The sequence below is a fragment of the Hyphomonas sp. genome, assembly GCF_016125515.1.
Classification (GTDB): Bacteria; Pseudomonadota; Alphaproteobacteria; order Caulobacterales; family Hyphomonadaceae; genus Hyphomonas.
The window spans coordinates 110309-165530 of sequence record NZ_WGLO01000002.1 but is presented as its reverse complement, the minus strand read 5'-3'; the positions used below and the strand labels follow the sequence as shown (position 1 = coordinate 165530).

The following is a 55222-nucleotide window of genomic DNA, read 5'->3' as shown; positions in this document are numbered from 1 at the left end:
TCTTCGGGCAACAGCAACGGCTCGACCCCGAATGAATTTCGCGTTGTCACCAAGGCGCCGCTCAGCGTGCCGCCGGAATACAGCCTGCGTCCGCCGGGTGCGGGCTCGACCACGCCGGCCGAAGTGGCCGCCGCTGAAACCACCGTGACGACCGCGTTCGGCGCCGAGTTCGGCAAGAATGCCAGTGCCTCGGAGAAGGCCCTCGTGGCCGCCGCCGGCGCCAATGCGGCCAACCCGGCTGTGCGCGCGCAGGTCGATTACGAGGAATCCAAAACGATCCGCAAATCGGCCAGCATCGGCGACCGCATCCTCTTCTGGCGCAAGGACAAGCCGGAAGATGCAACTTCGGCCGCGACCGACAATGCAACAGGTGACCAACCGGTGACCATCGAGCGCACCAATGGTGGCCCGCGTATCCGCCTGCCGGGCACCTGAGCCCCGCAAGCCCAGCAAGACAAACCCAGGAGGACGCCCATGAAACGGACCCTCGCCGCAGGGCTGTTTGCCCTGTTTGCTTCCAATGCCATGGCGGAGGAAGCCGCTTGGGCACCCTCCACCTTCACGCTGAGCAATGGCATGGAGGTCGTGGTGATCCCCGATCACCGCGCGCCGGTCGTCACCCACATGGTCTGGTACAAGGTCGGCGCGGTCGATGAGGCGCCGGGCAAGTCCGGCATCGCTCACCTGTTCGAACACGTGATGTTCAAGCAGACCAAAAATATCGGCCCTGAAGAGTTCACGTCGATCGTCCAGCGTTCAGGCGGCCAGCTCAATGCCTTCACCAGCTGGGACTACACGGCCTATTACGAGCGCGTGGCGAAGCCACAGCTTGGCAAGATGATGGAGCTCGAAGCCGAGCGGATGGTGAACCTGCTGATCGACGACGATCCGAAGGGCCCTTTCATTTCCGAGCGCGACGTCGTGAAGGAAGAACGCCGCCAGCGCATCGACAACAATCCGAACGTGATCCTGCAGGAGAAGGTGCTCGGCGCATTCTGGAAGGGGCATCCCTACGAGATCACCGTGATTGGCAAGATGGACGAAGTCGCCGCGCTCACCCCGCAGGACGGCCTCGAATTCTACCATCAGTATTACAGCCCTGAGAACGCGATCCTCGTGGTTGCAGGCGACGTGACGCCGGACGAGGTGCGCACCCTGGCCGAGGCGAATTACGGCGCTATCCAGCCGACCGGCACCGCGAAGTCGGAACGCAAATGGCAGCTGGTTGCCCCGCTCACCGAGACGCAGCTGATCGTGCATTCCGATCCCAAAGTGCGCCAGCCCGTCTGGAGCCGCTACTATCTCGGCTACTCGCAGCGCCGCCAGCCGGAAAACGCGCTCGCACTGGATGTGGGGCTCGAAATCCTTGGCGGCGGCATGACCAGCCGGCTCTACCAATCGCTGGTCGAGCAGCAGCAGGTCGCCATTTCGGCCAACACCTATGCCTGGACGACATTGCACGATGAAGGCCCCGCCGTGATCAGCGCCAGCCCGGCGCCTGGCATAGATCTCGACACGCTCGAGACCGCCGTGATGACGGAAGTCGAGAAGGTCCTCGCCGAAGGCTTCACCGAAGAAGAAGTCGTGCGGGCCCGCAACAAGCTGGCCGCAGATGCCATCTACGGCCGCGACAGCCAGTCCGGCATGGCCAACACGTTCGGCAGCTGGCTGGCCATCGGCGGCTCGGTCGACGACATCCTGACCTATCCAGACCAGGTGCGCGCCGTGACGCCTGAGGCCGCTTTGGCGGCGGTGCGGTCGGTGTTCGCGCCCGAAAAACACTATATCGAAGCCCAGCTGCTGCCCGGCGAAGGAGACCTCTGATGCGCAAGTCCAGATTTCTTGTCGGGGCCGTTGCTCTTTCGGCACTGGCCGGCTGTTCAACCGTACACGGATGGGTGCACGAAAATTTCCACAAGACCGAAGCGGCTGCACCAGAAACGGTGGCGCCGGCCGAGCCGGAAATGGTCGTGGCCGTCCACACGGGCGAATTCGCCACGGTCCAGCAATTCGTCACGCCGGGCGGCGTGTCGGTCTGGCTTGTCTCGGAGCCGTCGATCCCGATCCTCGCTGTGCAGATGGCCTGGAAGGGTGGCACCGCGTCCGATCCGGACGGCCTTGAAGGCCTCAGCGAGTCGGTCACCTACAGCATGAACGAAGGCGCCGGCGATCTCGACTCGCTCGCGTTCCAGACGGCGATGGAAGACCTCAATATGAGCTTCGGCTGTTCGGTCGAATCGGAGTGGACCAGCTGTTCGGTGTCCTCGCTCACCGCCAATGCCGGTGACGCCATGGCGCTCGTTGCGGCCGCGTTTGCAGCGCCGCGGTTCGATGAAGGCCCGTATGAGCGCTTCATCCGGGAGGAGGAAGTCGGCCTTCAGACGCGTGAGACGAATGCCGGTTACCTTGCCTGGCGCGCCGCCTCGCAAGCTCTGTATCCGGATCATCCGTTTGCGCGCGAAATCTCGGCCGAAAGCCTTGAGGCCCTCACACCCGAACTCGCCCGTCAGCAGATGCGCGCGCTGATGACGAAAGATCGCCTCATCGTCACCGCTGTCGGCGCCATCACGCCGGAAGAACTGGCACCGCTGATCGATGAGGTTGCCGCCGGCCTTCCCGAGACGAGCACCTTGCCGGATGTTGCGCCGGTCGATCTTGCAGCCGCGCCGGTGGTCGAGGTCGTCGTCGACCTGCCGCAGCCGCAAAGCCTCGTGCGTTTCATGGGGCCGGGCATCGACCGCAACAATCCGGATTTCTTCCCCGCCTATGTGCTGAACTACACGTTCGGCGGTGGCGGCTTCGAAAGCCGCCTGATGAAGACGCTCCGTGTCGAGAAGGGTCTCACCTATGGTGTGTCGACCAGCCTTGATCCGAACCCGTCCTTCCTCACCTGGTCAGGCGGCGGCCAGACCAAGAACGAAAGCGCCGGCGAATTCATCGCAGGCGTCAAGGATGAGATGAACCTCCTGATCGAGGCCGGTGTCACCGCGCAGGAATTGTCGGACGCGAAAGCCTATCTCACCGGCTCCTATCCGCTCGGTTTCGATTCGAACGCCAAGATCGCCGGCCAGATGATGAACGTGCGCCAGGAAAATCTCGGCGTCGACTACTTCGACCGCCGCAACCTGCTGGTGGACGCTGTCACGCTTGAAGACGTGAACCGCGTGGCGAAGGCTTATCTCGACCCGTCGCGCTATTCCTTCATCATTGTGGGCGCGCCGCAGGGATTGGAAACGGCCGCATCGGCTAAATGAACCCGGCGCCGCACGGCGCCGTCAAACCAACAGTACCGCGCTGACCTGACCGGTCAGCGCGGTGTTTCAGTCTGGTGACCGGCGCGGCGTTGTCAGGCCGGGCGCCGAGATGCTGCTGGCGTGATCGCGCCGGAAGGTAAACAGCTCGGCTGGCCGGCCGCCCGTGCCGGTTTCCATCTGTCCGGTGCCCGCCACCAGCTGCGCCTTGTCCAGCGCGCGGCGGAAGTTCTGCGTGTGCAACTGCAGCCCGAGAATGCCTTCGACCGAGCGCTGCAAGGCGGACAGCGTGAACCGGTCCGGCATCAGTTCGAACACGACCGGGCGGTATTTGATCTTGCCGCGCAGGCGCGTCAGGCCGGTTGCCAGGATCCGCCGGTGGTCAGATGCCATGCTTGCGCCGAGGCGGACGCCCGTATCAGGAAGGCCGGCATCGCGCGTGCACTCGGCCACCAGGCCGGCCTCGTAGAGCAGCTCGTAGCGCTCCAGGACACGTTCTTCGATCCAGCGCGCGCCATTCAGGCCGAAGGCGAGGCGGGCGCGCTCCAGGCGTCCCGGATTCCCGGCGGCCCAGGTCTTCAGGCGCGGCGCGATCTCGGCATCGAGAATGGGTGGGCGCCGGGTACGATGATCTTCCCACGGAAAATAATGGTACCAGTCCTGCCACCGCGCATCGAACGAGGCGCCGGCGGGGCGCGCTTCGGGTGTCAGGGCGAGATAGCCGACCGAAATCACGCGCGAATCGGTCGGTGTGTCGGTCAGCGTGGCTTCCGGCGTATCGCGGTCCTTGTCGCCGAATGTGTAAAGCTGCTCGACATAGCCGATCTCGAAACCGGTCTGTTCACGCACCCAGCCGCGCAGCGACAGGTCGAAGGTCCGGTGGTTGACGGGGTCGAACGGACCGAATGGCAGGGAATCCTCGCCGCTCGGCCGGCGGCTGACCAGCACGTGCGGCTCGCCGTCCTTGAGCGCGACCATCACGGCCGAAAGACCGATCAGCAAGCGGGGCGAATTCATCGGGCAGACTCCTGCGCGGCCATCACGGCCTGGATTTCAGTGAACCGCTTTAGGAACAGCGCCTGCGCTTCGGTCGGCGGCAGGGGGGTGAGTTTCACGCGCCAGCCCTCGGGCGGTTCGCCGAAGAAGCCGGTCGCCTCGGCCTGAGTGAACCCGGCGAGTTGCACGGCCTCATACCAGGCACAGATATTGTCCGCGCGCTTGATGATCTTCTTCAGCGCCGCCGGCGTGGTGGCCCGGATGCCGAACCGGATGTGCACCGCCTCCTGCAGCCGCGCCTCAACACCCTTGTAGCTCTCGCCCAGCAGCGCCTTGAAGGGCGAGATCATGTCGCCGATCACATATTCCGGGCTGTCGTGCAGCAGGGCCGTCATCCATTCGGCCGCGCCGAGGCTGGGTTCCAGCTTGCGAACGAACCGTTCCACCACCACCGAATGCTCGGCGACCGAAAAGGCGTGTTCGCCGCGCGTCTGCCCATTCCAGCGCGCCACCCGGGCCAGGCCGTGCGCGATGTCCTCGATCTCGATATCCATCGGCGACGGGTGTGCCAGGTCCAGCCGGCGGCCGGACAACATCCGCTGCCAGACGCGGGGCGGCTTAACAGATCGCTTCACGTAGGTCCTCCATCCGCACATCCTTAAGTGATTGGTAGCACGGGTAAACAAATGACGGCGATCCGCTTACACTCTCGCCCCATTGCGGACACCGTTTCCAAATGCGCCATTAAGGCGTTTCGCGCATACAGAGCCCGAGAAAACAAAAAAGAGCCCCGAAGCCCATGCTAGATGCCCTCATCCACTTCTTCTCCGGTCAGTCCTTCGCCATGCTGATGTTGGGGTGCGGTACGTTGGTCGTGGTTGTGGAAGCCGTCCGGGCCAGCCGCCGGGCGCTCTGGGGCGACCTCTTTACGGAAGACTTCGAAGAGTAGGGCGTCAGTCCACGAAATTGGCCAGCAGCCGCAGATAAGCGGCCTGATAGGCGTTTGAATTCTCGGTGATCTGCCAGGAATTCAGCGGCCAGCCATCATCGAAATCGAGATAGGATTTCAGCGGCGGCTGCCGGTAGGGCGGCGACGGCGGAGCTTTTCCACAGGCCGCATTCGACGCCGCATTGCCGCATTTGTCGGGGCAGCAGGCGTCCCACTCATAGGACGGGTTCGGCCCGCCAACGAGGAAGCCCGGGATCGGCGTTTCCGTGTGCCAGCTGCGGTAATATTCACCCACCGACGATTCGGCGCCAAACGCGCCCATATTGGTGAGATAGACTTTCCCCATCGGATTGGCGCCGTGCAGGTAGTGCAGGTAGTCCAGCGCGCGGGCCGTATAGGCGGCGGCGTCGCCCGGGCTGGCGGACAGGCGCGCCGCATCGAGGTATAGCGCGCCGGTGCGGGCCATCACATGGTTGCTGCCCCAATGCAACGCATCGACCGGCACGCCGTAGCCTTCGCCGCCGTCCAGCGTCAGGCGGTCCTGGAAGACCAATGTCAGATAGGTGAGCATTTCAGGCGGGGTCTCGGGCCGGCGCGCGAGCAGCAGCGCCGCATCCTGCGCCTCGTACCGGTAGGCATCGACCTGGCCGGACTGCATCAGCGACGTCTTCGCGAGGGCTGCGTCCATCGCGGGCACGATCGCGGTGTCGCCGGTCAGGGCGTAGACATAGGCGGCGGCAGCAAAGCGTTTGATGTTCAGGTATTCCTTGTCGGCCTCTTGCTGACCCGCGCCCAGCCCTTCAGAACCGGTCGACCGGTCATTGTTCAGGAATGTGACCGACGGATGGCCCTCCGCCCAGGTCCAGGCTGAAACAGCGGCCTCCCGAAGGCGCGCGGCATAGTCCGCATGACCCGGTGCAGGACTGTCGCCGAACACAAGGGCGGCAAAGGCGAACGTGGCAGCTGCCGACAGCGTGGCTGAGGTGCTCGCCGGTCCATAGCGGCTTGGGCCGGTGGCCGCCGAGGGTGGGTTCGCAGTGTCGCGGCCCAGGATGGACAGTACCGATCCATCGGCGTTCTGCATCCGCAGCAGCCAGTCGAGCCCCCACCTGGCCTCGTCCAGGATGTCCGGCACCGCATTGCCGCTTTCGGGAATACCGAAATCATCGCCCCACACGTCCGGGTTTTCCAGATAGGACATCAACAAGGTGCGGCACTGGTCTGCGGTCCAGTTCGTGTACTGATTGTAGTCGCCGGCGTCATACCAGCCGCCATGCAGGTCGCGCGCGGTTCTTGCATCATCCGGGGCTGAGTAGAGCCGGGCCTCGGTATCCTGGCCCGGGCCAATATGGCTGGCCGCATCGGTCCAACCGGCGCCCGCCAGCGGTTCGGTCTTCGCAAATCCGGCACGCTGGTAATAGAACGTGCGAAAGGCTTCGCGAAGAACCGGCCTGTAGACATCGTCCGACACCTTGAAGGCGCCGGAGGCTTCAGAACCGTCGCCGGAGGTCACGAAATAGTCGCCCGGCTCGGAGATGCGCGAGATGTCGAGCTGCCAGACCTGATCACCCGACATCGCATCCACCGGCTTGTTCTCGCTCGCATCAAGAGCAAAGGACCGAACGGCTTCGTCCGTATCGGCGCGGCGCACATAGTAGGTCAGGCGGGGCAGCCGCGACCAGGCTGTGTCATAACCCTCGCGCGGTTGACGTATACGGACAATCTTGGGATCATCGGGGCGATAGCCGAACTGGTCAAGCACGATTGGGAGGGCAGGCACCGCATCGGCAGGGCCGGCACGTGCCTCAGCCGGGTCTGACTTCGGGCTGCTACAGGCGGCAAGGCCGGTCAGGCAGAAGGCTGCCAACCATGCCGCCCGGCGGATCATTCCGACCGCTCGACGAATACTGTTCCGGCCGAATAGCCCGCGCCAAACGAACAGATCAGGCCGCGCTCTCCGGGTTTGAAATCTGCCGAGTGCTTGTGGAATGCGATGATCGATCCAGCAGAGGACGTATTCGCATAAGTGTCCAGCACGGTCGGGCTTTCGTCATCGCTGGCCTCGCGGCCGAGCACCTTTGTGGCGATCATCCGGTTCATGTTCGCATTGGCCTGGTGCAGCCACATGCGGCGCAGGTCCGGCGCGGCCATGCCGAGCTCACCCATGTGCGCATTGATCATCTCGGCCACCATCGGCACGACTTCCTTGAACACCTTGCGGCCTTCCTGGAGGAACAGCTTGTCCGGCGCGCCAATGCCTTCCGGCGCGGCGCGGTTCAGAAAGCCGAAATTGTTCCGGATATTGTTCGAGAACTGGGTTTTCAGTTTCGTGCCGAGGATTTTCCAGTGCCTGGCGGGCGCAACGTCTTCCGCTTCGATCAGCACGGCCGTGGCAACGTCACCAAAAATGAAATGGCTGTCGCGGTCCGTGAAGTTGAGGTGCCCGGAGCAGATCTCGGGGTTCACCATGAGCACGGATTTCGCATGGCCGGCGCGGATGAAATCGGCGGCTGTCTGGATGCCGAACGTGGCCGACGAGCAGGCGACATTCATATCGAAGGCAAAACCCTCGATGCCGAGCGCCTGTTGCACCTCGATGGCCATTGCGGGGTAGGCGCGCTGCATGTTGGAGGCCGCGCAGATCACCGCATCGACATCCTCAGGCGCGCGGCCGGCCGCTTTCAGCGCATCACGCGCCGCAAACACGGCCATCTCGGCCAAGATCGAAATCTGGTCGTTCGGCCGCTCCGGAATGCGCGGAGCCATTACGTAGGGGTCGATCACGCCTTCCTTGTCGACGACGAAGCGCGACTTGATGCCCGAGGCTTTCTCGATGAATTCGACCGAGGAATGGGTCTTTGGTTCCATCAGGCCGGATTTGATCTCGGCCTCGTTTTCGCGGTTCCAGGTGTCGGCCCAGGCATTGTAGCTTGCCACGAGTTCGGCATTCGAAATCGAATGCGGCGGGGTCCAGAGGCCGGTGGCCGAAATGACGGGGTGGGTCAAAGGGGGATCTCCGTTTGCGCAGCGTCAAAGCGGCCAGCGCAGTCTTGGGTGTCTTGTCTGTACGTATGCTCTAACCTGCGTTCCCCGCGCCGCCAAGCATCTACGGACGCAGGCTCAATGCCGGTTCTTGGGATCGCCATACACCTCACGGGCAAGTTCGCGCTCATCGGCGGCCTTTGCAGCCTCCTCCAGACGCGCGTTTTCCTTCGCTCTGGCTTCGGCATACCCCGCCATCACATCGGCCCGGCAGGCCTTGCGGCTGGCTTCGTCGCCGATCCGGTCGCACTCGGCCAGCGCCGCGGCGTCGGCCCGGTCCTGCCAGGTCTGGCACCCGGTCAGCGCGGCGGACGCCAGCACGCCGCCGGCCGCCAGCAAGGCTCTGATCATCTCGGCGGCTTCCGGCTGGCTTCGCGTTTCACCGACAAGCTGACATCTGCGACGACGTTCTTCATGCAGGCGTCGCGTTCGGCCTCGGTCGGCTTTTGTGCGCAGGCTTCAACCGGATTTGCGTAGGCCGCCGATGGCTCACTCGTCTGGCAGCCACCAACGGTTGTCATCAGAGCCACGCCTGCCAGAAACAGTATCTGCTTCATTTGATCTTCCTCACCTCCCTGTGCCGTGGGCAGCTTACCTCATGGTCATTGACCATGCCAACTGCCTGCGCCCATGCATAGACAATTGTCGGGCCCACGAACTTGAATCCGCGCTTCTTCAGGTCCTTCGACATGGCCACCGACCAGTCCGTGAAAGTCGGCGCCTGGCGGAAATCCGTCCATGCCCCGACGATCGGCTTTCCGCCGACCCATTCCCAGCAATAGTCCGCGAAGTCTTCGCCCCGGTCCATCATGTCGAGATAGACCCGCGCATTGCCGATCACCGCTTCGATCTTCTTGGCGCTGCGGATGATTCCGGGATTTTCCATCGCCTTCGCGATGCGTTTGCCGGTCCAGCGCGACAGCCGCTGCGGATCCAAATTGTCGAATTCCTCGCGGATGGACTCGCGCTTGCGCAGGATCGTGATCCAGCTCAGCCCGGCCTGCATGCCGTCCAGCTGAAGCTTTTCCCAAAGCGCGCGCGGGTCGCGTTCAGGCACGCCCCATTCGGTGTCATGATAGTCGCGGTAGAGCGTGTCGCTCACCGGGGCCCAGCCGCAATAGGGCGTCTCACTCATTGGCCCCGGCCTCCATCAGGCTCGCCAGTTCCGCGATCAGCCAGGGCGCGCCCTCGATCTCGGCCGGTGCGCCGCCGGCTGTGACGGCCTGCTTTGCCTTGACCGACTGGGCAAACCGGTCGGTCCGGATCAGCGCTAAGCCTTCATCGCCGGCCACACTGGTCACAGTGCCCAGAAGGCTCTCGCCCGCGCGCACTTCCGCGCCCGGCGCCAGCGCGCTGCCGCGCAGCTGTACCGTCCGTTTGCGGATCAAGGCCTTGCGTTTCATCCGGCTCGCCACTTCCTGGCCGACAAAGCAGCCTTTCTTGTAGTCGATGCCGTGCATCAGATCCATGTTCACGTCGGTCGGGAACACTTCTGCGGCGCGGTAGTCGCGGCCCCATTCGGGCACGCCCGCCGCGATGCGCTTTTTCTCGTAGAGCGCCGGATCAGTTTCTCCGGTGACGTCAGACACGGGCGCGACGCTGCGCCAGAACAGGAGCGCGCTGCGGGGATCGTCATCGCCCGACTCGCCGGACACGGCCGCCAGTGTCTCGTCACGCGAAATCTCCACCGCCGAGCGCAGCCGGAACATCTTCAGCCGTTTCAGCAAGTCGTCGGCCGCATCCTCGTGCACATCGATCTGCACGCCGTCAGCTGTGCGGTGGGCGATATAGTCCGCGATGATCTTGCCCTGCGGCGTCAGCAGCGCGCCATAGCGCGCCTCGCCTTCGGTCCAGTCGGCCACCGTATGCGTCACCGTCCGCTCGAGCAGGGCGAGCGTGTCGGGCCCGGTCAGGGTGAGAATGGCGCGGTTTGGCAGGCGGTGCATGGGGGCGTTCTAGGCCTTCCGCGCGCCGCCGTCATCAGGCCTTTCCGCCCGGCAGGGCCGCGATCACGGCCGCCGCCAGCGCGCTCTTCAGCAGCGATCCGGCGAGGAAGGGCACAACGCCCGACCCCAGCGCCACTTCCGGCGAGGTCAACATTGCCAGCCAGCCACCGCCGATCACAAGGATCAGGGCGTGAAGGCCGAGGAAGCCTGCGAAACGGATCCCGTGCCCTTCCAGCGACTGGGCCTTGGGCAGGAAGCCGGCCAGGAACGCGGCCACCGGGAAGGCGAACAGATAGCCCGCCGTCGGTCCCGCAAAGGCTGCCAGGCCCGTCTTGCCGCCCGCCAGAACCGGCGCGCCGCCCATCGCGAGCCCCAGCCAGGCGAGCACGATCGCCGCGCCCGCGCGCGGCCCGGCCACGGCGCCGAGTAACACCACAACCAGCGTCTGCAGCGTCACCGGCACCGGATACATCGGCAGCGACACATAGGAAGACACGGTCAGCGCCGCGATGCCCGCCAACCCGATCAGGACCGGGCGCAGCAGCGGATGGGCAGGCGAGCGGGCGGGGGCCTTGGGCATGGGAGGTGCCTTGCGGGTCTGGTTCGGCGCCACTTTTGTGCGGTGCACACCGAGGGGGCAAGCCGAAACCCGGCCCTGTGCCGCTCCGCCCCGATGACAGGGGCCCGCGTCGGGGGCATAAGGGCGTCATGACCCAAGTCTTTGACCTCATCCTTCGCGGCGGCACGGTCGTCACACCCGGCGGCCAGATCCAGACCGACATCGGCATCATCAACGAACGCATCGCCCGCATCGGCGATCTCTCGCAGGCTGCAGCCGGCGAAATCTACGGCGCGGCCGGCCTGCACATCCTGCCGGGCGTTATCGACAGCCAGGTCCACTTCCGCGAGCCGGGCCTGGAACACAAGGCTGACCTCGAAACCGAGGCCCGCTCCGCCGCGCTGGGCGGGGTCACCGCCGTGTTCGAGATGCCCAACACCAATCCCTCGACCATCACGCCGGACCTGCTGCAGGACAAGCTGAACCGCGCGAAGGGCCGCATGGATGTCGACCACGCCTTCTATGCGGGCGCGACCCATACCAATACCGACCTGCTGCCCGAGATGGAGCGCATGGTGGGCTGCTGCGGCGTGAAGGTGTTCATGGGCGCCTCCACCGGCGATCTGCTTGTGCAGGATGACGAGGGCGTTGCCGCCGTCATCAAGGCCATCAAGCGCCGCGCCGCTTTCCATTCCGAAGACGAATACCGCCTCGCCGAGCGCCGCCCGCTGGCCCGCACCGGCGACTGGACCAGCCATCCCGAAGTGCGCGACGTCGAAAGCGCCGTGATGTCCACCAAACGCCTCCTGCGCATCGCCCGCGCCGCCGGCAAGCGCATCCACGTGCTGCACATTTCAACCGCCGAGGAGCTGGAAATCCTGCGCGACGCCAAGGATGTCGCCTCGGTCGAATGCCTGCCGCAACACCTCACGCTGGCCGCACCGGAATGCTACGAGCGCCTGAAGGGCTATGCCCAGATGAACCCGCCGATCCGAGAGGCCCGCCACCGCGAAGCGCTCTGGCGTGCGGTCAATGCCGGCATCGTCGACGTCATGGGTTCCGACCACGCGCCCCACACGAAGGAAGAGAAAGCCCGGCCATATCCCGCGTCGCCCTCGGGCATGCCCGGCGTTCAGACCCTGGTGCCGATCATGCTGACCCATGTGAACGAGGGAAAGCTCAGCCTGCAGAGATTTGTCGAGCTGACCTCTGCCGGCCCGCAGCGCGTCTTCGGCCTCGCCGACAAGGGCCGCATTGCCGAGGGCTATCATGCCGACTTCACCATCGTGGACCTGAAGCACAAGGAGACCATCACCGCCGACTGGTCGAAGTCCAAGTGCGGCTGGACTCCGTTTGACGGTTTCGAAGCCACCGGCTGGCCGGTTGCCACCGTTATCCGCGGCGGCTTCGTCATGCGCGACGGCGAGATCACCCGCAAGGGCGGCGGCAAACCTGTCCGCTTCAACGAAACACTGGAGCCTCAGGGTTGATCCCGCCGCCGCTGATCGACGCGCTGCGCACCCGCTACTCGGAGCCGCAGCGCCACTATCACAGCTGGGACCATATCGAAGCATTGTTGCGCCACTATCGCCGTTGGGAGGCGCACTTCCATCGCCCGGTCCCGGTGCTCTGGGCGCTCTACTGGCATGATGCGATCTATGATCCGCAGGCGAAAGACAATGAGGAGCAGAGCGCGATCCTGCTGGAACATGATGCGCAAGGCCATCTGCCTGCAGACGATATCGCCTTCGCCGCGGCCATCGTCTGCGCCACCACGGCCCACAAGGTGCCGGACGGGTTGAGTGCGGAAGACGCCGCCGATGCGGCGCTGTTTCTCGACCTCGATCTTTCAATCCTCGGTACGCCGGTCCAAGTCTATGATCGCTACGAGACGGATATCCGCAAGGAGTACGCCTTCGTGCCAGAGGTCGCCTTCTGCGCCGGGCGCGGGGCTATCCTCAAGGGTTTCCTTGCCCGCGAGCGACTCTATCTGACGGACCTCGCCCATGCCGAATGGGACGCGCCCGCCCGGGCAAACCTGAAACGGGCGATTGCCGCGCTTCAGCCATCGCAATAAGTAGTCGCCCCCGTGACACCGCACGCCTGAACGGCAATAAATACACTGGGGAGGCGACCTGATGAACGATACGGTACCGGCGCGCAAGAGTATCGGCCTGCGGCGCACGCTGATCTGGCTCTACGAAGGTGTCGGCGCGTGGCCGGTCGCGTTTCGCTGGGCCGTGTTCATCTTCGACATCCTGACGATCAGCTATTTCCTGGCCTCGCCCTTCCTGCCGCATTCCGGTGTGCACCACTGGCTGGACTATACGATCGGCTCGGTCATCGCGCTCGATCTTGTCGCGCGCTTCTATATCGCCCCGACCAAGCGCCGCTTCTTCATGCGCTTCATGAATATTGCAGACCTGATCGTGGTCTTCTCCATGCTCGCGCCGCTGATCTCGCAGAACTATGCCTTCCTGCGGGTCATCCGCGCGCTGCGGGTCGCGCGCGCCTTCAGCATCCTCAATGAGCGCAGCCCGCTCGCCAAATACCTGCGGCTGCACCGCGCCGTGATTGAGCGGGCAGTTAACCTCGTCGTCTTTCTCTTCATCATGTCGGCGCTGGTCTATGCCAATCAGGTCCGCAAGCCGGGCTCGGATATCCACAACTATCTCGACGCCTTCTACTTCACCGTTACCAGCCTGACGACGACCGGCTATGGCGATGTCGTGCTCGTCGGCTGGAGTGGCCGTGTCCTGCCCATCGTTATCATGCTGCTCGGCGTCACCCTCTTTCTCCGCCTGCTCAAGGAGCTGGTCACGCCGTCGGAGAAAGTCGATGTCGAGTGCACAAAATGCGGCCTCCATCGTCATGACAGAGATTCGGTGCATTGCCGCCACTGCGGAAACGTCATCTATATCGAGAATGAAGGGTTCGAACCCTGAGCCTTGGGGCTTGCCCTGCCGCGCGGACCCGTCAAAGTTTCCGCCTGTCCTGATGTCCACGAAATCCGGAGTTTTCTATGTCCTTCAAGCCGGCTGCCCTGTTTGCGTCTGCCCTGCTTCTTGTCGCCCCGGTAGCTATCGCTGAGGAGCGTACCGAGTTCGAACAGGCGGCGCGCGAGCTCTACCAGACGGCCGTTGAGATCCGCACGGCGCGCGGGCAGGGCAAGACGCATGAGCTGGTAGACTACCTCGCCAGCGAGCTGAAAGCCGCCGGCTTTGCAGAATCCGACATCCGGATCACCGACCACGACAATGATGGCGAGCAGGTCCAGGGCCTTATGGTGTGGTATCGCGCGGATGGCACGCCGAAGCAAAAACCGATCGTCTTCCTCGCCCACATGGATGTGGTAGATGCGCTCCCGGAAAGCTGGGTGCGCTATCCGTTCGAATTGATCGAGGAGGACGGCTACTTCTTCGGCCGTGGTACATCCGACAACAAGTACGGTGTCGTCAGTCTTGTCTCGAATTTCATCCGGCTGAGGCAGGAAGGGTTCAAGCCGGACCGCGATCTCGTTATCGCCCTGTCCGGTGACGAGGAAACCGGAATGGTGTCCACGCGTGCGCAGGCCGAGTACATCGCCGGCCATGTCGATCCGGCCTATGTCCTGAACGCCGACGCCGGCGGGCTGACCCTCGGCATGGATGGCCAGGCCTTGTTCTACAGCATACAGGGCGCGGAGAAGACCTATGCCAGCTTCGAGCTGACAGTCACCAATCCCGGCGGCCACTCGTCCGCCCCGCGCGCCGACAACGCGATCTATGAACTCGCCGATGCGCTCAAGAAGATCGAGGCCTACAAGTTCCCGGTCATGCACAGCCCGTTGACGCTCGCATCCTTCCGCGCCGCCGGTGGACAGACGCCGGGCCCGCTCGGCGAGGCGATGCTGGCCTTCGCCGAAAATCCTGCCGACGCGTCCGCCATCGCAGTGTTGCGCGCCGACCCCTCCACTGTTGGCACGACCGGCACCACCTGCATCGCCACCATGCTGCGCGCCGGCCATGCCGACAACGCGCTTCCTCAATGGGCGACCGCCACCATCAACTGCCGCATCTTCCCGGGCGTGGGTATCGACGCCACCGAGCAGACCTTGAAGGACGTCGTCGGAAATGACGCCGTCAAGTTCAAGCGGATTTCCAATCTCGTCGAGAGCCCGGAATCCAGAATTCCCGATGAGGTCCTTGCGGCGGTGAAGGCCGCGCTCGCGGAACGCGGTCTCGACGGGCTGGCGATTCTTCCGCACATGTCGTCGGGTGGCACCGACGGCATGCATTACCGCAACCTCGGCTATGACACGGTCGGTATTGGCGGCGGTGCGTCCAAACCGAACGATACCTTCGCACACGGTCTCAATGAGCGTCTTTTGGTCAGTGCCTTCTATGACGGGCTCGACCATTGGTATGTCATCATGAAGGAGCTCGCCGGCGGCGCGAACTGACATCCTCCGGCTGCACCCCGGCCGGGGATGGGGCTTGCCCTTTCCGGCGCACTGCGCGAGCTAGCACAACAGAAAACACGAGGCATGGCCGCCGCCCGGCGCCCTGCGGGGAGATTGAAGACCGCCATGAGCAAGACCGCCCATATCCCGTTCCGAGAGGTTCCGTACCTGCCGCTCAAGGTCAATATCGACCGGCGCCCGGACGGTACGATCTATCTCTCCAACGGCCAGCCGCTGAAGCCGCATCCGCCGCACATGCTGGCGCCGCTGGTGAAGTGGGCCGCCGAGCGCCCGGACCAGGTCTGGCTCGCCGAGCGCTGGCCCACCGATCCCGCCCGGCCCGGCTGGCGCGAGGTGACGTATGCGGAGGGTCTTGCCGAGGTCAAGCGCCTTGCTGCCGCCTTCCTCAGCGAAGGGGCAGGGCAGGGCGCGCCGTTGATGATCCTGTCCAAGAACTCGATAGACCATGCGCTCCTGATGTATGCTGCCATGTGGTCCGGCAGCCCGGTCGTCCCGGTCACGCCCGCCTATGCGCTCCTCAGCCAGGACCTGGTGCGCCTCAACTATATCGACCGGCTGACCCAGCCGACATTCATCTATGTGGAAGACGGCGCCGAATACCAGCGCGCCCTGAACGGCATGGATCTCGGCGACCGGCTCGTCATCTATTCCCGCAACGCGCCCGACGTGCCCCGCGCCGTCAGCTTCGAGGATTTCGCCGGGCTGGCGGGCGACGCGGTCGATGCCGCCTATGCCGCGCTGACGCCGTCGACTGTCGCCAAGTACATGCTCACCTCCGGCTCCACCGGCGAGCCCAAGGCCGTCATCAACACGCATGGCATGGTCGCCGCGAACGCGAAGATGATCCGCTCGGTCTGGAACGAGGAACGCCTTGATGAGCTTACCAGCGGTCCGCAGGTCATGGTGAACTTCCTGCCCTGGAGCCACACCTACGGCACCCATTCCATCCTGCACAACATGCTGGACTGGGGCGGCACGCTGTATATCTGCCAGGGCGCGCCGACGCCCCAGCGTCTGCCGGAGATGCTCCGTAACCTGAAGGAAATCCCCACCACCCAGCACACGACCGTGCCGCAGGCCTGGGCCGCGCTCGCCACCGCGCTGGAGCAGGATGACGCGCTGGCCGAAGTCTTCTTCTCGCGCCTCATCTCCATGGCCTATGGCGGCGCCGCAATGGGCCAGGACATCTACGAACGCATCCAGGATGTCGCCGTCCGCATCACGGGTGAGCGCATCTCGCTGTCGGCCGGCTATGGCGCCACCGAGACGTCGCCCACCGCGTCCAACGTCCACTGGCCGAATGGCACGATGGGCCTGATCGGCCTGCCGCTGCCCGGCAACACGTTCAAGCTCGTGCCCACCGGCACCAAGCTCGAACTGCGCGTCAAGGGCGTCAACGTCACGCCCGGCTACTTCCGGAATCCGGAAAAGACCGCAGAAGCGTTCGACGAGGAAGGTTATTACCGCCTCGGCGACGCCGTCCGCTTCGTCGATCCCGCCGTGCCCGAGAAGGGCCTCGCTTTCGATGGTCGCACGGTGGAGGAGTTCAAGCTCGCCAGCGGCACCTGGGTCTCCACCGGCTCGGTCCGTGTCGCCGCGGTTGCAGCCACCGGCGGCATCTTGTCGGACGCCATCGTCTGCGGCCTGAACCACGACGAGATCGGCCTGCTCGGCTTCCTCAACGAGACCTATTGCCACCGGCTCACCGGCGGTCCGCTGCCACTCGACGCCCTCGTCAAGCACCCCGCCATCGAGACCGCGCTGCGCCGCGCGCTGGAAGACTACAACCGCAAGAATCCGAACGCCGCCTCGCGGATCGCGCGGATCCTGTTGCAGACCACACAGCCCCAATCCGACCTCGGCGAGATCACCGAGAAGGGCTACATCAACCAGTCGCGCACCCAGGAAATCCGAGCGGACCAGATTTCGCTACTTTATGCTGCAGAGCCTTCGCCGGGTAAGCTCCTGATTTGAATTGACCCGCGCGTCTTGTCGCGGCTGAAAGCAAACATGAGCATTGTGCAGGGCTCGATTTCTCTATTCTGAACGGTATAGTCTGGCTCAGGCTGTAGTGTATGCTGCAGCTCAGCCATTCCCCTTTGGCTTAGGGCGGGCCGCACAGCGATCACGGAAGACCCCTTGCTTCCAGTTCGCCGTGCGGCCCGTTTCGCTTTTGCACCCAGCTCGGTTTTCGCCTAAGCACCGGACGCAAGACAAAAATCGGGAGGCAGGAATGGCTGCGGCAGACACCGGCATGACGGGCGCACAAGCGCTGGTTTCAACCCTGGCAGACCATGGCGTCACCGCCTGCTTCGCCAACCCCGGCACCTCGGAAATGCACCTCGTCACCGCGCTCGACCACGAGCCGCGCATCCGCTCGGTGCTCTGCCTCTTCGAAGGCGTCGCCACCGGCGCCGCCGATGGCCATGCCCGCGTCACCGGCGGGCCTGCGATGACGCTGCTGCACCTCGGCGCCGGCTTCCTGAATGGCGGCGCCAACATCCACAACGCCAAGCGTGCCTGGACGCCGATGGTCAACGTGATCGGCGATCATGCCGTGCCCCACCTGCGCTATGATGCGCCGCTCACCTCCAACATCCTCGGCCTCGCAGGCCCGAACTCGATCTGGATCAAGTCTGCCAATTCTGTTGCCGACGCCGGCAATCTCGCCGCCGAGGCCTGGGAGGCAAGCTTCGGCCCGGTCTCCGGCCCGGTCTCGCTGCTGCTGCCGGCCGACACCGCTTGGAACGAAGGCGGCGTCCCCGGCAAGGCCCGCAAGCGTCCATCGCGGCGCGCGCCCGATGCTGGCCGTATCGACGCGGCCGCCAAGGCGGTGCGCGCGGCGAAGAAGCCGGTCATCCTGATCAACGGCACCGCGCTGGCGCCCGCTGGTCTCGCCCATGCCGCGCGTCTCAAGGCCGCCGGCTTGCGCGTGATCACCGACACGTTCTTCCCGCGCCAGGCGCGCGGCGCCGGCCTCTTTGCGCCGGACCGGATGCAGTATTTCGCCGAAGGCGCGATGGCTGATCTTGAAGGCTCGGACCTAATGCTGGTCGCGGGCACGCAGGTGCCGGTCGCCTTTTTCTCCTATCCGGGCAAGCCGAGCGTGCTGGTGCCGGACGGCTGCACCCCGATGGTCCTCGGCGGCCCCGAATCCGACAGCGCGGCGATCCTCGGCGCGCTCGCTGATGCCCTCGGCGCCAAGGCCTCTGCCGACGCCGCACCGCTCGACCTGCCGGGCCAGCCCACCGGCGCGCTGAACGCGGCAACGGTTGGCGCCTCCATCGCCCGCCACATGCCGGAAGGCACCTTCGTTTCCGATGATGGCGTCTCCAACGGTCTGCCCTGCTTCATGATGACCGGCCGCGCCCGTCCGCACGAATGGATGATGCTCACGGGCGGCGCCATCGGGCAGGGCCTGCCGCTCGCGCTCGGCGCCGCCGTGGCCGCGAAAGGCCGTGCCAAGGTGCTTTGCCTCTCCGGCGACGGCGCCGCGATGTACACCAACCAGGCCTTGTGGAGCATGGCGCGCGAAGGCGTCGACGTCGTCAACGTCATCTTCGTCAACCATTCCTACCGTATCCTGAACATCGAACTCGCTCGCACCGGCGCCGGTAATCCAGGCCGCGTCGCCGAAGACCTGCTCGGCCTCGGCCGCCCTGAGATAGACTGGGTCAAGCTTTCGGAGGCGCAGGGTGTGCCGGCCGTAAACGCCACGACCGCCGAAGAGTTCGACACGGCCCTCGAACGCGCCTTTGCCGCCGGCGGTCCCCAACTCATCGCCGCCCACGTCCCGGCCCGCTGACCCCAACCTCTCCTCTCCAGCTCATCCCGGCTAAAGCCGGGATCCAGTCTGATGGGCGCAATCTTGTTGCGCTGGCCGCGGGCTTTCGCCGGGATGAGCGGCAGTCGAAAAGCCCAAAAAACCTGTCAACCGGCCAGCCCAAAGCTGCGTCCGGACGCCCGCGCTGAAGCGGTCCACAAGATTGACCGGGCGCCTTGCCGTGTTACGCTTGGCGGATGGACAAGAAGGCCGATCCGTCCGCTGCCGCGCCTTCAGGCGCCCATGCCGATGTTGTGCGCGAGGTCGCCCTGTCCCGGTCGGGCGCCGCCCGCTCCACCATCGCCGCCTCCTGGGCCCGCTCGCTCACGACGCACGGGCTTGCGCCGGATGCGCCGCGCCGGGACGTCCGCATCGACGTGTCCGGTCTGTTGCAGCGCCGCGAAATGCTGGGCCGGATGCTGGAGATTTCCAATCCGGTCATGGACCGTCTGCACGCCAGTCTCAGCCTGGCCGGTTGCAGCATCTTCCTGTGCGACACCGGCGGTATCGTGCTCGACCAGCGCACGCCCGAGGCGGATGAAGGCGTGTTCCGCGCCGCCGGCCTGTGGCAGGGCGCCGACTGGTCGGAGTCCACGCAAGGCACCAATGGCATCGGTACCTGCATTGCCGAGCAGCGTGTCATCACGGTCTACCGCGACCAGCATTTCCGCGACAGCAATACGGTGATGACCTGCATGGGCGCGCCGGTCTTCGATGAGGAGGGCGAGCTGGCGGCAGTGCTGGATGTCTCCTCCTGCCGGTCAGACCTGACGCAGCCGTTCGCCACGCTGATCGCGCAGACGGTGGCTGACGCCGCCCGGCAGATCGAGGCCGACCATTTCCAGAGCGTCTTCTCCGGCCGGCGCATCGTGCGCGGGCGCGGTGACGGCCAGCGCGGCGCGGTCCTGTTCGCGGTCGATGCGGACGATCTGGTGATCGGCGCCACCCGCGCGGCCCGGCAAGTCTACAGCCTCGGCCCGGACGCCTTCGCGACGCCGCGCCCGGCTGGCGATGTGTTCGGCGATTCCGATCAGCGCGGCGTCGGCCTCGACAGCGCCGAGCGGCGGGAACTGAAGCGCGCCATCGCCCGCGCCGATGGCAACATGGCCGCCGCCGCCCGCGCCCTCGGCATCAGCCGGGCGACGCTCTACCGGCGCATGGAACGGCTTGGCGTCACCAGCGGCTGATCTTTCTCCGGTCAACCTGTCTCAGTTCTGAGACACTTCTGACCGAGCGCCCGCCGCGCCGGGCTGACACGGCCCGCCTGCGGGACGATCCTTCTCTCCAGTCTTCGCACCATGACGAAGCGTGCAAACTGGAAGAGGAAACACCAAATGGCTGACACACAAGTTCTCGACACGTCGACGCTGAAATCTCCGTTCAAGGAGCGTTACGACAATTTCATCGGCGGAAAATTCGTGCCGCCCGTCGCAGGCCGCTATTTCGACAATCCGTCGCCGATCACCGGCAAGACGATCTGTTCGGTTGCGCGCTCCGATGCGGCGGACATAAATGCCGCGCTCGACGCCGCGCATGCAGCGAAAGACGCCTGGGGCCGAACCTCCGTAGCTGAACGATCTCTGATCCTGAACCGGATCGCCGACCGGATGGAGCAGAACCTGGAACGGCTCGCCACCTGCGAGACTTGGGATAATGGCAAGCCGGTCCGCGAGACCATGGCGGCCGACATGCCGCTCGCCGTCGATCACTTCCGCTACTTCGCGGGCTGCATCCGCGCGCAGGAAGGCGGCATCAGCGAGATCGACCATGACACGGTCGCCTATCACTTCCACGAACCCCTCGGCGTGGTCGGACAGATCATCCCGTGGAACTTCCCGCTGCTGATGGCGGTATGGAAACTCGCGCCCGCGCTCGCCGCCGGCAACTGCGTTGTATTGAAACCCGCCGAGCAGACGCCCGCGTCGATCATGGTGCTGGCCGAACTGATCGGTGACCTGTTGCCGCCGGGTGTGCTCAATATCGTCAACGGCTTCGGGCTCGAGGCCGGCAAGCCGCTCGCTTCCAGCAAGCGCATCGCCAAGATCGCCTTCACGGGCGAGACGACGACGGGCCGGCTCATCATGCAGTATGCGTCCGAGAACATCATCCCGGTCACGCTGGAGCTCGGCGGCAAGTCGCCGAACATCTTCTTCGCGGACGTGATGCGCGAGGACGATGACTTCCTCGACAAGGCCATCGAAGGCTTCGTGATGTTCGCGCTGAACCAGGGCGAGGTGTGCACGTGTCCGTCGCGCGCCCTGATCCATGAGTCGATCTATGACCGCTTCATGGAGCGTGCGCTGAAGCGCGTGGCGGCCATCAAGCTCGGCAACCCGCTGGACCCCGCCACGATGGTCGGCGCGCAGGCGTCGTCGGAACAGAAGGACAAAATCCTCTCCTATTTCGACATCGGCCGGCAGGAAGGCGCTGAAGTGCTCGCGGGCGGCAAGGCCGTCGATCATGGCGGAGAACTCTCCGGCGGCTATTACATCCAGCCGACGGTCCTGAAAGGCCACAACAAGATGCGGGTCTTCCAGGAGGAGATCTTCGGACCGGTCGTCTCCGTCACCACCTTCAAGGATGATGCCGACGCGCTCGCCATCGCCAATGACACGCTCTACGGCCTCGGCGCCGGTGTGTGGAGCCGCGAGGCGAACACCTGCTACCGCTTCGGGCGCGCCATCCAGGCCGGCCGAGTCTGGACGAACTGCTACCACGCCTATCCGGCCCATGCGGCCTTCGGCGGGTACAAGCAGTCCGGCATCGGCCGCGAGAACCATTCGAAGATGCTCGACCACTACCAGCAGACCAAGAACATGCTGGTGAGCTACGCGCCGAAGAAACTCGGCTTCTTCTGATCGCCGGAGATCCCCTCCCGGCGAATGAGCAGTTCCGGCGCGGCGTACTCCCACCCAGACGCGCCGGAACTTGCCGCTCCGCCCGGCCGGTGCTTAGAGGTGATGCATGAGCCCGCCCATGACCCGGCCGCCGCGCGTGACTGCCACCCCGGCGGCGCGCGACCTGATCGCGGAGATCCGAAAGGATCATCCCGACATCCTATTCCATCAGTCCGGCGGCTGCTGCGACGGGTCGAGCCCGATGTGCTACCCGGTCAGCGATTTCCGGGTCGGCGAGGTCGACATCTGCCTCGGCGAGATCGACGGGGTGAAGGTCTTCATTTCCGAGAGCCAGTTCGAGGCCTGGAAACACACCCAGCTGATCCTCGATGTCGTGCCCGGCCGGGGCGGGATGTTCTCGCTCGACAATGGCCGCGAGCGCCGCTTCCTCTCCCGCGCCCGGACCTTCACCGACACAGAACTTGCCGCGCTGGGTTGAGTTGGCGCCTTGAGCCGCACCGCCCTTGCGATTCGGACCGGGCCCGCGCATATACGCCCCCGGAGGCAGGCGGCGGACGGGCCGCTCGCCAATCGGGTCAGGCGGGGAACCGAGCAGCCCTAACGAGCTTCAGCCCGGGTCGTTTGCCTGTCTCCACCCTGATCCTTCGTGCCGATGGATCGTGAGTCGCTCCCATAAAAATTCGATTGTGCTGGCCGGCCCTTTCACGGGCCGATCGGGCCGCGTCGTTTTGGCCTTCGGGCAGCCGGGCTGAATCGCCCGCAGGATGGGCCATCCAGCGGCGGCGTTAACTTTTCATTCAGGAGTTTTCCACGCCTCTTTGACGGATTTGTAAAATGGGGCGTTGACCGGAAATTAACCTTCGGACACTATATGTAGTGTCAGGGAAGAGGCGCTAAACCATATTTGGTTGAATGCCCCAAAAACCCAGTAAAAGCAGGAAGATTCAGGAGGGTCGCCATGTCGGCAACCAACGCACAATCCGTCGCTAAAGAGGCCGCGCGCAAGGGCAAGCCGAAGGCTGGTACCGAAGCGAAGATCGCGCTGGTCCAGGGCCACGGGATCAAGACTGATCCGTCGCGGGATTCGCTGTTGACCGACTTCGGCAAGAAGACGCTGGATGACCGTTACCTGCTGCCGGGCGAGACCTATCAGGACATGTTCGCCCGCGTCGCCTCCGCCTATGCGGATGATGCGGCCCATGCCCAGCGCCTCTACGACTATATCTCGAAACTCTGGTTCATGCCGGCCACCCCGGTGCTATCGAATGGCGGCGCTGATCGCGGCCTGCCGATCTCCTGCTTCCTGAACCAGGTCGGCGACTCGCTGGACGATATCGTCGAGACCTGGACCGAGAACGTCTGGCTCGCCTCGAACGGCGGCGGCATCGGCACCTATTGGGGCAATGTCCGCTCGATCGGCGAGAAGGTCGGCCAGAACGGTCAGACCTCGGGAATAATTCCCTTCATCCGCGTGATGGACTCGCTGACGCTTGCTATCTCGCAAGGCTCGCTGCGCCGCGGGTCGGCCGCGTGCTATCTCGACATCCATCACCCGGAAATCGAGGAGTTCCTCGAGATCCGCAAAGCCTCGGGCGACTTCAACCGCAAGAGCCTCAACCTCCACCACGGCATCAACATTACCGATGCCTTCATGGAAGCGGTGCGCAACGATGAAGACTTCGGCCTGATCTCGCCGAAGTCCGGCGACGTGCTGAAGACCGTCAACGCCCGCAAGCTGTGGCAGAAGATCCTCGAGCTGCGCATGCAGACCGGCGAGCCGTACCTTCTGTTCACTGACACCGTGAACAACGCCATGCCGGCGCACCAGAAGCGCCTTGGCCTGAAGGTCACGCAGTCGAACCTCTGCTCGGAAATCACGCTGCCGACCGGCGTTGACCATCGCGGCGTCGACCGCACGGCGGTCTGCTGCCTCTCGTCGGTCAATGCCGAGACCTTCCTCGAATGGTCGAAAGAGCCGATGTTCATGGAAGACGTGTTCCGCTTCCTCGACAACGTGCTGGAAGACTTCATCCAGCGCGCGCCGCCGGAAATGGCCCGCGCGGTCTACTCGGCCAAGCGCGAGCGGTCGGTCGGTCTGGGTGTCATGGGCTTCCACTCTTTCCTGCAGGCGATGAACGTCTCGCTGGAGAGCGCCACGGCGAAGGCCCTGAACCTCAAGATCTTCAAGCATATCCGCCAGGGCGCGGACGCGGCCTCGGTGAAACTCGCCAAGGAACGCGGCCCCTGCGAAGACGCCCGCGATGTCGGCATGATGGCCCGCTTCTCGAACAAGCTGGCGGTGGCGCCCACCGCGTCGATCTCGATCATCTGCGGCGGCACCTCGGCTGGCATCGAGCCGATCCCGGCCAACGTGTACACGCACAAGACCCTGTCGGGTTCGTTCACGGTCAAGAACCAGCAGCTTGAAGCGCTTCTGGAGACCAAGGGCCTCAACACGCCGGAGATCTGGGGATCGATCCTCGAACACGAAGGCTCGGTGCAGCATCTCGACTGCCTCGACCAGTTCGAGAAGGACATCTACAAGACAGCCTTCGAACTCGACCAGCGGTGGATCATCGAACTGGCAGCCGACCGCACGCCGTTCATCTGCCAGTCGCAGTCTCTGAACCTCTTCCTGCCGGGCGACATCGACAAGTGGGACCTGCACATGCTGCACTGGACGGCATGGGAGCGGGGCCTGAAATCGCTGTACTATTGCCGCTCGAAATCGGTCCAGCGCGCGTCTTTTGCCGGCTCTGAAAAGATCGAGGCCGAGAAGATGGACGTCGCCGTCACCGACTATGACGAGTGTCTGGCCTGCCAATAGGCCCGGACCGTTCCGGTTGAAACGTTAATGTGAGCGGCCCGCCAACCGGCGGGCCGTTCATCTTTTCGGGGTCCGGAAGTCCGCCACAATTTCGTCAATTGTATCAACCGGTTAATGGAGTCCGGCCCGGGGCTTGGCTGTCCTTCGGCCCAAATAGTGCCAGATTTCCGGGCGTTGGCCCGGAATCTGTAGGTACCGCTTCAGTGGCGATGAATTAATCTTTGAGGGGCGAAAAGGCGGTTGGGACGCCAAGTCCTTCATGTTACTTTAGCCAGACGGGGTCAACTTCTTACGTGAGTGGAGTAAGGAATCTGACCGTGAAAGGTATTAGAGGAATGGCCTTCGCATTTGCCACGAGCCTTGTTACCCTGGCCTGTCAGGGGTGCGTTTCGTCGGGCGCTGCAGACTATGCTTATGCCGAACCCGCCGTCGAACCCTCGCTGGGCATGTCCCTGGCCGTGCCGGGATCGTTCGGAAGCGGCGCTCTCAATGCGCCCACCGACAGCGCGCTCAGTGATACAGGCGCCGGTCTTGGCGCGCCGGTTGGATCGGTCTCCAGTGTTCTGCTGACAGGCCCCGATTCAGACGTCACCGTCTTCGCCACAAATGCGCCGCCGTCAGCTTTCAGCCTGACCGGGTCGGGCATTGCCGGCCTTCCGCAATCGGATCTTTCCTTCGGCTGGTCTTCCAGCCCGGTGTTGAGCTCATTGGCCGCCGATCTGGCGACGGCCCGCTATGGCCAGCCCGATCCTGAAACCCGCAACGTTTCGATCGGCCTGTCATTGGCCGCCACCAGCACCCAGACCGGTCTGGCCTTCGACGTCGGACTGGCCCCGCGCCTGGCCGTGCGCGATGGCGGCGACCTCAAGGGCAAGCGTCTGGGCGGTGAACTGCGCTTTGGTCAGGGTCTCGACGTGCTTCAGTCCAGCGAGGCGCCCAAAGGCTGGTACGTGTTTGTCGGCGCAGATGGCGAAGCGCTCGTCTGGGATACCGACATGCAGCGCCTCGGCGTGGACGCGCTGAGCGACATGCAGCTGACCGACCAGCTGACGGTCGGCGACCTGCAGGCCGGTGTCTCGATCCAGCGCGCCGGCGGTGAGTTGTCATTGAGCTATATCCGGCGCGAAATGCGCTTCAGCGACCGCAATGGCAGTCTCTCCGACACCGAAGATTTTGCCGGCATCAGTTTCACCATGCGGCGTTGATCTGCCCCTTCCGAATACCATTGCAACTGACCCCTCACCCCTGCTTCGGCAGGGGTTTTCTTTTTTTGGCCGGGCGTCAGATCACGCTGGCAGTGATGTTGACGGCAAGGGCGAGGACGCCGAGATTGAAGAAGAAGGCAGCGAGGCCGTGGAGGGTGGCGGCCTTGCGCAGCGTGGCGTCGGAGATGGTCACGTCCGACACCTGGCACGTCATTCCGATCACGAACGAAAAATAGCAGAAGTCCGCAAAGCCGGGCACCTCCGTGCCAGGGAAGTTCAGGCCCGCGCGGTCAGCGCCGCCATGCTGGTCGTAATAGAGATGCGAGTATTGGAAGGCGAAAACGAGGTTCGCGAACAGCCAGGCCAGAATGAGGGTCGGGATGCTGATCGCGATGTCGGCGGCCCCCAGACGCGAAGGGCCGGCGATCATCAGGGTCGTGGCGATCAACACGCTGATGAAGGTGGCGAGGGTGACGATGAGCAGCAGGCTGCGTCCGCCGTCATCGCGCGCGCCCCGCTGGCGGGCGGCGGCGGCCGTATCGGCGGACCAGAGCGGCAGGCAGGAGAAGATGAACATGATCGCGGCGAGATCGAAGCCGGTGATCAGGGCGCGCGCGGGCGAGAGCACGGACAATGACAGGCCGCCGATCAGGGCAAAGACGAGGACGAACCCGGTAAAGCGCGGATGCGGTATCGCGTTCATGGAAGGCCTCCCGATCAGCAGGCCGAGACTAGCCCGGGCCGGCAGCCGTGCAACATGCGATCAGGGAAAATCAACCGGCCTGACGCGCGCCGGTTCGACGTGCCAGAACGCTTCAGCCTCCGGGCCGATGGCCGCGAGGACCGGATCGATCTCGTCCGGACGCACGACGGCGCGCAGCGCAATCGCCGTCGCCTCGATACAGTTGACGGGTGTCAGGTTGTGATACGGGCGAAGGGCCTGTGCCTCGGCGGTCTGTTCCGCGCGGCTGCCCCAGGGGGCGGGTTTGGTGGGGTGCCAGCCAATGACGAAGATCGCTCTGGGGATGGAGGGCAGCGTATCCGCAAAGCGGAGCGCCTGATCGACCGTCAGCCGGCGGCGGAAGGTCAGCAGCACGCCTTCTATGGCCGTGTAGGCGGCGTTGTTGCTGATGAGGACCATCTCGTCCTTGGCGACATCCAGGAAGCGCTGCCATTCGGCGCTCGCGTGTCGGTAGGTCCAAGGCATCGGCATGTGCAAAGCGTGCGCCCAGTCCGGCCGGCTGCCCATGCGGTGGCTGGCCGCAAACCGGGCTCAGTCGTCGTCGCGGTCGTCGTCCTGCGGCCCGTCGGCAGTTTCACGGCGGGGGCGGGCGATCAGCTCGCCGAGATCGACGAGCTCGATGAACGTGTCGGCCTCACGGCGCAGATCGTCAGAGATCATCGGCGGGGATGCGTTCATTGTCGAGACGACGGAGACGCGCACGCCCTTGGCTTTCACCGCCTCGACCAGGCGGCGAAAATCGCCATTGCCGCTGAACAGGACTATGTGATCGGCCCAGGCAGCCGCTTCGAGCATATCGACGGCGAGTTCGACATCCATGTTCCCGCGGACCCGCTTGCGGCCTTCGCGGTCGACGAATTCCCGGGCGGACTTCTTGATGACGTTGAAGCCGTTATAGGCCAGCCAGTCGACCAGAGGGCGGATCGGGCTGTAATCGTCGTTTTCGAGCAGGGCGGTGTAGTAGTTGGCGCGTATGAGGCGGCCGCGGGTCTGGAATTCCTTGAAAAGTTTACGGAAATCTATTTCCAGGCCGACGGCGCGGGCCGCTGAGTAGAGGTTTGCGCCATCTATGAACAGGGCGAGTCGCTCATCCTTGTAGAAGGCCATTGGCAATACTCTTTTCTTCCAATAGGAGGGGCATAATCTGTTTGCCCGGAATGTGCCTTTCCACCGCTTACCGGTCCTTGCCAAAGCCTGCAAGGATGGGTTGCCGCGGTGTGCTGCAGCGCATATAAAGGGCGGTTCTCAGGAGATTTGTCCGAAATGGCACGTGTTACCGTCGAAGATTGCATTGAAAAAGTCCCGAACCGGTTCGAGCTGGTGCTGCTCGCCGGGCACCGCGCCCGGATGATCCGTGAAGGTTCGCCCCTGACCGTGGACCGGGACAATGACAAGGATCCCGTCGTCTCGCTGCGCGAGATTGCCGACGCAACGATCGACCTGAAAGTCGTCAAGGAAGCCCTGATCTCGAACCTGCAGGACATCCGTCCGGGCGAGGAGAACGAGCGCGAAGCCGACCGTCAGGCCCTTATGGCTGCTCCGGCCGCGACCGAAGACGACGTTCTGCGCGCCTACCAGGCCGAAATCGAATCCGGGCGCGACGATCGCCTTTAGGAGCCCAAATGGACGGCAGCGCCCTTTCCGGACAGGAAAAAGGGGCTGGCGCTGACGCTGGCACACAGACCGCTGCGCCTGACGCGGCGGATGGGTTGCCCCCGGTTCCGACCCGCGATGAGCTGATTGCAAAGGTTCGGGCCTATCACCCACGGGTGAAGTCCGAACTGCTCGGTCAGGCCTATGACTTCGCCAAGAAGCATCACGGCGTGCAGACGCGCGATTCCGGCGAGGCATATTATTCTCATCCCATCCGGGTTGCGAACCTGCTGGCGGATGTGCACCTCGATGAGGTGACCATCGCCGCCGGTCTGCTGCATGATGTGGTCGAGGACACCGAGATCGACATCGGCGACATCGAGGTTCGCTTCGGCGCGGATGTGGCCGAGCTGGTCGATGGGGTCACGAAGCTCGACAAGCTGGAATTCAGTTCGAAGGAAGCAGCGCAGGCGGAGAACTTCCAGAAGTTCATCCTGGCGATGACGAGTGACATCCGTGTGCTGCTGGTTAAGCTGGCCGACCGGCTGCACAACATGGAAACTCTGCACCATCGCAAGAAGGCGGAAAGCCGCCAGCGCACCGCGCGCGAGACGATGGACATCTATGCGCCGCTGGCGCGCCGGGTGGGTCTTTATGATGTCGCCGCGCGCATGGACGACCTGGCGTTCCAGGAGCTGAACCCCGATGCCCGCCGTGCGATCCTCTACCGGCTGGAAGAGCTGGAGAACGAGAACAAGGGCGACCTTGAGCGCCTGCGCGTTGACCTCACGAAGCTGCTCGACGAGACGGGGCTCAATTACCGCCTGCGCGGCCGGCGCAAGCAGCCCTATTCGCTTTGGCGCAAGCTGGAACGCAAATCCATTTCCTTCCGCGATGTGGCAGACCTGTTCGCCTTCCGCGTGATCCTCGACAACACGCAGGATTGCTACGCTGTGCTCGGCGCCGTGCACACGCATTGGGCCTGCATTCCGGACCGGTTCCGCGACTTCATCTCCGTGCCCAAGCCGAATGGCTATGCCAGCCTGCACACGACTGTACGCGCCTCCGGCAATCGCCGGGTGGAATTGCAGATCCGCACGGTGGCGATGGACCGCACGGCGGAATACGGCGTGGCGGCGCACTGGGGCTACAAGAACCGGTCCTACGGGTTTGACGTCGACTCGGCGCGCGCGGCCGGTCTCGATCCGGAAGCGAACCTCAAGGCCTTCGCCGAACTGCTGCGCGACGGCGCCGAGCCGGGCGAATTCCTCGAGCACGCCAAGCTTGAGATGTACCGCGAACATGTTTTCGCGTTCACGCCGAAGGGAAAGCTGATCATCCTTCCTGCGGGCGCGATGCCGCTGGATTTCGCCTATGCGGTGCACTCGGCGGTGGGCGACACGGCCATCGGTGCACGGATCAACGGCGAAGAGAAGTCCATGCGCCGGCCGCTGAAGAATGGCGACGTGGTGGATATCATCCGTGGGCGTGCACCGGCCGCGTTGGTCGGCTGGGAAGCGATGACCTATACGGGCCGCGCGAAATCCAAGCAGCGCAAGCTCGAGCGCGACCGCGAAGCGGCCGAGTTCCGGCGGCTTGGCGAGGGCCTCATCAACCAGGCGCTGCGCCGGGCTGGGGTCGATCCGATCGACGTGATGCTGATCGAGGTCGCCAAGAAGCTGAAGTTGGACACGATTGACGAGCTGCGCGAGGAGACCGGGCGCGGCAAGGTGCAGACATCGGCCATCGTGCGCGCGGCTTTCCCCGGCTACGAGCCGGACCGGACGGACGATCTGGACAAGCGCCCCATCGACAGCCGCCATGCGCCGCTGTTCGTGGAGGGCAAAGACCTGACGCCGGGCGTGACGCTGCATCTCGGCCAATGCTGCCGCCCGTTGCCGGGCGACCGCATCATCGGCGTGCAGGTGCCCGACAAGGGTCTGGTAGTGCACGTGTCGAGCTGTCCGCGCCTCGCAGAGTATGACGACCAGCCCGAACTGTGGCGCGACCTGAAATGGACCGAGCTGGCGAAGACCGGCGCGGTGGCGATCGGACGCATACGGATCAACGCTTCCAACCAGAAGGGCGTTCTGGCAAAGCTCTGTTCGGCCGTGGCCGAATCCAATGGCAATATCGTCGGCATCTCGACCGGCGCGCGCCAACCCGATTTCATTGAACTGATGATGGATATAGAAGTGGAAGATCTGAAACGACTGACGCAGATCCTGGCGGCGCTGCGTTCGCTGGCTGTTGTTGACCGCGCGGTGCGCGACCAGGAGGGCCAGGATGAACAGTGATCAGGTTCTCGACGTTTTCCGCGCGGCGGGCGCCCTGCTCGAAGGGCATTTCATCCTGTCGTCGGGCCGGCGCAGCCCGGTTTTCCTGCAGAAGGCGCTGGTCTTCTCGCGGCCGGACCTATCGGAGAAGCTCTGCAAGGCGCTCGCCGAAAAGCTGAACGCGACGTTCGGCAAGATCGATGTGGTCGCGGGGCCCGCCGTCGGCGGCATTATTCCGGGCTATGAACTGGCACGCCAGCTGGGCGCGCGCGCGATCTTTGCGGAACGTGTGGACGGCAATCTCGAATTCCGCCGTGGCTTCTCGATTGCCGAAGGCGAGCGGGTGCTCATTGCCGAGGATATCGTGACGACGGGCCTGTCCTTCCGTGAGACGGTTGAGGCGCTCGCGAAGCTGCCGGGCAAAGTGGTGGGCGGGGCGTGCATCATAGACCGGTCCGGCGGGCGCGCCGATGTCGGCTGCCAGCTGATCTCGCTCGCGCAGGTGAACTTCCCGGATTATGCGGCGGACGATCTGCCCCCGGAGCTTGCGGCGATGCCGGCGGTGAAACCGGGCTCGCGGGGGCTTGCCTGATGGCAGGTTTCCTCCGCCTCGGAGTCAATATCGATCACGTTGCGACCATCCGCAACGCGCGCGGCGGGCCGCATCCGAACCCCGTGCGCGCGGCGCAGATCTCTGAGGCGGCAGGCGCCGACGGTATCACCATCCACCTGCGCGAAGATCGCCGGCACATCCGGGACGGAGATATCGAGGCGATCCGCAAGGCGACGCGCCTGCCGATCAATCTCGAAATGGCGGTGACCGAGGAGATGGAGGCCATCGCGGTCGCGTTTCGTCCGCATGCGGCCTGCCTCGTGCCGGAGCGGCGCGAGGAGCGCACGACCGAAGGCGGGCTGGACGTGGCCGGTATGCACAACCGGATTGCCCCGGTGGTCGATGCGCTGCGCAAGGCGGGCGCGCGCGTGTCTCTGTTCATCGAGCCTGACCCCGTGCAGATCGCGGTGGCGGAAGTGCTGCGTGCGCCGGTGGTTGAGCTGCACACCGGCAAGTATGCCGAGCTGTGGCTGGAGGGCGGTGCGGAGGCGGCGGCGCCTGAGCTGGAACGTCTGAAATTCGCGGCGGCCGATGCCCGCCGGCGCGGGATCGAACCGCATGCCGGGCACGGACTGACTTTCGAGAATGTCGGGCCCGTGGCGGCCATTCCCGAGCTGGCCGAACTCAATATCGGCCACTTCCTGATCGGCGAAGCGATCTTCATCGGCCTCGAGGCGGCCATCCGCGAGATGCGGCGCCGGATGGACGTCGCGCGCGGCGCGGCGGTGGCGGCATGATCATCGGTGTCGGCAACGATCTCTGCAATATCGAGCGCATCCAGCGTTCGCTGGACCGGTTCGGCGCGCGCTTCGAGGAACGCGTGTTCACGCCCTACGAGATTGCCAAGGCCCGCAGCCGGCGGCGTGTCGCGGAGACCTATGCGAAGCGGTTTGCGGCGAAGGAAGCCTGCGCCAAGGCGCTGGGCACGGGCGTGCCGCGTGCCGGCGTGCACTGGAAACATCTCGGCGTGGTGAACCTGCCGTCCGGCAAGCCCGGCTTTGAACTGACCGGCGGGGCCGCCACGCGGCTCGCCCGGATCACACCGCTCGGCTACAAGGCGCTCGTGCACCTGACGCTGACCGATGATCACCCTTGGGCGGAGGCTCATGTGATCATCGAAGCCGTACCGCTGGGCGGTTCATGATCCCCGCGCGCCCGAAACGTACACGCCAGCGCGCCGCTGCGAAGGCTATCCGGCCTGCGCTCGGCGATGAGGCCATGGCGGGCGCCGAAGAAGCGTGCGGCTACCGGTTCAAGGACAAGAGCCTCCTGGTGCGTGCGCTGACGCATCCGAGCGCTGTGAGCGCGGCGGAGTCGCTGCTGCATGCGAACCAGCGCCTCGAATTCCTCGGCGACCGGGTGCTCAACCTGCTGATCGCAGAGCGTCTGATCGACCGGCGCCGCAACGAGACCGAAGGCGAACTCGCGCCGCGTCTCAACCGGCTTGTGAAGAAGGGCGCGTGCGCAGAAGCGTTCCGGCATCTGGGTCTGAACGGTTTCCTGCTGATGTCCGACAATGAGATCGCTGCAGGCGGACGTGAGCGCGAGTCGACGCTGGGCGATGCTTGCGAGGCGGTGATTGCCGCAGTCTATCTGGATGGCGGCCTCGGCGCGGCGCGCAAGCTGGTCGAGAAGGGTTGGGCGCCGCAATTCAATACCGGCCCGGCGGAGACCAAGGATCCGAAGACCCTTTTACAGGAACTTGTGCAGGGGCAGGGTTATCCGCTCCCGGAATATGTGGTGAAGAACCGGTCCGGACCGGACCATGCGCCGGTCTATGAAGTCGAAGTCCGCATTGCGCCTCACGGGCATGCGGCAGCGACAGGCGCTTCCAAGCGCGACGCCGAACGACAGGCCGCCGCGCGGATGCTGGAACAATTGAGAGGAAATACATGAGCGACCAAATCGTAACGCATGCGGGCTTTTGCGCCATCATCGGCGCGCCCAATGCGGGCAAGTCGACGCTCACCAACAGGCTCGTCGGGGCGAAGGTCGCCATCGTCACGCACAAGGTGCAGACGACGCGCTTTCCCGTGCGCGGCGTGGCGCAGGTGGGCACGGCGCAGGTGGTGATCGTCGACACGCCGGGCATATTCGTTGCCAAGCGGCGGCTGGACCGGGCGATGGTGAAGGCGGCCTGGGGCGGGGCAGATGACGCCGACGCCGTGGTGCACCTGATCGACGCCTCGGCTTGGGTTGCCGAGCATGAGGGGCACACGACGGGCGCGCAGCGCCACTCGATCGAGGATGACCGCCGGGTGATCCAGCAGCTGAAAGATGCCGGCAAGCGAGCGATCCTGGCGCTGAACAAGATTGACCTTTTCCCGCATGACCGGGTGCTGCCCGTGATGGCGGCGCTGAATGCCGAAGGTGTCTACGACGAGATCTTCATGATCTCAGCCGACAAGGGTGACGGTGTCGAAAAGCTCGCAGCCGCCATCGCGAAGCGCATGCCGGAAAGTGAAGCGCTTTATCCGCCGGACCAGGTGGCCGACCTGCCGATGCGGGTTCTGGCGGCCGAGGTGACGCGCGAGAAACTGATGCTGCGCCTGCACCAGGAACTGCCTTACCAGCTGACGGTCGAGACCGAGAGCTGGGAGGAACGCAAGGACGGGTCCGTCCGTGTACAGCAGGTGATCATCGTGGGCCGTGAGGGGCACAAGGCGATGGTGCTGGGCAAGGGCGGCAGCCTGATCAAGGAGATCGGCCGGCAGGCGCGTGTGGAGCTGAGCGAAATGCTGGAACGTCCGGTGCACCTGTTCCTGTTCGTCAAGGTCGACGAGCGCTGGCAGGAAAAGCGTGAGAATTATTCCGGGTTCGGATTGGAATTTGATGTGTGAACTGGTCGGATGACGGCATCGTTCTGGGCGGACGCAGGTTCGGCGAAGGCGGCCTGATCCTCGATGTCCTGACCGCCGGGCGCGGGCGCCGGTCCGGCCTCGTCTACGGCGGAGCCTCGCGCAAACGACGCGGACAGTACGACGCCGGCAACACGCTGGCGCTCTCCTGGTCCGGCCGGCTCGACGACCAGCTTGGCCGGTTCGATGTAGCCGAGGCGCGGCGCGAACGGGCCTCGCGCCTGCTGGATGATGCGGCGGCCCTTTCCGCCGTGGCGTCGATCACGGCGCTGCTGCGCGCCGGTCTCAATGAAGGCGATGCAGCCGGCTCGAACCTGTTCGAGGCAACGTCGCTGCTGCTGGATGAGCTTGGCAATCCGGACATCTGGCCCGCGCTCTACGTGCGCTGGGAGCTGGGATTGCTGTCGGCGCTTGGATTCGGGCTCGACCTTGAAGAATGCGCGATCAGCGGCGCCAATGACGGGCTGACGCACGTATCGCCGCGCACGGGACGCGCGGTGCGCGGCTCCGAGGCGGAAGATTACATCGACCGGTTGCTGGCCATTCCGGATTTCCTATTGCGCAGCGACGCCGCTGTGATGCCCGGCGACATTGCCGCCGGGCTGAAACTGACCGGGCATTTCATCGAGAACCGCCTGTTCGCTTCGGTTCACCGGGGCATGCCGCCTGAGCGAGCGCGACTGGTGCTCCGGCTGCTGACGAAAACCTAGACCTTCGCGCTGGCGCGTTCGGAGACCTCGGCATACCAACGCCCGATATTCTTGAGCTCAGGGTTCAGCGGCTGGCCGACCTGCCCGCCGAAAACGAGGAAGCAGAACAACAGGATGTCGGCGAGCGTGAAGGTGTCGCCCGCCACGAAGGCGCGGCTGGCGAGCTGGGCGTCGAGGAAGGCGAGACCGTCCTGGGCCTTGGCCTTCAGGCCGGCGGCGGCTTCGGGAATGCAACGCATCCGTGGCTGGAACATCGGCAGGCCTTCGGAATAGCGGAAACCATTGGCCAGCGGCTCCATGATATTGAGGTCTACCCAGCGGGCCCAGCGGCGGGTCTGGGCGCGCGCTTCAGGGGTCTTGCCGATCAGGCTGTCGCCCGGGAATTTCTCGTCGAGATATTCGCAGATTGCGGTGATCTCGGTGATGACCGAGCCGTCGTCCAGAACGAGGCAGGGTGACTGGCCGGCCGGGTTGGTCTTCAGGTAGCCCCCCTCCCGGTTGACGCCCTTCATGATGTCAATGTCCTCGAGTGGCAGCGTGATGCCGCGCTCGGCCATGAACATGCGTACGACGTGCGGATTGGGTCCGATGGATGTGATGAGTTTCAAGGCGTCCTCCCGATTTTTGTTGCCCGGACTGTGCGCGAGGCCGAAGCGGCAAGCAAGGGCACGCCATTCAGCAGGCGTTCAGGTCGAGTTTCTGAAATTGCCAGCGGGGCGTTGATCCACATCAACACAAGAAGGCTGAACTCCATGAAGAAAACCATGCTCGCTGTCGCTGGCGCGCTCATGACCTTGTCGCTGGCCGGCTGCATTGCCGTCTCGGACAATTCGGGCCCGGGCTCAAAGGTGGCCGAGAATACTGAACTCGCCGTCCGCGTCTGCGGCGGCGAAGGGAATGTGGCGGAAGTGACCCGTGAGGGTTATCGCTGCAAGGCGCCGGCCAACTAGGCTGGCGTCGGGGACGGGAGGGCCGGGCGGCACTTTTTGCCCGGTCCTCTTTCGATTCCGGGCCTTATTTGCAGGCGCGTCCGAGGCCCATGTCGAAATGGAAATGGTCTGCGTGGTCGGCGTTGTAGTCCGGGCTCAGCGTCACCGAGAACATGCGGCAGGCGCCGTTGCGCACCCGTTTAAGGAACGCGCCTTCAGGCCCGCCGTTGTGCCAGTGGCTTTTGACCATGATGCGTCGGCCGTTTTCCAGAACGAAGCCGGAAATGTCGATGGCATTAGCCCGGGCATGCTCCGAGGTGCGGTTGGAGCGGGCGATCTTGCGGCAGGAAAAGCTGCCATAGGTCTCGATTTCTACGATGGGCGAGCCGAAGATCTCGATGGCGGCCGGCCGGGCGACATGGCGCTCCCACATGTAGAGCGTCGCGGTCTGGGCGCAGGTCATGCTCAGGGTGGTCGAATAGGGCGTAAGCGACCGGTCGAGGGTCAAGGCATCGTATTTTCCACAGGTCTCGCCGGCCGGTGAGTTGTCGAGGCGGGTGTAGAGCACATCGGCATCGTCCAGGGCCTTGAAACAGGTTTCGGGTTGGCGCTGGACATTGGTCAGCTTGTGGCGTGTGGCGGGGCCCGGCCGGTCTGTCAGGTCGATGGGGGTAAACGGGTTGTGGCGGTCCGGCGCCTGCCAGATCAGCAGCGCCACCAGCACCGCCGAGGGCAGCAGTAGCGCCGTCCACATCTGAAAGTACCTGAAATGCAGCTGGCGCTTTTTCATTTGTTAACCAAACGCCGCTTTCTGTTAACCTGCCGTGTCAAGTGAGTCGAAACCCAGTTTCGGCCGCGGGTGGCACAAGAATGTGGCACAAACTGCAAAGAGGCCAGAATGGTAAAGCGCGGATCCTCGCCCCCGCCTGAGGAGCGGATTATCAACGAAACCATGAGCGAGGCGCTGTCGAAGCGTTATCTCGCCTATGCGCTTTCCACGATCACCGCGCGGGCCCTGCCGGATGTGCGCGACGGCCTGAAGCCGGTGCAGCGGCGTATCCTCTATGGCATGCGGGTGCTGAAGCTGGACCCCGATGGCGGCTATCGCAAATGCGCCAAGATCGTCGGCGATGTGATGGGTAACTATCACCCGCATGGCGACAGCTCGATCTACGACACGCTGGTGCGCCTGGCGCAGGATTTCAACGTCCGCTACCCGCTGGTCGATGGCCAGGGCAACTTCGGCAACATCGACGGCGACAGCCCGGCCGCCTATCGCTACACCGAAGCGCGGATGACGCGCGGCGCCGAGCTGCTTATGGAAGGCCTCGACGAGAACGCCGTCGATTTCCGCGCCAACTATGCTGAGAATGACGAGGAGCCCGTCGTGCTCCCGGCCGGCTTCCCGAACCTGCTGGCGAACGGCGCGACCGGTATCGCGGTCGGCATGGCGACCTCGATCCCGCCGCACAATGTGGCTGAAGTGATCGACGCGGCGCGCCTTCTGATCGAGAAGCCGAAGGCGACGACCGAAGAACTGATGGAGTTCGTTCAGGGTCCGGACTTTCCAACCGGCGGCGTGATCGTCGAGGAACGCGCCGCGATGCTGGAGGCTTACGAGACCGGACGCGGCAGTTTCCGCATGCGGGCGCGTTGGCATGTCGAGGATACGGGCCGGGGCACCTACCAGATCATCGTGACCGAGATTCCCTATCAGGTGCAGAAGTCGCGCCTCCTGGAGAAACTGTCGGAGCTGCTGGAAGCCAAGAAGGTTCCGCTGCTGGAAGACGTGCGCGACGAGTCTGCCGAGGATGTCCGCCTTGTGCTGGTGCCGCGCGCCAAGACGGTGGAAGCCGATGTGCTGATGGAGAGCCTCTTCAAGGTCTGCGATCTTGAAACGCGCTTCAGCCTGAACATGAACGTGCTGCACAAGGGCGCGCCGCAGGTGATGGGCCTGAAGGGCGTGCTGCAGGCTTATCTGGATCACCGCCGTGAGGTGCTGGTGCGCCGTTCGGAGTTCCGCCTCGACAAGATCGAGAAGCGACTCCACCTGCTGGACGGCTACCTGATCGCCTTCCTCAATATCGATGAGGTGATCCGCATCATCCGTACCGAGGACGAGCCCAAGCCCGTCCTGATGAAGCGTTTCAAGCTGACCGATATCCAAGCCGAAGCGATCCTCAACCTTCGCCTGCGCGCGCTGCGCAGGCTTGAGGAAATGGAAATCCGAGGCGAGCACAAGAAGCTGCTGGAAGAGCGCGAGGAAATCGTCGCGCTGCTGGCGTCGCCGCGCAAGCAATGGTCGCGCGTGTCGAAGGACCTGAAGGCTGCCCGAGACGAATTTGATCCGGGTACGCCGCTCGGCAAGCGCCGCGCCACGTTCGAGGCTGCGCCGGATGTCGATCTTGCCGCTGCGCTGGAGGCCTCGCGGCCGAAAGAGCCCGTGACGGTTTTTCTGTCCCAGCAGGGCTGGATCCGCGGCATGAAGGGTCACGGCATCGACGCAGATTCGATCAAGTTCAAGGAAGGTGACGGCCCGGCCTTCATGGAAGAAGTGATGACGACCGACCGGCTCGTCTTCATGTCGTCGGATGGGCGCGCGTTCATCCTGTGGGCGGAGAAACTCCCGGGTGGGCGCGGCAATGGCGAGCCGATCCGGCTGTCGATCGAGCTGGAGGACAATGTCGCCATCGTCGCGATGTTCAAGCTGGAGCCCGAGCGCAAGCGTGTGATGGCGTCGAGCACGGGCTATGGCTTCGTGATCTCCGAGGCGGAGCTGGAATCAAACCGCAAGGCGGGCAAACAGGTCGTCAACACGGGCGAGGGCGAATTGCTCGTCTGCGCGCCAGTGCAGGGCGACATGATCGCGGTCGTTGGCACGAACCGGAAGATGCTGATCTTCCCTCTGAAGGACCTGCCGGAAATGTCGCGCGGCAAGGGCAACAAGCTGCAATCCTACAGCGGCAAGGCCGAACTTGCCGACCTGATCACCTTCGACAAGCGCGACGGCCTGATCGTGATGACCGGCGGGCGTCATCGCGCCTTCGACGAATGGAAGAGCTGGCGCGGCCTGCGCGCCCAGGCCGGCAAGGTCGTGCCGAAAGGCTTTCCGCGCACGGGCACGTTTACGGGGTAGGCTGACCGTGAGCGTGATCGTTGTTGGATATCTCCGGTTTCCGCCCGAGAACCTCCCCTCGGTCCGTCCGCACCTGAAGGCCCTCGTTGAGGCAACCCAGGCGCGGGATGGCTGCATATCCTATGATGTCGCTGAAGACCTGTTCGTTCCCGGCCTGATCCGGTTTTCCGAGGAATGGCCCGACGAGGCGAACCTGATGGCGCACCTGAAGGCCGCGCACATCGAGCCATGGCGGCAAGCCGCGCGGTCGCTGGGGCTGATCGAGCGGAAGTTCACCGCCTATGACGGTGCAAATGCACGCCAAGTCTAAAGCCGCGCCACAACGTCTGTCATCAGCGGTCCGATCTCGGTGTTCAGAACAAGGTCTGCATACGGATCGAGATCCGTCGGTTCGCGGTTGATGATGACCAGCGCCGAGCCGGCGCGTTTTGCGGTGACCGGCAGGCCTGCGGCAGGATAGACCACGAGGGATGAGCCGAGCACGAGGAAGAGGTCTGACAACACGGCCTCTTCACTGGCACGCTCCATTTCGGTTTCCGGCATCGGTTGGCCGAAGGAGATGGTCGCGGTCTTGATCAGGCCCGTGCAGAAAATGCAGGTGATGTCCTCGTCGGCTTCCCAGCGGTGGCGCAGGCTTTCGAGTTCGTAGCGCTTTCCGCAATTCAGGCATTTCGCATAGGTGGCATTGCCGTGCACTTCGATCACCTGCTTTTCCGGCACGCCGGAATCCTGGTGAAGGTTATCAACGTTCTGGGTGATCACGGCGGCAACCTTGCCGGCCTTCACCATCTCGGCCACGGCGAAATGGCCGGCATTCGGCTTGGCTCCGGTCCAGCCGGCCGTCTTATTGAAGACGCGCGTCCAGGCTTCGCGGCGCTTGTCCCGGGAGGCCACAAAATCCTGGAACATGATCGGCTGCATCTTCGACCAAACTCCGCCCGGCGAGCGGAAATCGGGGATGCCGGATTCGGTCGAGATCCCTGCGCCGGTGAACACGGCGACACGGTAAGCGCTGCGGACCATGTGGGCGAGGGCGTCGGCGTCAGTCATGACGCACAGACTATCGCCTCCGGCAAAAAGGGCTAGCGGTACATGCGGTCAGCCGCTGCCTTCGACGGCCTTTCCGAAGGCCACGACGGCTAGCGCCAGACCGCTGCAACCGGCATAGAATCCGCCGCGCCAGGGTTGGTTTGTTTCCTTGAAACAGCCGAGTGCCGCGATGGCGCACTGCAGGGCGTAGTACAGCGCGAAGGCCTTGGAGGCGTAGTTGATGATCTCGAAGATATGCACGAACCAGGTCAGCGCAAGACCGATCACGACCAGTCCCAGATAAGCCATCCGGGCCGGGATGTGACCTTTCGACAGTTCCGCCACCAGGCCGCCCGCACCGCTCGTATCAGCCACCGCCGCGCTGAACTGCGCCGCGAGTGCCGCAATGACCAAGAGCATTGGCAGAACGATCGTGACGACACGCAGCAGATCGACAATCGCCGTTTCGGTCAGCGGTATGCCGCTGGCGTCAAAGGCGTAGGTGAGCAGCAGGGCGTAGGCGAGGTAGATGCCGGTTGCGATCCATTGCGACAGGCGCATCGAACGCACGCGCAGCCCGGCATCGTATTCGTCGCCGAGATAGCGTGATGTCTCGAAGCCTTGCACGGTGACGATCAGGCCAAAGGCGAGCGTGATGCCCGCCCATCCGGTGGAACTCGGCGCCAGCACCATCAACTCGTCTGCAGCCGTCTGTTTCGCGAAATACACCACCAGCCCGACCAGAAGCCCCGCGATGATGCCGAGCTTGAGGCTGACGGTGAACTGTTCCATCCGCTCCATCGCGGCAAAGCCGTGCAGCCAACCGACCGCCAGGATCAGCAGCAGGACCGCACTGGTCAGCGCCTTGCCGTAGACCGGGTCGTTGAGCGGCGTCATTTTCACACCGAACGCGCCGAACAGGTTCAGGTAATAGGCCACCGATATGCAGTAGGCGAAGGCCAGCATGCCGGAGGCGACCCGCTCGATGGATTGTTCCAGCGCGGACCGCACAGGGCGGTCTTCAATATTGGTGATGTTGAACCGGATCGCTGAGCCGAAGGCATAGGCGGCAGCGCAGAGCGCGACCATCACCAGAGGCGCATACTTTCCGTAGGATGCGTTCAGGATCGGACCCAGCACCAGAAACCCGCTGCCGATGATCGAAGCGAGCGGTGTCACGGTCGCTCGCCAGCCCGGTGCGCGGCGCAGTTTCGGCCGGGCGAGCGCAACGAGGCACGCCACGGTCGACAGCAGGACGAGGGCGCCGGTCAGCATCGGCAACGCGGGCGCGGCGGACAGAGCAGGGGTGGCGAGACCGGGTTCAGGTCCGGTTCCATGCCGCCATTTGAGGGGAGATTTCCTTGCACCGCAACGCCTTGGCGGTTAGGCCTTGGACAACAAGGTCTTCCGAAGGGGCGCCCCATGAATTCAGTGCTTATCGTTCTAGCGGTGATTGTTGCCGTCATCGGCCTCATCATCCTCATCTACAACGGCCTCGTCATGAAACGGCAGCGGGTCAATCAGGCCTTTGCCGATGTCGACGTGCAGCTGAAGCAGCGCCAGAACCTGATCCCGAACCTCGTCGAGACCGTCAAGGGCTACGCCGCCCACGAGCAGGAAACCTTCCAGCAGGTGATCGCGGCGCGCAACGCGGCCCAGGCGGCCAACACGGCCGGCGATATGTCGAAGGCGGAAGGCGCCCTCAGCCAGGCGCTCGGCAAGCTGTTCGCACTGGCCGAGGCCTATCCGGACCTGAAGGCCAATACCAACTTCCTGCAGCTGCAGTCCGAGCTGTCCAATATCGAGGACAAGCTCGCCGCGGCGCGCCGCTTCTACAACTCCGCCGTGCAGGACTACAACACTGCGCGCGAACAGTTCCCGGGATCGCTCATCGCCGGCAGCTTCAATTTCGAGCCGCGCGAGTTTTTCGATGTCGGCGTGGAGAGCCGCGCCGCGCTGGACGAGCCGCCGAAGGTCAGCTTCTAGGCCTGCATGAAATCGTTGTCACATGATGCGGCGGGACCCACAGGTTCCGCCGCATTTTGTTCGCCTTGCGGTTTCCGGCGCTGGACGCGGGGACCGATTTCGGGTGAGCATGCCGCGTTTCATCCGCAAAGGAGGCCGCCATGCGTCTTGCCCTCATCGCCGTTCTCGCCCTGCTGACGGCCTGTTCGCCCAAGACGGAGACGAGTACCTCGGACACGCCCTTGCCGGTCGAGACGACCACGCCGCAGATGGCGCCGGAAGCCGCGCCCGAGCCTCAGGTGGACCCGACGCAGCTGGACCTCTCCCGCATCGCGCTGGCCATGCGCATCCCGTCGACCTTCCGCGCCTATGACGACGGCGCCGTGCTGCAGATCAACGTGATCAGCCCGCGTCTCGGGGTCGACATCGCGCAATCCTTCGCGCTGGAGACCACCGAGGGATATGACAGTCCCTTCCTGGCCAGCGAGGCCAAGGACGGCTTCACCATCTGGACCTACGCAACCAAGCCCGAGGATGCCGAACGCCTCGCCGCGCTCAGCCGGGAACTTGTGCGCCTCAAGACTGAAGCGCCGGGCGAGAACGAGCTGACCTTCGGCGCCATCGCGCCCGGCTGTTGGAACGAGCCGGAGGAAACACCGGGCAGCCTGGCGCGCACGCTGTACATCCGTGTGCAGCCGGAAACCGATTTCCAGGTGTTCGTGCCCGAACAGGTGCTGACCGCCGGCGACATTCCCGGCCTGGAAAGCTTCTGGGGCGCGTGCGAGCCATAAGCGGCTTCAGCCGCGCCCGGGCGTCAGACGACATGGCCCGGCGCGGGGCTTTGTGGTAAAGCAGCCGGACGATGAGCGATGCTTTAGGTCCCGGCGATCTGGTCTTGTGCGTCAACGCCGCCCCGAACCATGTGACGGGCGAGCCTGTGCCCCTCGTGGCCGGCGAGACCTACCGCGTGCTTGACCTCTGGGAGTTTGCCTGCCCGTGCGGGCGCTCGGACGCGCTGATCGATGTTGGCGTCGGTTGGGCCTGGTGCCAAAGCCGTTTCCGGAAGCTGCCCAAGCCGAAAGCGCGCGAAAAGGTGCGCCGGACGGCAAAGCCGAAGGTCGTGGAGCCGGTTTAGCTCGGACGAGCGACCCGCATTGGCCCTAAGCAGTCACCTCGGTTAGCTCGTTTTTGCCGCAAGGATATTGGCAACCCGGCGAGCGGCGGCGTCGCCGCTGATATGTGCGCCGGATAGAAGCGCAGGGTAGGCGCCGCCCAGCGCTTCGCCCGCAAAGAAGACCCTGTCTCCAAGCGGGTTGGACAATACGGCCCGCGCTTTGTGCCGTCCCGGCCGGGCAGCGGCATAAGCGCCGCGCGTCCATGGGTTGCTGCCCCAGTTCGTCATCCGGCCTTTGCGGATGTGACGGCGGATATCGCTGCCTAGGATCGAGGCAAGCTGTTCGGTTGCAAAGGCGATGGCGGCATCCTCGCCAGCCTTTTCGATCTCCCAGGCTCGGCTCCCGCCCACGAACCCGACGCAGAGATCGTATCCGGCAGGAAAAGAGAGAAAGAAGGCCGCCTTTGCCGGAAGGGGTTCATCGACGGCGCGCGTGACAAAGGCGTTCTCCGGCAAACCGAAGCGCGCACCATCTGTTTGTAGTGCGATCTTCGTCAGCAGGCCCATGGGAAGGTCGTCAAAGGCTTGCCAGACGTCCGCGGGCAAGTCCGGTGTAAACCTTATGCTTCGCGCCGACATCACACCGGTCGAAACCGTCACGATGACAGCCTGCGACCGGATATCGCCCTTCTGTGTACGTACAGTCGCCCCAGTACCCGACCAGTCGATACCCGTGACGACGGTGCCTGTCTGGACGGGCAGGCCCGTTGCAAACTGCTCGACGAGGGACCCCAAGCCCTCACGTACGAGGGCGTTGACCGCATAAGCGCCATACACCGCGACGTCGGCGCTCGAAAGCTCGGTCAGATCGACGCCGTGATCCATTGCACTGAGCCATGTTGCAGCGGCGGCCAGCCATCGGTCGCCGGAGTTCACCAGGCTCGACGCGGCGACATCGTCTGCGTGGGATGCAAGCAATTGCCTGAGGCGGGACGCGGCCTGATCGTATCTTGCTACATCGTCCGGCGTGGCGCGCGTGCCTCCTGAAAACAGGGCGCCGGGCGGATCGTCATGATCGATCAGAGTGAAGCCTGCCGAGCGGGCAGCGCTGATGTAGGGCAGATTGCCTGGGCCTTGCAGCCAGGCGCATCCATGGTCGAATGGAAATCCGAAAGTTTCGCTTTCCGTAAACGCCCGTCCGCCGATCCGGTCGGAGGCTTCAACCACAAGCACGCTGAAGCCAAAAGCCTGCAGACGGTGGGCTGCGGCGATCCCGGCGCCGCCGGCCCCTATGACGACGATCTCTGGCGCAGAAGGGGTTTGGGCGGTTTCCATGAAAGACCCCACAAAAGTCTGCTTCCAGTCGTGATCACTGGCCTCTCTTCATTTGATCTGTCAATCGGTACCGCACTCACTACGTCGAGTTCTGAGCCCGGAACCGGGCTCGCTCAATCGACAGTTCGGTTCAGAGAAAACTCTACCAGGCGCAAAAGGCAGTTTTCGGCGATTTGCTGCCGGCTGAGTGCGTCCTAAACGCCGCTTCAGAGTTTTGGCTGCGCCGCGAACCACGGCTCCAGCTTGCTGAGGGCTTCCTCAATCTCAGGCGTTGAGAGCGCAAATGAGAAGCGCATGAAGCGGTGGCCGTCGACGGGGTCGAAGTCGACTCCGGGGGCAGTGGCGACGCCGGTGTCTTCGAGGAGCTTCATGCAGAAGGCGAGGCTGTCCTCGGTGAAGCGCGAGATGTCGGCGTAGATGTAGAAGGCGCCGTCGGGCGGGGCGATGCGTTCGAGGCCGAGGCGCGGCAGGGCGTCCAGCAACAGTGCGCGGTTGCGGCGGTAGACCTCCACATGGCCGTCGAGTTCATCGCGGCTGTCCATGGCGACGAGGCCGGCATGCTGGGCAAGCGACGGCGCGGTGAGGAAGAGATTTCCGATATAGGCGCCGGTGCGCGCCGCGCCGTCCTCCGGCGAGATGAGCCAGCCGAGGCGCCAACCGGCCATCGAGAAGTATTTCGAGAAGCTGTTGACAACATAGGCGGCAGGTTCGAACTCGAGGATCGAATGGATCTTCGGGCCGTAGCTTAGGCCGTGATAGATCTCGTCCGAGATGATCCGTGTGCCGCGCTTGCGGGCGACGTCGGCTATAGCGCGCAGTTCGGCCTCTGCGATGATCGTGCCCGTCGGGTTGGCGGGGCTGGCGAGGATCACACCCGCGGGCGCTGGACCCAGCGCGTCCAGCGCGGCGGCGGTGAGCTGGAAGCGTTCAGCCTCACCGCAGGGGATTTCCACCGGCACAAGGTTCAGGGCACGGAGGGTGTTGCGATAGGCCACATAGCCGGGGCGGGCGAGGGCGATCCGGTCTCCGGGATTGAACGCGGTGGCGAGCGCCAGTACCAGCGCCGGCGAGGCGCCGCACGTGATCGCGATGCGCGCAGGCGCGACGGTGACGCCGTAGGTGTCCTTGTAGTGGCGGGCAATGTGCGCCTTCAGCGGCGGGCTTTCCCAATAGCCCATTGCATCCTTGTCCAGCACCTCATGTGCCGCCGCGATGGCGGCGCCGGGCGCGCCGGTGGAGGGCTGGCCGAATTCCATGTGCAGGATGCGCCGGCCTTCGGCCTTCATCTCATGCGCACGGCGGCTGATGGCAATCGCCTGGAAGGGCGAGATATCCTGTCCCATCTGCCTAGTTCGCCGCTATCGCCGGCAACCAGGTAGCGAGCGCCGGTACCGCCGCCACCAGCGCCATCAGCAACAGCTGCAGGCCGATGAAGGGGATCGCACCGCGCCATATCTGCAGCGTACTCACCTCGGGCGGCGCCGCGCCGCGCAGGTAGAACAGCGCAAAGCCGAACGGCGGTGTGAGGAAACTGGTCTGCAGGTTCACGGCCATCAGGATGGCCAGCCACACCGGGTCGCAGCCGAGCATGATCAGCGGCGGTGCAACCAGCGGCACGACCACGAAGACGATCTCGATGAAGTCCAGGAAAAATCCGAGGACGAACATCACGAGCAGCGTCATCGCCAACGCCCCCCATTTGCCGCCGGGCACGGAATGCAGCACTTCGGCCACCAGGTCGTCGCCATCGAATCCGCGAAAGACGAGGCTGAACAGCGAAGCGCCGATCAGGATCAGGAACACCATCGAGGTGATATGCGCCGTGCTCTTCAGGGCCGGCGACAGCTGAGCGGCTTTGCGCAGCACGAGCGCGCCCGCGATCAGCGAAGCCGTGAAGGCGAGACAGCCGAGTAGCGTTAGCGCCATGCCAGTCGCGGCGAGGCCGGAATGTGAGATGTCGCCGACCCGCAGGTCCAGCGTGTTGCGCAGCACCAGGATCATCACCAGACTGAACAGGCCGGCGAGGATCACGGGCGTCAATCGGCTGTTGGCATCCGGCGCGAGCCGGAGGCCCGCCAGCAGCAGCGCGCCGCCCGCGCCGATAGCGGCCGCTTCCGTCGGCGGCGCGATGCCGCCGAGGATGGAGCCCAGCACGGCGAAGATCAGCATCAGCGGCGCGCCGAGGCCGATGGCAACCTCGCGCGCGGTGAGCGGCGCGGTGCCTTCTTCAAGCACGGCAGGCGGGCAGGCGGCGGGCCGGCGTATCGCGGTCAGCGCCACCCAGCCGAGATAGAAGAGCACGAGAATCAGGCCGGGGATGAGCGCGCCGGCGAACAAGTCGCCCACCGAGACGACGGCCGAGCCGGCGCCCGTGTGCAGGCTGGCCTGGCTCGCTGCGTTCGAGATCGCATCGGCCAGGAGGATCAGTACGATGGAGGGCGGGATGATCTGGCCCAGCGTGCCGGACGCCGCGATGGTGCCAGTAGCGAGGCGTACGTCATAGCCCTGACGCAGCATGGTCGGCAGGGCGATCAGCGTCATGGTGATCACCGTCGCGCCGACAATGCCGGTAGAAGCGGCAAGCAACGTGCCCACGAGGATTACGGCGTAACCGAGCCCGCCGCGCACGCCGGCCAACAGCCGGCTGGCGATGGTGAGCAGGTCTTCCGCCACGCGTGACCGCTCCAGGATTACCCCCATCAGCACGAACAGGGGCACGGCGATCAGCGTCTGGCTCTGCATGATCGAGCCGCCTTCAATCCGGCTCGGGAAGGCCTTCAGGAAGGAGTCCGGAAACACGCCGAGCGCGATGCCCACCAGCGCGAAGATCAGCGCAACGCCGCCCAGCGTCAGCGCAACCGGATAGCCCGCGAGCAGCGCGCCGATGGCGGCCACGAACATTGCAATGGCGAGGAGGGCTTCAAGCTCCATGGCCGCCCGCCTCCGCGTTCAGTTGTTCGGGTGTTTCGGGCGGCAGCGCGCCGGTGAGGCGCAGCGCGGCCTTCAGGCTTTCCGACAGGCCCTGCGCCATCAGCAGTACCGCCAGTGCAGGCACCAGCGTCTTGAACAGGAACAGGATCGGCAAGCCATCGGACTCGCGCGAGCCTTCCAGCAACGACCAGGACCGGGCAAGCCCCGCTTCGCTGGTGGTGATGATCCGCATGCAGATCGGGAAGAGAAAGAGATAGGCGCCCGCGAGTTCGATCCAGTCGCGTCCTGTCTCGCCGAAGCGCGGGCGCAGGATATCGACGCGCACATGGGCGCTGTCGCGCAACGCGCCCGCAGAGCCCAGCATGAACATCGCCGCAAAGGCATACATTACGATTTCGCTGAGCCAGGTGAAGGACAGTCCAAAGGCATAGCGCAGCACGACGACCGCCAGCTGCGCGAAGAGCAGGATCAGGCCGCTGACCATGGCCGCGCCCAGCGCAGCGCCCGATAGCCGGTCGATAAAAGCGGAGAGGCGTTTGGCAAAGCCATCGAGCACGCCCGGCAGCGCCACGACGATCAGCGGTAAGGCGAATAAGGGCAGCAGGGCGATGCCGGCCCATTTCAGGCCGGTGCCGATCTGGAGAAAGACAGTCGTGTCCATGCCGGGCCTCCGGCCTATTTGCCGAGCGCGCGGGCGGCGTAGTACGGGCCATCCGAAACGCCAGCCCATCCGCGCATCAGCTTCAGCGAAGCCTCGAAGCTCTCATAGATACGCTTCTCGATCCCGTCCTTGCCGCTGGCCGCGCGCACATCATAGGCCGCTTCCGACATCCGCTTCACCACATCCTCCGGGAACGAACGAAGCTGGGTGCCGTGCTCGCGCACGAGCAGGTCGAGGTGAACGGAGTTCTGGTAGGTGAATTCGCCGAGCGAGGTGTGGTTCACGGATTCGCAGGCCGCCCGCAGGATCATCTGCTCGCTGGGGATCAGGCTGTCCCAGACGCCGCGGTTGATGCCCACGGCCAGGCTTGCGCCGGGCTCATGGAAGCCGGGGCCGTAATAGTAGGGCGCCTCGCGGTGAAAGCCGAGCGCGTAGTCATTCCAGGGGCCAACCCATTCGGTGGCGTCGATGGCGCCGGTCTGGAGGGCCTGGTAGATCTCGCCGCCCGCAAGGGCCACCGACGCGCCGCCCAGCGCGCGGAGCACTTCGCCGCCCTGGCCGGGGATGCGCATCTTGAGGCCGACGAAGTCGTTCAGTCCACGTATTTCCTTGCGGAACCAGCCGCCCATCTGGTGGCCGGTATTGGCGCCCTGCAGGGACTTGATGCCGAACTGGCCGGCGAGTTCGTCCCAGAGTTCCTGCCCCCCGCCGAAATCGATCCAGCCCATGATTTCCTGCGCCGTCATGCCGAACGGTACGGCGGTGAAGAAGGGAAAAGCGGTGGACTTGGCGGTCCAGTAGTATTCGGCACCGTGGTACATATCGGCCGAGCCGTTCGCGACCGCATCGAAGCTTTCGAAGGGCGGCACTAATTCGCCGGCCGCGAACACCTTGATCTCCATCAACCCGTCCGACATCTCGAACACGCGCTCGGCCACGCGCTCGGCCGCGCGGCCGAGGCCGGGCAGGCCCTTCGGCCAGGTGGTGACCATGTTGAAGCGGCGGCGGCTGCGGCTGATGGCCGGGCCGGACAGGGCTGCGCCGGATTTCGGATTGGCAAAGGTTGCAGCCGCGCCGGCCAGGCCAAGCGCCCCCGCGCCGACCAGATTACGCCGGTTGATCATTGATCGCCTCCCCATGCGCCGGGCGCCGGCCTCTTCAGGACCGGTTTCGCCGTGTGGCTTACTCGTCGTCTCTCAAGAGCCGCCAGCGGTCGCCGTCAAGCACTTCGAGTGGCTGATAACGCCGTTTGTACGCCATTTTCGGGCTGCCTTTGACCCAGTAGCCCAGATAGACGTGCGGAAGACCCATCTCCTGCGCATGGCGGATGTGATCGAGGATCACATGGTGGCCGAGGCTGCGCGAGTCCATTTCGGGGTCGAAAAAGGTATAGACCATCGAGAAGCCGTCGCGCAGCACGTCGGTGATCGAGGCGGCGACCAGCGGTGCGGACTCTTCCGGCCCGTCCCGATATTCGAAGATCAGGCTCTGCACCGGGCTGCCGCCGACCATGGCGACGTAATCCCGGTAGGTCATGTCGGACATGCCGCCATTGTCGTGCCGGGTTTTGACATAGGCCTTGAGCAGGCGGAACTGCTCCCGCGTGGCCTGCGAGACAACCGGACGGCGCACCAGCGTGCTGTTCTTTGCCATCACCTTGCGGTCATTGCGGCTGATCGTGAAGTCACGGGCGGGCACGCGCACGCTGCGGCAAGCGTTGCAGCGCAGGCAGGCGGGGCGATAGGCGATCGACTGGCTGCGCCGGAAACCCGACTGGCTGAGCACGTTGTGGACCGCATCTGCTTCCGGAATCGCCAGATTCGTAAACGCTTTGCGTTCCTTGCGGTCAGGCAGATTGGGGCACGGGCTGGGGTTCGTCACGTAGAACCTCAGCGACCGTTCCAGGCCGGCCGGCAAAAGATGGGAATCCGAGAACTTCATGACTGCCGACGATACACTGCGCCGGGCCAGCGCCAAGAGGCCAAAACCGGGCGGAACCCGCTGCGCGGCAAAAAAGACACACCGGCGTTGCCGGAAAGCCTCACGTTGCGGCGCCGAGGTGCACTTTCACGCTGATCCGGCGGTTTTGTGCGAGGTGCGGCTGGCCGGGATCAAGCGGCTGGGTGTCTGAAAGGCCGCTCACCGAGCGGATTCGCTCCGGCGCCACGCCGCCTGCTTCGAGCAGCCGGCGGGCTTCGTTGGCCCGGTCGGACGAGAGTTCCCAGTTGGAATAGCCGTCCCGGGTCAGCGAAAAAGCATCCGTATGGCCTTCGATGGACAGCCGGTTGGGCAGCGGCGCCAGGGTTTGGGCCGTAGCGGCCACCAGGGCGCGGCCCTCGTCGGTCAGCGCGCCACTGGCGCTCTGGAACAGCGGACGGCCCGATGTATCGACCAGATCGACGCGCACGCCGTCCGGTTCGGCGGTCAGAATCACGCTGTCACCCGCCTTGCGCAGGGCGTCGGTCAGGGTCAGCAGGCTGTAGAGGTTGGTCGCTTCAGCCGGGACCGGGTTAATGGAAAGCGGCGCGCTGGCAACTTCGCGCAGCTTGAACTTGGCCGCAATCGCGCTGCGCGCGTCGGGGGACACCCCGCTGACCAGCCACATCAACAAGAAGAAGGCCATCAGCGCGGTCAGGAAGTCGGCATACGCCATCTTCCAGTTCCCGAGCTTGCGGGCCGGAATTGCAGGCATTCTGCCTGCGTATTGCCGATGGTTCGTGGCGTATGCCATTTTCCTGGACCGATCATTCTGACGGAAACCAACACCTATCAGGTCATGGTGAAACCCACGCTTCAGGCGGGGGTGGGATTTCTATGAAATTCCATCTATTGCGGGCGTGCCAAAAGGAGACAGTCATGGCGCGCACCGCTTTTCTCGGACTTGGGGTCATGGGCTTCCACATGGCGGGCCATCTTGCCCGCGCCGGCCATCAGGTCAGCGTTTGGAACCGCACAGCCGGAAAATCCACCGCCTGGACCGGCATGCACCGGGGCGAAGCCGCGAAGGATCCGGCCTCGGCCGTGTTCGGCGCCGAGTTCGTATTGATGTGCCTCGGCGATGATCCGGATGTGCGCGCTGTGTTCGACCAGTTCGAATCGAGCCTTGGCGCCGGCATGACCGTCATCGACCACACCACTGCCTCGGCCGGTCTTGCCCGCGAGCTCGCGGCACGCTGCAAGGCCAAGGGCGCGCGCTTCATCGACGCCCCGGTCTCCGGCGGCGAAGCGGGCGCGATCAATGGCAAGCTGACGATCATGTGTGGCGGTGAGCCCGCCGCGTTTACCGGCGCCGAGCCGGTGATGAACGCTTTCGCCCGCAAGATCACCCTCATCGGCGACACCGGCGCCGGCCAGCTCGCCAAGTCGGTCAACCAGATCTGTATCGCCGGCATCGTGCAAGGGCTCGCCGAAGGCCTGCACTTTGCCGAGGCGGCCGGACTTGATGCGGAGAAGGTGATCGAGGCGATCTCCGGCGGCGCAGCGCAAAGCTGGCAGATGGAGAACCGCTGGAAGACGATGACCGAAGGCAAGTTCGATTTCGGCTTCGCGGTCGACTGGATGCGCAAGGACCTGCGCATCACGCTCGACGCTGCGCGCGAAACCGGTGCCAGCCTGCCGCTGACGGCGCTGGTCGACCAATACTACGCCGATGTGCAGGCCATGGGCGGCGCGCGCTGGGATACGTCCAGCCTGATTGCGCGCCTCGGCAAGCGTGGCGAGTCATGAGCACGCTGCGCCGGCTCGACATCCATCTCGCCCGCAACGGCGCATTCGACACGGTCATCAGCGCCATCAAGGCCGCCAAGCCGGTCGACTATGTGGTCTACCAGACCGAACAGAAGGACCGGTGTTTCATCTCCGTCTTCCTGCGCGAAGGCCTGGTGCAGAGCCTGATGGACAACCTGCAGGCGGCGCTCGAAGACTCCGCCGAATGGCGCATCACCGTCTGCGCGGTCGATGCCACGGTCCCGCGCCTCGAAGAGAAGAGCAAGGACAACGAGAAGCGCCGCGAACAGAGCACGCGCGAGGAACTCTATGCCCAGGTCGTCTCCGGCGCGAAGCTCGACCGGGACTATATCGTGCTCGTCATCCTCTCGACCATCGTGGCGGCCATCGGTCTTAATTCGGACGGTGTGGCGGCGGTGATCGGCGCCATGGTGATCGCGCCGCTGCTGGGCCCCATCCTGGCGTTCAACATGGGCGCGGCACTCGGTGACGTCAGACTGATCCGGCAGGGTGCCGTCACGCTGCTGGGGGGCATCGGCATTGTTTTGCTGGTGTCACTGTTGCTGGCCCTGATCATGCCGCTGGACCTGCAGAGCCGCGAGCTGATGTCGCGCGCCGAGGTGCGCCTCGACGGGTTGGCGCTCGCGATGGCGGCAGGCGCGGCGGCGGCGCTGTCGCTGACACGCGGCTCTTCTGCCACGCTGGTGGGGGTCATGGTGGCGGCGGCGCTCCTGCCGCCCGGCGCGGCCATCGGCCTTTTCGCGGGTAGCGGCGAATGGGCCTTCGCCCTGCGCGCGGCACTCCTGCTCAGCCTCAACGTCGCCAGCCTCATCTTCTCGGCGCTGATCGTCTTCCGCCTGCGGAACATCCGACCGCGCGGCTGGATCGAGCAGCAGCATGCCGAGCGCGCCGTCTGGCTGAACGCGGGTCTGTCGGCGGTCTTCCTCGCGCTCGCAGTCGTTTTGATCCTCCTGCTCGATCTGGGCAAGAAAATCTCGATCGGCTAAGCTGGTCCCCGCCGCAGGGGGGACAACATGGCCAAGACCGAACCGAAGACGAAGCAGACGGCGGTTTCGCCGCGCGATTTCATTGCGGCGATGGAGGATGGTCCGCGCAAGCGCGACGCCGAAAAACTGCTGCCCTGGATGGAGAAAGTTACGGGCCTGAAGGCCTGTATGTGGGGGCCGAGTATCATCGGCTTCGGCCGGTATCACTACAAGTACGAAAGCGGCCGCGCCGGCGACATGTGCATGACCGGCTTCAGCCCGCGCAAGGCCAACATGGTGATCTACATCCTGCCGGGGTATCTCGACCTGAAGGACAAGCTGGCGCGCCTCGGCAAACACAAGACCGGCCAGAGCTGCCTCTACATCAACAAGCTCGCCGATGTGGACATGGATGTGCTGCAGGAGATTGTAGAATTCGGTCTCGCGCACGTGCGCAAGAATTACCAGACCTCGGACAAATAAATCCCTAGCCCAACTTCTCCGCCGCGCGTTCTGCAAAGTAGGTGATCACGCCAGCGGCGCCTGCGCGCTTGAAGCAGACGAGGGTTTCCATCATCACGCGGTCGCCGTCGATCCAGCCGTTCTGGGCGGCGGCCATGATCTGTGCGTATTCGCCCGAGACCTGATACGCCAGCGTCGGCACGCCGAAAGTCGATGAGACGCGCTGCACCACATCGAGATAGGGTAGGCCCGGCTTGACCATCACCATGTCGGCGCCCTCTGCGAGATCGAGTGCCACTTCGCGCAGCGCTTCGTCCGTGTTCGAAGGATCCTGCTGGTAGGTTTTCTTGTCGCCCTTCAGCGCCGCCGCCGAGCCGATGGCTTCGCGGTAGGGGCCGTAGAAGCCGCTGGCATACTTGGCGGCGTAGGCAAGGATCATCGCGTTGGTGAAGCCTTCTTCCTCGAAGGCCGACCGGATTGCGCCGATGCGCCCGTCCATCATGTCCGATGGCGCCACCACATCCGCGCCCGCGCCGACGTGCGCCAGCGCCTGGGTCACCAGCCGCTCCACCGTCGCATCGTTCGGGATCGTGCCATCCTCGTCCAGCAGGCCGTCATGGCCGTGGCTGGTATAGGCGTCCAGCGCAACGTCTGTGATCAGACCGACCTCCGGCGCGGCATCCTTCATCGCCTTCAGCGCGCGCGGGACGAGGCCGTCCGGCGACAGCGCGCCAGTGCCCTCGGCGTCCTTGCCCTCCGGCCCGATATACGGGAACAGCGCAATCGCAGGTATGCCCAGCGTCTTGGCGCGCTTGGCGGCCAGCGCCGCTTCCTTCACGCTGAGGCGGTCCACGCCGGGCAGGGCGGCGACCGGTACACGGCCCTCGCCATCATGCACGAACACCGCCCAGACAAGGTCGGCCGGGGTCAGCACGTTTTCAGCGGTCAGCGAACGCACCCAGGGCGCCTGGCGCAGGCGCCGCATCCGGGTGGCAGGGAAGGCTTGGGGAAACTGGGTCATGCCCCCCTTTTGCGATAATTCCCCGGCGCTCACAACCAGCCGGAACGCCGCGCCATGAAGCAGCGCTTGTCCACGTCCAGGCCCTTCTCGGCCTGGATGCCCTCAAGTTCCAGCATCCACGCGGTCATCTTCCGGCGCGCCACCTCCCGGAAGCCCAGCGACCGGTAGAACGGCCCATTCCAGGCCACGTCCCGGAAGGTGGACAGGGTTACCGATTTCAGCCTCCGGTCCCGGGCATCCCTGACCACCCGGCGCACCAGCGCCGCGCCAAGGCCCTTGCGGCCATGGGCCGGGTCCACGCTGATCTGGTCGAGATAGAGCGATCCGTCCCGCACCGAAGTCAGCGCAAAGCCCACCGGCTTGCCCTTCCGGTCGCGCGCCGCAAACACGTGCCCGGCCGGAATCGCCGCCCCGTACACATCGGCCGGCACGAAGTCGTCTTCCTCGCTCTCGGGCAGCAGCCCTGTGCCCGCAAACAGCTGTCCGGAGGCGAGATCCACGGCGATCAGGGCCGGGATTTCGTCCACCGCCGCGCCCGAAATCCAGTACCCCTCAGGAAGGCGTCGCATTGACATCAAGGGGGGCTCCGTCGCAATTCGGGGCCAGACTTAATTGCATAAGGGCGCGGTGCCAATGAGCCTCATGTTTGATGACGAACGCGTGATGATCCGCGACATGGCGCGCAAGTTTGCCGAGGCGCAGCTGCTGCCGCATTCCGAAGCCTGGGACCGGGACAGCAATTTCCCGGTGGACGTGATCCGGTCGACTGCCGAGCTTGGCTTTGCCGGCATCTACGTCAAGGATGATGTCGGCGGGTCGGGCCTCACGCGCACCGATGCGGCGCTGATCTTCGAACAGCTCGCCTATGGCGACGTTTCCACGGCCGCCTTCATCTCTATCCACAACATGGCCTCCTGGATGATCGATACGTTCGGCTCCGACGCCCAGCGCAAGGCCTGGGTGCCGCGCCTCACCTCAATGGAACTGATCGCCTCCTATTGCCTCACCGAGCCGGGTTCGGGCTCCGATGCGGCAAGCCTGAAGACCAAAGCTGTCCGCGATGGCGACGACTATGTCCTCACCGGCACCAAACAGTTCATCTCCGGCGCCGGCACATCGGACTTGTACGTCCTGATGGCGCGCACGTCCGATGACGGAGCAAAAGGCGTCTCGACCTTCATTCTCGAGAAAGGCATGAAGGGCCTCTCCTTCGGTGC

At 64.6% G+C, this 55222-nt stretch carries 58 protein-coding genes and 1 other RNA gene (2 of these 59 cut by a window edge); 34 read left to right on the top strand and 25 right to left on the bottom strand.

The genetic code is table 11. The features are described 5' to 3' along the window. The 3 genes in view from GC148_RS02885 to GC148_RS02875 are tightly spaced (at most 39 nt apart) and all read left to right on the top strand, a layout consistent with a single transcriptional unit that may run on beyond the window. Nucleotides 1–435: the 3' portion of a DUF3035 domain-containing protein gene (locus GC148_RS02885; protein WP_291068527.1), read on the top strand. It extends 63 nt beyond the left edge of the window; the window shows 435 of its 498 coding nt (coding positions 64–498); its start codon lies beyond the left edge, outside the window; the stop codon is at nt 433–435. A 39-nt stretch (nt 436–474) separates the two neighbouring features. Beyond that, a complete protein-coding gene (locus GC148_RS02880) occupies nt 475–1824 on the top strand; it encodes a pitrilysin family protein (protein WP_291068526.1) in 1350 nt (449 codons plus the stop codon). Further along, on the top strand, nt 1824–3254 hold the full coding sequence (locus GC148_RS02875) for a pitrilysin family protein (RefSeq protein WP_291068525.1): 1431 nt from the start codon (nt 1824–1826) through the stop codon (nt 3252–3254). Before GC148_RS02880 ends, GC148_RS02875 begins: the two co-directional genes overlap by 1 nt. A gap of 66 nt (nt 3255–3320) precedes the next feature. Here GC148_RS02875 and GC148_RS02870 read toward each other — a convergent pair whose 3' ends face one another. Both GC148_RS02870 and GC148_RS02865 read right to left on the bottom strand, forming a co-directional pair. After that, complete coding sequence (locus tag GC148_RS02870) at nt 3321–4268, bottom strand: NAD regulator (RefSeq protein ID WP_291068524.1); 948 nt, start codon at nt 4266–4268, stop codon at nt 3321–3323. Continuing rightward, entirely contained in the window at nt 4265–4843 is a 579-nt protein-coding gene (locus GC148_RS02865) for an HD family hydrolase (RefSeq protein WP_366063009.1), read from the bottom strand. Before GC148_RS02865 ends, GC148_RS02870 begins: the two co-directional genes overlap by 4 nt. Nucleotides 4844–5046: 203 nt before the next feature. Here GC148_RS02865 and GC148_RS02860 point away from each other — a divergent pair, with 203 nt between their 5' ends. After that, the gene (locus tag GC148_RS02860) at nt 5047–5196 is read left to right on the top strand and encodes a hypothetical protein (protein WP_291068522.1); all 150 of its coding nucleotides are present in this window, start codon (nt 5047–5049) and stop codon (nt 5194–5196) included. A 4-nt stretch (nt 5197–5200) separates the two neighbouring features. Here GC148_RS02860 and GC148_RS02855 read toward each other — a convergent pair whose 3' ends face one another. The 7 genes from GC148_RS02855 to GC148_RS02825 all read right to left on the bottom strand — a co-directional run bounded on the left by GC148_RS02855 (nt 5201) and on the right by GC148_RS02825 (nt 10764). Beyond that, entirely contained in the window at nt 5201–7084 is a 1884-nt protein-coding gene (locus GC148_RS02855) for a glycoside hydrolase family 9 protein (protein WP_291068521.1), read from the bottom strand. After that, on the bottom strand, nt 7081–8202 hold the full coding sequence (locus GC148_RS02850; RefSeq protein WP_291068520.1) for a beta-ketoacyl-ACP synthase III: 1122 nt from the start codon (nt 8200–8202) through the stop codon (nt 7081–7083). Before GC148_RS02850 ends, GC148_RS02855 begins: the two co-directional genes overlap by 4 nt. A 114-nt stretch (nt 8203–8316) precedes the next feature. Then, nucleotides 8317–8589 (bottom strand): hypothetical protein, encoded by a 273-nt coding sequence (locus GC148_RS02845; protein WP_291068519.1) that lies wholly within the window; start codon nt 8587–8589, stop codon nt 8317–8319. Further along, nucleotides 8586–8795 carry a hypothetical protein gene (locus tag GC148_RS02840; protein ID WP_291068518.1) on the bottom strand — a complete coding sequence of 70 codons (210 nt, stop codon included), beginning with the start codon at nt 8793–8795 and terminating at the stop codon, nt 8586–8588. The genes GC148_RS02845 and GC148_RS02840 overlap by 4 nt, the downstream gene beginning before the upstream one ends. Next, a complete protein-coding gene (locus tag GC148_RS02835; protein WP_291068517.1) occupies nt 8792–9373 on the bottom strand; it encodes a DNA-3-methyladenine glycosylase I in 582 nt (193 codons plus the stop codon). The genes GC148_RS02840 and GC148_RS02835 overlap by 4 nt, the downstream gene beginning before the upstream one ends. Beyond that, on the bottom strand, nt 9366–10184 hold the full coding sequence (locus GC148_RS02830) for a folate-binding protein (protein ID WP_291068516.1): 819 nt from the start codon (nt 10182–10184) through the stop codon (nt 9366–9368). The genes GC148_RS02835 and GC148_RS02830 overlap by 8 nt, the downstream gene beginning before the upstream one ends. 34 nt (nt 10185–10218) lie before the next feature. Beyond that, nucleotides 10219–10764: a biotin transporter BioY gene (locus tag GC148_RS02825; RefSeq protein ID WP_291068515.1), complete on the bottom strand. Its 546-nt coding sequence runs from the start codon at nt 10762–10764 to the stop codon at nt 10219–10221. Nucleotides 10765–10892: 128 nt separating this feature from the next. Between GC148_RS02825 and GC148_RS02820 the strand changes: the two genes are divergently transcribed. The 12 genes from GC148_RS02820 to GC148_RS02765 all read left to right on the top strand — a co-directional run bounded on the left by GC148_RS02820 (nt 10893) and on the right by GC148_RS02765 (nt 25918). Beyond that, complete coding sequence (locus tag GC148_RS02820) at nt 10893–12233, top strand: dihydroorotase (RefSeq protein WP_291068514.1); 1341 nt, start codon at nt 10893–10895, stop codon at nt 12231–12233. Beyond that, on the top strand, nt 12230–12820 hold the full coding sequence (locus GC148_RS02815; RefSeq protein ID WP_291068513.1) for a hypothetical protein: 591 nt from the start codon (nt 12230–12232) through the stop codon (nt 12818–12820). The genes GC148_RS02820 and GC148_RS02815 overlap by 4 nt, the downstream gene beginning before the upstream one ends. 61 nt (nt 12821–12881) lie before the next feature. Continuing rightward, on the top strand, nt 12882–13688 hold the full coding sequence (locus GC148_RS02810; RefSeq protein ID WP_291068512.1) for an ion transporter: 807 nt from the start codon (nt 12882–12884) through the stop codon (nt 13686–13688). 77 nt (nt 13689–13765) lie between these two features. Further along, nucleotides 13766–15184 carry a M20/M25/M40 family metallo-hydrolase gene (locus GC148_RS02805; RefSeq protein ID WP_291068511.1) on the top strand — a complete coding sequence of 473 codons (1419 nt, stop codon included), beginning with the start codon at nt 13766–13768 and terminating at the stop codon, nt 15182–15184. 126 nt (nt 15185–15310) lie between these two features. Continuing rightward, complete coding sequence (locus GC148_RS02800; RefSeq protein WP_291068510.1) at nt 15311–17179, top strand: feruloyl-CoA synthase; 1869 nt, start codon at nt 15311–15313, stop codon at nt 17177–17179. Nucleotides 17180–17459: 280 nt separating this feature from the next. Beyond that, nucleotides 17460–19010 carry an acetolactate synthase large subunit gene (locus tag GC148_RS02795; RefSeq protein WP_366063007.1) on the top strand — a complete coding sequence of 517 codons (1551 nt, stop codon included), beginning with the start codon at nt 17460–17462 and terminating at the stop codon, nt 19008–19010. 215 nt (nt 19011–19225) lie between these two features. Further along, nucleotides 19226–20215 carry a GAF domain-containing protein gene (locus GC148_RS02790; protein WP_291068508.1) on the top strand — a complete coding sequence of 330 codons (990 nt, stop codon included), beginning with the start codon at nt 19226–19228 and terminating at the stop codon, nt 20213–20215. Between the two features lie 147 nt (nt 20216–20362). Next, the gene (gene adh / locus GC148_RS02785; protein ID WP_291068507.1) at nt 20363–21886 is read left to right on the top strand and encodes an aldehyde dehydrogenase; all 1524 of its coding nucleotides are present in this window, start codon (nt 20363–20365) and stop codon (nt 21884–21886) included. Nucleotides 21887–21992: 106 nt separating this feature from the next. Then, nucleotides 21993–22364, top strand: a complete 372-nt coding sequence (locus GC148_RS02780) for a DUF779 domain-containing protein (RefSeq protein WP_291068506.1) — start codon at nt 21993–21995, stop codon at nt 22362–22364. A gap of 63 nt (nt 22365–22427) precedes the next feature. Next, nucleotides 22428–22520, top strand: an RNA gene (gene ffs / locus GC148_RS02775) — signal recognition particle sRNA small type. Nucleotides 22521–22844: 324 nt separating this feature from the next. Continuing rightward, nucleotides 22845–24713 (top strand): ribonucleoside-diphosphate reductase subunit alpha, encoded by a 1869-nt coding sequence (locus GC148_RS02770; RefSeq protein WP_291068505.1) that lies wholly within the window; start codon nt 22845–22847, stop codon nt 24711–24713. Nucleotides 24714–25048: 335 nt separating this feature from the next. Next, nucleotides 25049–25918: a lipid A-modifier LpxR family protein gene (locus GC148_RS02765; protein ID WP_291068504.1), complete on the top strand. Its 870-nt coding sequence runs from the start codon at nt 25049–25051 to the stop codon at nt 25916–25918. Nucleotides 25919–25994: 76 nt separating this feature from the next. On the opposite strand, the gene GC148_RS02760 is transcribed toward GC148_RS02765, so the two are convergent. The 3 genes from GC148_RS02760 to GC148_RS02750 form a co-directional block, all read right to left on the bottom strand. Continuing rightward, on the bottom strand, nt 25995–26621 hold the full coding sequence (locus tag GC148_RS02760) for a DUF1345 domain-containing protein (RefSeq protein WP_291068503.1): 627 nt from the start codon (nt 26619–26621) through the stop codon (nt 25995–25997). A gap of 60 nt (nt 26622–26681) precedes the next feature. After that, on the bottom strand, nt 26682–27125 hold the full coding sequence (locus GC148_RS02755) for a DUF2267 domain-containing protein (protein ID WP_291068502.1): 444 nt from the start codon (nt 27123–27125) through the stop codon (nt 26682–26684). Nucleotides 27126–27191: 66 nt separating this feature from the next. Further along, nucleotides 27192–27767 carry an NYN domain-containing protein gene (locus GC148_RS02750; protein ID WP_291068501.1) on the bottom strand — a complete coding sequence of 192 codons (576 nt, stop codon included), beginning with the start codon at nt 27765–27767 and terminating at the stop codon, nt 27192–27194. Between the two features lie 156 nt (nt 27768–27923). Between GC148_RS02750 and rpoZ the strand changes: the two genes are divergently transcribed. The 8 genes from rpoZ to recO are packed head-to-tail and all read left to right on the top strand — an operon-like array spanning nt 27924 to nt 34710. Further along, the gene (gene rpoZ, locus GC148_RS02745; protein ID WP_291068500.1) at nt 27924–28274 is read left to right on the top strand and encodes a DNA-directed RNA polymerase subunit omega; all 351 of its coding nucleotides are present in this window, start codon (nt 27924–27926) and stop codon (nt 28272–28274) included. Between the two features lie 8 nt (nt 28275–28282). Next, nucleotides 28283–30550, top strand: a complete 2268-nt coding sequence (locus GC148_RS02740) for a bifunctional (p)ppGpp synthetase/guanosine-3',5'-bis(diphosphate) 3'-pyrophosphohydrolase (RefSeq protein WP_291068499.1) — start codon at nt 28283–28285, stop codon at nt 30548–30550. Continuing rightward, on the top strand, nt 30540–31121 hold the full coding sequence (pyrE, locus tag GC148_RS02735) for an orotate phosphoribosyltransferase (RefSeq protein ID WP_291068498.1): 582 nt from the start codon (nt 30540–30542) through the stop codon (nt 31119–31121). Before GC148_RS02740 ends, pyrE begins: the two co-directional genes overlap by 11 nt. Further along, complete coding sequence (locus GC148_RS02730; RefSeq protein ID WP_291068497.1) at nt 31121–31879, top strand: pyridoxine 5'-phosphate synthase; 759 nt, start codon at nt 31121–31123, stop codon at nt 31877–31879. The genes pyrE and GC148_RS02730 overlap by 1 nt, the downstream gene beginning before the upstream one ends. After that, a complete protein-coding gene (gene acpS / locus GC148_RS02725) occupies nt 31876–32286 on the top strand; it encodes a holo-ACP synthase (RefSeq protein WP_291068496.1) in 411 nt (136 codons plus the stop codon). The genes GC148_RS02730 and acpS overlap by 4 nt, the downstream gene beginning before the upstream one ends. Beyond that, nucleotides 32283–33038 carry a ribonuclease III gene (rnc, locus tag GC148_RS02720; protein ID WP_291068495.1) on the top strand — a complete coding sequence of 252 codons (756 nt, stop codon included), beginning with the start codon at nt 32283–32285 and terminating at the stop codon, nt 33036–33038. Before acpS ends, rnc begins: the two co-directional genes overlap by 4 nt. After that, nucleotides 33035–33982, top strand: coding sequence for a GTPase Era (gene era, locus GC148_RS02715; protein ID WP_291068494.1), 948 nt, complete (start codon nt 33035–33037; stop codon nt 33980–33982). Before rnc ends, era begins: the two co-directional genes overlap by 4 nt. Next, the gene (gene recO / locus GC148_RS02710) at nt 33979–34710 is read left to right on the top strand and encodes a DNA repair protein RecO (RefSeq protein WP_291068493.1); all 732 of its coding nucleotides are present in this window, start codon (nt 33979–33981) and stop codon (nt 34708–34710) included. The genes era and recO overlap by 4 nt, the downstream gene beginning before the upstream one ends. Here recO and GC148_RS02705 read toward each other — a convergent pair. Beyond that, nucleotides 34707–35318, bottom strand: a complete 612-nt coding sequence (locus GC148_RS02705; RefSeq protein ID WP_291068492.1) for a glutathione S-transferase family protein — start codon at nt 35316–35318, stop codon at nt 34707–34709. The genes recO and GC148_RS02705 overlap by 4 nt on opposite strands. A gap of 144 nt (nt 35319–35462) precedes the next feature. On the opposite strand from GC148_RS02705, the gene GC148_RS02700 reads away from it, so the two are divergent. Beyond that, nucleotides 35463–35660, top strand: a complete 198-nt coding sequence (locus GC148_RS02700; protein WP_291068491.1) for a hypothetical protein — start codon at nt 35463–35465, stop codon at nt 35658–35660. A gap of 64 nt (nt 35661–35724) precedes the next feature. Here GC148_RS02700 and GC148_RS02695 read toward each other — a convergent pair whose 3' ends face one another. Continuing rightward, a complete protein-coding gene (locus tag GC148_RS02695) occupies nt 35725–36429 on the bottom strand; it encodes an extensin family protein (protein WP_291068490.1) in 705 nt (234 codons plus the stop codon). Between the two features lie 108 nt (nt 36430–36537). Here GC148_RS02695 and parC point away from each other — a divergent pair, with 108 nt between their 5' ends. Then, nucleotides 36538–38775 carry a DNA topoisomerase IV subunit A gene (gene parC, locus GC148_RS02690; protein WP_291068489.1) on the top strand — a complete coding sequence of 746 codons (2238 nt, stop codon included), beginning with the start codon at nt 36538–36540 and terminating at the stop codon, nt 38773–38775. Nucleotides 38776–38782: 7 nt separating this feature from the next. Next, nucleotides 38783–39085 carry a putative quinol monooxygenase gene (locus tag GC148_RS02685; RefSeq protein ID WP_291068488.1) on the top strand — a complete coding sequence of 101 codons (303 nt, stop codon included), beginning with the start codon at nt 38783–38785 and terminating at the stop codon, nt 39083–39085. Here GC148_RS02685 and GC148_RS02680 read toward each other — a convergent pair. Both GC148_RS02680 and GC148_RS02675 read right to left on the bottom strand, forming a co-directional pair. Next, on the bottom strand, nt 39082–39825 hold the full coding sequence (locus GC148_RS02680; RefSeq protein ID WP_291068487.1) for a Sir2 family NAD-dependent protein deacetylase: 744 nt from the start codon (nt 39823–39825) through the stop codon (nt 39082–39084). The two genes, GC148_RS02685 and GC148_RS02680, sit on opposite strands and share 4 nt — an antisense overlap. A gap of 48 nt (nt 39826–39873) precedes the next feature. After that, a complete protein-coding gene (locus GC148_RS02675; RefSeq protein WP_291068486.1) occupies nt 39874–41079 on the bottom strand; it encodes a hypothetical protein in 1206 nt (401 codons plus the stop codon). Nucleotides 41080–41226: 147 nt separating this feature from the next. Between GC148_RS02675 and GC148_RS02670 the strand changes: the two genes are divergently transcribed. The 3 genes from GC148_RS02670 (at nt 41227) to GC148_RS02660 (ending at nt 42904) form a co-directional block, all read left to right on the top strand. Then, complete coding sequence (locus GC148_RS02670; RefSeq protein WP_291068485.1) at nt 41227–41790, top strand: LemA family protein; 564 nt, start codon at nt 41227–41229, stop codon at nt 41788–41790. Between the two features lie 140 nt (nt 41791–41930). Continuing rightward, nucleotides 41931–42560, top strand: coding sequence for a hypothetical protein (locus GC148_RS02665; RefSeq protein WP_291068484.1), 630 nt, complete (start codon nt 41931–41933; stop codon nt 42558–42560). Between the two features lie 71 nt (nt 42561–42631). Beyond that, the gene (locus GC148_RS02660; RefSeq protein WP_291068483.1) at nt 42632–42904 is read left to right on the top strand and encodes a hypothetical protein; all 273 of its coding nucleotides are present in this window, start codon (nt 42632–42634) and stop codon (nt 42902–42904) included. 42 nt (nt 42905–42946) lie between these two features. Here the strand turns inward: GC148_RS02660 and GC148_RS02655 are convergent, their stop codons facing one another. From GC148_RS02655 to GC148_RS02625, 7 genes are all read right to left on the bottom strand, one after another. Then, a complete protein-coding gene (locus GC148_RS02655) occupies nt 42947–44218 on the bottom strand; it encodes an NAD(P)/FAD-dependent oxidoreductase (RefSeq protein ID WP_291068482.1) in 1272 nt (423 codons plus the stop codon). Nucleotides 44219–44424: 206 nt separating this feature from the next. Continuing rightward, the gene (locus GC148_RS02650) at nt 44425–45561 is read right to left on the bottom strand and encodes an aminotransferase class I/II-fold pyridoxal phosphate-dependent enzyme (RefSeq protein WP_291068481.1); all 1137 of its coding nucleotides are present in this window, start codon (nt 45559–45561) and stop codon (nt 44425–44427) included. A gap of 4 nt (nt 45562–45565) precedes the next feature. Beyond that, nucleotides 45566–47149: a TRAP transporter large permease subunit gene (locus GC148_RS02645; protein ID WP_291068480.1), complete on the bottom strand. Its 1584-nt coding sequence runs from the start codon at nt 47147–47149 to the stop codon at nt 45566–45568. After that, nucleotides 47139–47810, bottom strand: a complete 672-nt coding sequence (locus tag GC148_RS02640; protein WP_291068479.1) for a TRAP transporter small permease subunit — start codon at nt 47808–47810, stop codon at nt 47139–47141. The genes GC148_RS02645 and GC148_RS02640 overlap by 11 nt, the downstream gene beginning before the upstream one ends. A 14-nt stretch (nt 47811–47824) precedes the next feature. Next, entirely contained in the window at nt 47825–48934 is a 1110-nt protein-coding gene (locus tag GC148_RS02635) for a TRAP transporter substrate-binding protein (RefSeq protein ID WP_291068478.1), read from the bottom strand. Nucleotides 48935–48992: 58 nt separating this feature from the next. After that, nucleotides 48993–49751 carry an arginyltransferase gene (locus GC148_RS02630; RefSeq protein WP_291068477.1) on the bottom strand — a complete coding sequence of 253 codons (759 nt, stop codon included), beginning with the start codon at nt 49749–49751 and terminating at the stop codon, nt 48993–48995. A gap of 100 nt (nt 49752–49851) precedes the next feature. Further along, nucleotides 49852–50502, bottom strand: coding sequence for an OmpA family protein (locus GC148_RS02625; RefSeq protein WP_291068476.1), 651 nt, complete (start codon nt 50500–50502; stop codon nt 49852–49854). Between the two features lie 164 nt (nt 50503–50666). On the opposite strand from GC148_RS02625, the gene GC148_RS02620 reads away from it, so the two are divergent. The 3 genes from GC148_RS02620 to GC148_RS02610 are packed head-to-tail and all read left to right on the top strand — an operon-like array spanning nt 50667 to nt 53005. Beyond that, nucleotides 50667–51536, top strand: a complete 870-nt coding sequence (locus tag GC148_RS02620; RefSeq protein WP_291068475.1) for an NAD(P)-dependent oxidoreductase — start codon at nt 50667–50669, stop codon at nt 51534–51536. Next, nucleotides 51533–52543, top strand: coding sequence for a TIGR00341 family protein (locus GC148_RS02615; protein WP_291068474.1), 1011 nt, complete (start codon nt 51533–51535; stop codon nt 52541–52543). The genes GC148_RS02620 and GC148_RS02615 overlap by 4 nt, the downstream gene beginning before the upstream one ends. A 27-nt stretch (nt 52544–52570) precedes the next feature. Next, nucleotides 52571–53005 carry a DUF1801 domain-containing protein gene (locus GC148_RS02610; RefSeq protein WP_291068473.1) on the top strand — a complete coding sequence of 145 codons (435 nt, stop codon included), beginning with the start codon at nt 52571–52573 and terminating at the stop codon, nt 53003–53005. 4 nt (nt 53006–53009) lie between these two features. Here GC148_RS02610 and hemB read toward each other — a convergent pair whose 3' ends face one another. Both hemB and GC148_RS02600 read right to left on the bottom strand, forming a co-directional pair. Then, nucleotides 53010–54005 (bottom strand): porphobilinogen synthase, encoded by a 996-nt coding sequence (hemB, locus tag GC148_RS02605; RefSeq protein WP_291068472.1) that lies wholly within the window; start codon nt 54003–54005, stop codon nt 53010–53012. A 29-nt stretch (nt 54006–54034) separates the two neighbouring features. Beyond that, entirely contained in the window at nt 54035–54580 is a 546-nt protein-coding gene (locus GC148_RS02600; protein WP_291068471.1) for a GNAT family N-acetyltransferase, read from the bottom strand. 58 nt (nt 54581–54638) lie between these two features. Here GC148_RS02600 and GC148_RS02595 point away from each other — a divergent pair, with 58 nt between their 5' ends. After that, a protein-coding gene (locus tag GC148_RS02595) for an acyl-CoA dehydrogenase family protein (RefSeq protein ID WP_291068470.1) crosses the window boundary here: on the top strand, nt 54639–55222 show its 5' portion. Its footprint extends 556 nt past the window's final position; 584 of the gene's 1140 nt are visible here — the first part of the coding sequence; it begins with the start codon at nt 54639–54641; the stop codon falls past the right edge of the window.

Coding starts and splice junctions, on each gene's coding strand:
- GC148_RS02795 (WP_366063007.1), top strand. CDS start 17,460: ATGACGGGCGCACAAGCGCTGGTTTCAACCCTGGCAGACCATGGCGTC.
- GC148_RS02770 (WP_291068505.1), top strand. CDS start 22,845: ATGTCGGCAACCAACGCACAATCCGTCGCTAAAGAGGCCGCGCGCAAG.
- hemB (WP_291068472.1), bottom strand. CDS start 54,005: ATGACCCAGTTTCCCCAAGCCTTCCCTGCCACCCGGATGCGGCGCCTG.
- GC148_RS02620 (WP_291068475.1), top strand. CDS start 50,667: ATGGCGCGCACCGCTTTTCTCGGACTTGGGGTCATGGGCTTCCACATG.
- acpS (WP_291068496.1), top strand. CDS start 31,876: ATGATCATCGGTGTCGGCAACGATCTCTGCAATATCGAGCGCATCCAG.
- GC148_RS02655 (WP_291068482.1), bottom strand. CDS start 44,218: ATGGAAACCGCCCAAACCCCTTCTGCGCCAGAGATCGTCGTCATAGGG.
- GC148_RS02610 (WP_291068473.1), top strand. CDS start 52,571: ATGGCCAAGACCGAACCGAAGACGAAGCAGACGGCGGTTTCGCCGCGC.
- GC148_RS02700 (WP_291068491.1), top strand. CDS start 35,463: ATGAAGAAAACCATGCTCGCTGTCGCTGGCGCGCTCATGACCTTGTCG.
- GC148_RS02820 (WP_291068514.1), top strand. CDS start 10,893: ATGACCCAAGTCTTTGACCTCATCCTTCGCGGCGGCACGGTCGTCACA.
- GC148_RS02765 (WP_291068504.1), top strand. CDS start 25,049: ATGGCCTTCGCATTTGCCACGAGCCTTGTTACCCTGGCCTGTCAGGGG.
- GC148_RS02810 (WP_291068512.1), top strand. CDS start 12,882: ATGAACGATACGGTACCGGCGCGCAAGAGTATCGGCCTGCGGCGCACG.
- GC148_RS02730 (WP_291068497.1), top strand. CDS start 31,121: ATGGCAGGTTTCCTCCGCCTCGGAGTCAATATCGATCACGTTGCGACC.
- GC148_RS02855 (WP_291068521.1), bottom strand. CDS start 7,084: ATGATCCGCCGGGCGGCATGGTTGGCAGCCTTCTGCCTGACCGGCCTT.
- GC148_RS02880 (WP_291068526.1), top strand. CDS start 475: ATGAAACGGACCCTCGCCGCAGGGCTGTTTGCCCTGTTTGCTTCCAAT.
- GC148_RS02680 (WP_291068487.1), bottom strand. CDS start 39,825: ATGACTGACGCCGACGCCCTCGCCCACATGGTCCGCAGCGCTTACCGT.
- GC148_RS02615 (WP_291068474.1), top strand. CDS start 51,533: ATGAGCACGCTGCGCCGGCTCGACATCCATCTCGCCCGCAACGGCGCA.
- GC148_RS02835 (WP_291068517.1), bottom strand. CDS start 9,373: ATGAGTGAGACGCCCTATTGCGGCTGGGCCCCGGTGAGCGACACGCTC.
- GC148_RS02865 (WP_366063009.1), bottom strand. CDS start 4,843: ATGTTGTCCGGCCGCCGGCTGGACCTGGCACACCCGTCGCCGATGGAT.
- GC148_RS02675 (WP_291068486.1), bottom strand. CDS start 41,079: ATGCTGACCGGCGCCCTCGTCCTGCTGTCGACCGTGGCGTGCCTCGTT.
- GC148_RS02650 (WP_291068481.1), bottom strand. CDS start 45,561: ATGGGACAGGATATCTCGCCCTTCCAGGCGATTGCCATCAGCCGCCGT.
- rnc (WP_291068495.1), top strand. CDS start 32,283: ATGATCCCCGCGCGCCCGAAACGTACACGCCAGCGCGCCGCTGCGAAG.
- GC148_RS02670 (WP_291068485.1), top strand. CDS start 41,227: ATGAATTCAGTGCTTATCGTTCTAGCGGTGATTGTTGCCGTCATCGGC.
- pyrE (WP_291068498.1), top strand. CDS start 30,540: ATGAACAGTGATCAGGTTCTCGACGTTTTCCGCGCGGCGGGCGCCCTG.
- adh (WP_291068507.1), top strand. CDS start 20,363: ATGGCTGACACACAAGTTCTCGACACGTCGACGCTGAAATCTCCGTTC.
- GC148_RS02640 (WP_291068479.1), bottom strand. CDS start 47,810: ATGGACACGACTGTCTTTCTCCAGATCGGCACCGGCCTGAAATGGGCC.
- GC148_RS02665 (WP_291068484.1), top strand. CDS start 41,931: ATGCGTCTTGCCCTCATCGCCGTTCTCGCCCTGCTGACGGCCTGTTCG.
- GC148_RS02645 (WP_291068480.1), bottom strand. CDS start 47,149: ATGGAGCTTGAAGCCCTCCTCGCCATTGCAATGTTCGTGGCCGCCATC.
- parC (WP_291068489.1), top strand. CDS start 36,538: ATGGTAAAGCGCGGATCCTCGCCCCCGCCTGAGGAGCGGATTATCAAC.
- GC148_RS02635 (WP_291068478.1), bottom strand. CDS start 48,934: ATGATCAACCGGCGTAATCTGGTCGGCGCGGGGGCGCTTGGCCTGGCC.
- GC148_RS02790 (WP_291068508.1), top strand. CDS start 19,226: ATGGACAAGAAGGCCGATCCGTCCGCTGCCGCGCCTTCAGGCGCCCAT.
- GC148_RS02830 (WP_291068516.1), bottom strand. CDS start 10,184: ATGCACCGCCTGCCAAACCGCGCCATTCTCACCCTGACCGGGCCCGAC.
- GC148_RS02825 (WP_291068515.1), bottom strand. CDS start 10,764: ATGCCCAAGGCCCCCGCCCGCTCGCCTGCCCATCCGCTGCTGCGCCCG.
- GC148_RS02755 (WP_291068502.1), bottom strand. CDS start 27,125: ATGCCTTGGACCTACCGACACGCGAGCGCCGAATGGCAGCGCTTCCTG.
- GC148_RS02840 (WP_291068518.1), bottom strand. CDS start 8,795: ATGAAGCAGATACTGTTTCTGGCAGGCGTGGCTCTGATGACAACCGTT.
- GC148_RS02630 (WP_291068477.1), bottom strand. CDS start 49,751: ATGAAGTTCTCGGATTCCCATCTTTTGCCGGCCGGCCTGGAACGGTCG.
- GC148_RS02695 (WP_291068490.1), bottom strand. CDS start 36,429: ATGAAAAAGCGCCAGCTGCATTTCAGGTACTTTCAGATGTGGACGGCG.
- GC148_RS02760 (WP_291068503.1), bottom strand. CDS start 26,621: ATGAACGCGATACCGCATCCGCGCTTTACCGGGTTCGTCCTCGTCTTT.
- GC148_RS02600 (WP_291068471.1), bottom strand. CDS start 54,580: ATGTCAATGCGACGCCTTCCTGAGGGGTACTGGATTTCGGGCGCGGCG.
- GC148_RS02750 (WP_291068501.1), bottom strand. CDS start 27,767: ATGGCCTTCTACAAGGATGAGCGACTCGCCCTGTTCATAGATGGCGCA.
- GC148_RS02870 (WP_291068524.1), bottom strand. CDS start 4,268: ATGAATTCGCCCCGCTTGCTGATCGGTCTTTCGGCCGTGATGGTCGCG.
- GC148_RS02860 (WP_291068522.1), top strand. CDS start 5,047: ATGCTAGATGCCCTCATCCACTTCTTCTCCGGTCAGTCCTTCGCCATG.
- GC148_RS02740 (WP_291068499.1), top strand. CDS start 28,283: ATGGACGGCAGCGCCCTTTCCGGACAGGAAAAAGGGGCTGGCGCTGAC.
- rpoZ (WP_291068500.1), top strand. CDS start 27,924: ATGGCACGTGTTACCGTCGAAGATTGCATTGAAAAAGTCCCGAACCGG.
- era (WP_291068494.1), top strand. CDS start 33,035: ATGAGCGACCAAATCGTAACGCATGCGGGCTTTTGCGCCATCATCGGC.
- GC148_RS02780 (WP_291068506.1), top strand. CDS start 21,993: ATGAGCCCGCCCATGACCCGGCCGCCGCGCGTGACTGCCACCCCGGCG.
- GC148_RS02660 (WP_291068483.1), top strand. CDS start 42,632: ATGAGCGATGCTTTAGGTCCCGGCGATCTGGTCTTGTGCGTCAACGCC.
- GC148_RS02625 (WP_291068476.1), bottom strand. CDS start 50,502: ATGCCTGCAATTCCGGCCCGCAAGCTCGGGAACTGGAAGATGGCGTAT.
- GC148_RS02845 (WP_291068519.1), bottom strand. CDS start 8,589: ATGATCAGAGCCTTGCTGGCGGCCGGCGGCGTGCTGGCGTCCGCCGCG.
- GC148_RS02875 (WP_291068525.1), top strand. CDS start 1,824: ATGCGCAAGTCCAGATTTCTTGTCGGGGCCGTTGCTCTTTCGGCACTG.
- GC148_RS02805 (WP_291068511.1), top strand. CDS start 13,766: ATGTCCTTCAAGCCGGCTGCCCTGTTTGCGTCTGCCCTGCTTCTTGTC.
- GC148_RS02800 (WP_291068510.1), top strand. CDS start 15,311: ATGAGCAAGACCGCCCATATCCCGTTCCGAGAGGTTCCGTACCTGCCG.